Source organism: Pseudorhodoplanes sinuspersici, assembly GCF_002119765.1.
In the GTDB taxonomy this organism is placed as follows: domain Bacteria; phylum Pseudomonadota; class Alphaproteobacteria; order Rhizobiales; family Xanthobacteraceae; genus Pseudorhodoplanes; species Pseudorhodoplanes sinuspersici.
Map to the genome: position 1 here is coordinate 607,657 of NZ_CP021112.1, position 55,087 is coordinate 662,743.

Genomic DNA, 55,087 nt, shown 5'->3' on the forward strand with positions numbered 1-55,087 from the left:
CACCGCAGTGTTCTTCGAGGAAGTGCGCGCGCATGCCGGCACGCTTGCAGCCCACGTCTACGGCGGCTTCCTCGCGCACCTTGAAGCCTGGGCCGAGTTTCGAGACGTGCCGTACCAGGGCGTGCCGGTCGGAACGATCAAGCGCTTCATCGCCGGCAAAGGCAATGCCGACAAGCAGACCGTCATCGCCGCTGTAAAGGCACGCGGCTTCGCGCCGGCCGACGACAACGAGGCCGACGCGATCTCGATCCTGCTCTGGGCCATCGAGAACTATGGAGATGCGTCGTGAGCCGGACGCGTTTGCCAAACCGCCGGCCGAGCATGACCATGCAGTTCGTCTACGAGGCGAACCACTACTCGGTCACGCTCGGCTTCGACGTCGTCAACGACCGTATCGGCGAGGTGTTTACACACGGTGCGAAGATCGGCTCCGCCATGGACCGCATCCTGGACGATGCCTGCGTGGCGCTCTCGCTGTTGCTCCAGCACGGCGTCGCGCCCGACGCGCTCGCGGCCAGCATGGGACGGCTCGGCGACGGCAAGTCGCCTGCCTCGGTCATCGGCGCGCTTTCCGACCTGATCGCCCGCGAGTCGAGGCCGCAATGACGAAAAAGCAGAAACAGAAGCTCAGCGGCTCCAAGCCTGGCACCGAGGCCGGGCAGCGCGTGACACGCGTGGTCACCGAGTTCGACCCGAACGGGATCGAAGTGATGCATCACCGCACCGTCGACACGCTCGCGCTGATGCTCCGCTCGGGCGCGATCACGCCCGCGATGCACGCCGCAGGCCGCGATTTCCAGGCGGCGTTCACGTTCGCCTGCTTCGACTCGATGCCAAGGGTGAACCTCAACCTGATGGGGCGGTCACCGTCGCCGGCGCATGACGTCTACAGTCTCAGCGACCGCCAGCTCGCCGCGCGCGAGCGCGTGGCGCGCGCGATCGACGCCCTGGGCGGCCACGGCTCGCCGGCGGGTTCGTGCGTCTGGCACGTTGTGGGCATGCAGACATCCGTCCGCGAGTGGGCGCTACGCCAGGGCTGGGGTGGACGGCCGGTGCGGCAGGAGAGCGCGCAAGGGATTCTCGTTGCTGCGCTTGGAGTACTTGCGAAGCACTTCGGCATCCGCGAGTCAGGCGTGCGGCGCTGTGCTTGAAGCGAATGCTGCTGATGCAGTAGCGCTCACGACATTCACGAGTCGCATCAATGGCTTGCAGACAAAATGCACGCTGCGATCGTTTTCGGATTGACCGGTGACCGATGCAAGTCCTAGCGTTCAATCACGGTGCCGAATTGCGCGAGAGACCGAGACGGCAAAGACGTTGCGGCAATCGCGGGTCCTCCCTGACCGAGAATGGTATGCGGGGGGCAACGGCCCGAAATTTCGCCACTGCCAGCCCGAAAACCTGAGTTACCAGTTACCAGCCGACGTTGGCGCCTGTGGGCGCTAAAGGCGCAACGGCGCGCGTTATTTGAAAGGCTGGCCTGGTAACCGCCGTGTGGTAACCACTCGCGCGGTTACCGGCTATTTGTCTTTCAGGTAGGCCTCGACCTTCTTTGCACTCTTGCCCACCGCGCGCACTGCACCGGCAAGCGCTTGGCCTGAGACATTGAACTTCTTTTTCCAGTATTCCTTTTCATAATCCTCGTTGAGATTGATGGTGCTTCGGTCGGGTTGACCACGGTTCTTGCGATTGTCGGCCATCTGCTTCTCCTGATTTAGCAGCGCATCCTAACGCAGCTACCGCTCCAACACAGCATCCATGACGCCGCGACTGCCCGATGCGGTCGAGCATTGGCCGCTCGATCGGCTGATCCCGTATGCGCGGAATGCCCGGACGCACGATGACGACCAGGTCGCGCAGATCGCGGCCTCCATTGTCGAGTTCGGTTGGACCAACCCGATCCTGGTGGACTCGGAAGGAGGCATTGTCGCCGGCCATGGACGTCTGCTTGCCGCGAGCAAGCTCGGCCTCGATACCGTCCCGGTCGTCGTCCTTGATCATCTCACGCCGGCGCAGCGACGCGCCTACGTCATCGCCGACAACAAGCTCGCGCTGAACGCGGGCTGGGACGAGGAACTGCTAGCGGGCGAGCTGCACGCGCTCAACGGCGAGGGCTTCGACCTCGGGCTCACTGGCTTTGCCGACGGTGAGCTCGACGCGCTGATGGCGCCGCTCGGCGATGAAGCGGGAGACGCTGACGCCGCTGGCGAGGATGCTGCCGACGAAATGCCTTCAGCCTCGCGCGAGCCGGTCACTCGCGCAGGCGACCTCTGGCTGATCGGCAAGCACCGGCTCCTCTGCGGCGACAGCACGGAGTCCGGGGCCATAGCGCGCGCGATGAATGGCGAGCGAGCGGCGCTCGTCTTCACATCGCCGCCCTACGGCAACCAGCGGGACTACACCACCGGGGGCGTCGGCGACTGGGACACGTTGATGCGCGGCGTGTTCGCCGCGTTACCGGTCACCGACGCAGCACAGGTCCTCGTCAACCTCGGCCTGATCCACCGCGAGAACGAGTGGCAGCCCTATTGGCACGTCTGGCTCGGCTGGATGCGCGAGCAGGGCTGGCGCAGGTTCGGCCTCTACGTCTGGGACCAGGGCCCGGGACTTCCGGGCGACTGGAACGGTCGCCTGGCGCCCGCCTTCGAGCTCGTCTTCCACTTCAATCGCAAGGCTCGAAAGCCGAACAAGATCGTGCCGTGCAAGTGGGCGGGCCACGTCAATGACACGCATGGCGGCATCCGCCACAAGGACGGGCACGTCGGCGAATGGACGCATGCGGGCCAGGGCGTCCAGGAGACACGGATTCCGGACAACGTCGTCCGCATCACGCGCCACAAGGCACGCGGCATCGAGACCGAGCATCCTGCAGTGTTCCCGGTGGCGTTGCCGGAGTTCGTGATGCGTGCCTACAGCAACGAGCGCGACATCATCTACGAGCCATTTGCGGGCTCGGGCACAAGCATCATCGCGGCGGAACGCACCGGCCGGCGCATGAGGGCGATGGAGATCGCGCCCGAATACGTGGACGTCGCACTCCGCCGGTGGCGCAAGCTCTTTCCTGACCAGCCAGTGAAACTCGATGGCGAAGGCCAAAGCTTCGAAGCGGTCGCGCACCAGCGCGGGGTCGCGATCCCCGGCGACGACTGACCCGCTCCAGGTCGAGTTCTGGTCGATCGAGCGGCTGCTGCCCTACGCGGCCAACGCGCGAACTCATCCCGATGAGCAGGTTGCGCAGATCGCCGGCTCGATTGCGGAGTTCGGCTTCAACGTGCCTTGCCTGGTCGACGAACGTGGCGTCCTGATCGCCGGCCACGGCCGCGTTCTCGGTGCCAAGCGGCTTGGTCTGCAGCAGGTGCCAGTCATCCGGCTCGGCCACCTGACCGACGCGCAAGCGCGCGCGTTCCGGCTTGCCGACAACCGGATCGCGCTCAATGCCGGCTGGGACGATGAGCTGCTGTCAGCAGAGCTCGAGCGGTTGAAGGAGGACGGCCTCGACTTGAGCCTCCTGGGCTTTGCCGAGGACGAACTCGATCGCCTGCTCGATGGCCTCGACAAGCCTGGGGCAACCGAGGAAGAGGACCGGGTCCCGGAGCCGTCGAGCGAGGCAGTGACGCGTCCGGGGGACCTCTGGTTGCTTGGATCGCATCGCGTGCTGTGCGGAGATGCCACCGTCGCGACAGACGTCGAACGGCTGCTCGAAGGCGCTCGACCGCACCTGATGGTGACAGACCCGCCATACGGGGTCGAATACGACCCGAACTGGCGAAACGAGTCGGGCGTGTCGGTGACAGCACGTACCGGCAAGGTCAACAACGACGACCGCGCCGATTGGCGCGAGGCCTGGAGCCTGTTCCCGGGCGAGGTCGCCTACGTCTGGCACTCGGGCATCCACGCGCGCACGGTGGCCGAGAGCCTCGACGCGTGCGGCTTCCATATTCGGACGCAGATCATCTGGGCGAAGCCTCGCCTCGTCCTGGGCCGCGGCGATTATCACTGGCAACACGAACCGTGTTTCTACACGGTGCGCAAGGGGGCAACCGGCCACTGGCAGGGTGCGCGCGATCAGTCGACACTTTGGACCATCGGCACCGGCGAGCACGACGACGCCACTGCGCACGGAACGCAGAAGCCCGTCGAGTGCATGCGCCGGCCGATCATGAACAACAGCGAAAAAGGCGAATTCGTCTATGAGCCTTTCGCAGGATCCGGTTCGACATTGATCGCCGCGGAGTCCGTCGGCCGCGTCTGCCTCGGCATCGAAATCGACCCACGCTACTGCGATGTGACTGTCGAACGATGGCAACGTCACACTGGTGGCATGGCGACACTCGCGAAGGATGGGCGCAGCTTCGATGCGCTGAAGGACGAGCGAACGAGCAACTGAACGGCAAAGCGCCGCCGGTCGGCCCGGCGGCGCTTGATCCCTCGACGAGGTCAAGCCGCGATGCGGTAGACGCGCCCGCGGCCGTCGACCTTCTCGGACTGCACGTTCAGCCCGAGCTTCTTCTTGAGCGCGCCGGCAAGCGCGCCGCGCACGGTGTGTGCTTGCCAATCGAATTTCTTGACGATCTCCTCGATCGTGGCGCCGTCGGGACTCTTGAGCATCTCGATGAGCTGGGCCTGCTTGCTGTTGGCGCGCGCTGCGGCTGGCTTGTCCTTTGACTTGCCGGTCTTGCGCTTCCGCTGCGTACCGGTATCCGCCTCAGCCGATACGTCCTTGGTACCGCTCTCGGCGCTGGATTCATCCTGAGCGATGCCGAGCGCTTCGAATGCCGCCGGCGTGGCTCGCAGCGTCAGTCGCCCCTTCTTCTTGTGCTCGCGCCACACGGTGTCCTTGGGCTTGGCCTGCACCTCTTCAATGAAGCCTTTGTTCAGGAGACTGCCGAGGACCTTCGCGGCCGCGGCCCCCGGAAGCTTGGTGGTGAGCGGATAGACGGATCGATCCGCCCGCTGGCAGGCAGCACCGAGAACGACAGCTTGGGAATCGGAAAGTCGAACCATGGTTTGGCTCCTTCGTAGTCGGGCCGCGACCATCGCGACCCTTGTACGACCCCAAGCCCCGCGTCGGAGCGGGGCAAAGCGTCGGGGCGTGGAAGCCAGTCAGTTTCGGCGCGACAACACGCGATCCATGGACTGCTGAAAGCTTTCGTTGGGAAGCGCGGTCTCGGCCGCGTGTCGGATCACGCCGAAAACGACGACCTGCACGCGTCTGACGGCCTGTTCGAGTGTCTCTCCCGGCAAGACTTCGGCGCCGCAATTCGCCAGGAATTTTCGGAGCGCCAGTTCGCGCCCGGCGGCGACGCGGTTGCGAATCTCAGTGGGTGACAGTCCGCTCCAGTCTTCCATGGCGATGGTCCTTCAGGGCTACGCGCTCGCCTCGGCCATGATCTCGCAATCGGTGACAAAGCCGACGAGGTAGGGCAGCCCGCGTGGGATGCCGGTCTCGCGGGACGTGCGCCGATCGATCGTCCAGGTCATCCACCGCTCGATCGCTTTATCGATTGCGTCGGCAAGGCTGCGCCCTTCGAACAGTCCGTTGGCGACATCGTCCGCGAAGTGCCGGCCGTGGCGACTGTCGAGGAAATTCCGGACGCCTTCATCGGCGCAGCCGGTGGCGGTCGCGATGGCGTTAAAGGCGATCGGCCAGGCGTGCTCGGGATCGGCGTGGTGGCGCATGGTGCCCCAGAAGCCCCAGGCTTCGTTCTGTGTGGCCAAAATCTTGTTCATGGCGCTCTCCGTTTTGATGACGCCATACACGCGCTGCTCTTGGCGGGAGCCAAGTCAATAATCGCGCCGACTGCATCTTTTTTTCTGCGGCATGTCGCGGTGCAAACTGGCCCTGACCTGAATGGGAATCTCGATCCGTGCTTACGCCAAGACCCGCGGTGTAAGCCACGTCGCCGTGCTCAAGGCCACGAAGGCGGGCCGCATTCCGCTGGAGGCGGACGGCACGATCGATCCCGCCAAAGCCGATGCGGCCTGGCAGCGTTCGACTGACCCAGGGCGCACGAAATCCAAACCGAAGGCTCCCGCCGAGAAACTCCGGCCCATCGGCGAAGCCGCGCTTGGCTCCGTCCGCGAGACGCTGAAGGAGCAAGGGCTACCTGCCGGCGGCAACGTCACGTTCGTCCAGGCGCGCACTGCGCACGAGATCGCCAAGGCGCATCTCGCGCGGCTGCGACTGCAGCGCATGAAGGGCGAGCTGGTGGACCGCGCCCGCGCCACTGCTCTGGTGTTCCGTCTGGCGCGCGAGGAGCGCGACGCCTGGCTCAACTGGCCCGCGCGTGTTGCGGCGCTGATTGCGGCTGACCTCGGCGTGGAGGCGCACGCGGTCCAGAAACTCATCGAGACGCATGTCCGCGGTCACCTCGCCGAACTTGCCGAGATTCGAGCCGAGTTCCGGTGACCTGTTCGCCTTCGACGGCGCGGAGGAGCTGAGCCAGGCTTGGCGCGACGGGCTCACGCCAGACCCGGCGCTCACGGTTTCCGAGTGGGCGGATCGCCATCGGGTGCTCAGCCCTCGCGCATCAGCCGAGCCAGGACGCTACCGCACCGATCGCACGCCCTACATGCGGGCGATCATCGATGCGCTGTCGCCCACGCATCCGGCACGCCGCATCGTCGTAATGAAGTCGGCGCAGGTCGGCTTCACGGAAGGCGGCAATAACTGGATCGGCTACGTCATCCACCATGCGCCGGGGCCGATGCTCGCGGTGCAGCCCACCGTCGAGCTCGCCAAGCGCTTCTCGCGCCAGCGCATCGATCCGCTGGTCAACGAGAGTCCCGCGCTGCGCGAACGGGTGAAACCCGCGCGCTCGCGCGACGCCGGCAACACGGTGCTGTCGAAAGAGTTTCCCGCAGGGCTTCTGGTCATCACCGGCGCGAACAGCGCGGTCGGGCTGCGCTCCATGCCCGCGCGTTACCTGTTCCTCGACGAGGTCGATGCCTATCCGCCATCGGCCGACGAGGAAGGCGACCCGGTCGCTCTTGCCGAAGCGCGCACCCGCACCTTCTCGTGGCGCTCGAAAGTCCTGCTGGGATCGACGCCGACAATCCATGGCTTGTCGCGCGTGGAGCGTGAGTACGAGGCATCCGATCAGCGCCGCTACTTCGTGCCCTGTCCGCACTGCCGGGACATGCAGTGGCTGAGCTTCGAGCGGCTGCGCTGGGACAAGGGCAAGCCCGACACCGCACATTATATATGCGTCGCCTGTGACGGGCGGCTCGAAGAGCACCACAAGACCGCCATGCTCGAGGCCGGCGAGTGGCGCCCAACCGCGCAAGCGCAGGACCCCGGCACGATCGGCTTTCATGTGTCGGCGCTCTATTCGCCGGTGGGCTGGCTGTCGTGGGAGAACATCGCGCGCCTCTGGGAAGCGGCGACCACCGATGAGGCCAGGCGCAGCTTCAAGAACAGCGTGCTCGGCGAGACCTGGGTCGAGACCGGCGAGGCGCCGGATTGGCAGCGTCTCTATGAACGCCGGGAATCCTGGCAGATCGGCACCGTGCCGAGCGGCGGCTTGTTCCTGACGGCGGGCGCCGACGTCCAGAAGGACCGCATCGAGGTCGATGTCTGGGCTTGGGGCCGAGGTCTCGAAAGCTGGCTCGTCGATCACGTCGTCGTCGAAGGCGGACCCGAGCAAGCCGAGACCTGGGAGGAGCTTGGTCTCCTTCTCGATCACACGTGGTTGCATGCGCATGGGACGCGGCTCGGTCTTGCAAAGCTCGCGATCGACACCGGCTACGAGGCGCCGGCTGTCTATGCCTGGGCTCGCAGGGCCGGTCATGCGCAGGTCGCGCCCATCAAGGGTGTTGAGGGCTTCAACCGTGCGGCGCCGGTCGCCGGCCCAACCCACGTCGACGTCACAGAGGGCGGCAAGAAGCTTCGACGCGGGGCACGGCTCTGGACGATCGCGGTCGCCACGTTCAAGAGCGAGACCTATCGCTTCCTGCGACTCGGGGCACCGACCGACGAAGAGATCGAAGCCGGCGCGCGCTATCCCGCAGGCTTCGTCCACCTGCCGCGCGGCGCGGAAGCAGAATGGGTGAAGCAGCTCGTCGCCGAGCAGCTCGTCACCGTCAAGACGAAGCGCGGGTTTACGAGGCTTGAGTGGCAGAAGCTGCGCGAACGCAACGAAGCGCTCGACTGTCGCGTCTATGCGCGCGCCGCCGCTTGGATTGCCGGCGCCGATCGCTGGACCGAAGCCATGTGGCGGGACCTGGAACAGCAGGTTGGAGCCGCAGAGGAAGTGGAAAGCGATCCGCCGTCTGAAGCTTCCTCCGAGACCGTCGCCGGCATCGTTCGGCGCCGTCCGGAGCACCGCGGCCGGCGCGTCTTTCGATCGAGCTATTTCAGCTGACCTGGCCAGCGCTTGCGAATAGCGAACAAACGGAGGGGAACGTGAGCGGCGCGGAATGGGCAATCACCGCCGCCTTTGCGGCGCACGCGCTCGCGGTGATCGCCGCTCTCGTCAAGCTCGTAGCGTGGGCAGCGGCGAGCCAGGCGAAGTTCGAGGCTCGCCTCGATGGGATCGAATCGAAGGTCGACAACGACGTCGCCGGCCGACGGATTGTCGCCGAGCTGCGCGCTGACGTCGCGGCGATCAAGGCGACGCTTGCCGAACTCAAGGAGCAGATCCGCAGGTTCACTCCCGAGCGGCAATGACCCACTTGAGCGGTGCTGCCGACGATCAGACTCGTGATGTGACCTGGCGAGCCGGATGTCGCGCTGCTTGGGCTGAGGCATGACCCTGGAAGAGCTGACCGCGCAGCGCGACGCGCTGCTCGCCGCGCGCTTTCGCGGCGTGCGCACGGTGGAGGTCGACGGACGCCGCGTGACTTACGCGAGCGACGCCGAGATGGCGGCCGCGATCACGGACCTCGAACGACGGGTCGCGGCATCCCAGGAGGGCGGCCGCAAACGCCGCATTCTCACGTCCGCCTCGAAGGGGCTTTGAGTGCTTGCTTCGCTGACAGCGTTCCGGCGGCGGGTCGGGGCCTTCATCGGCGGCTTCGAGGCGGGGCTGGCGAACCGCAGGCTGAAGGGATTCCAGCCCAGTCGCGCGCACCTCAACACGCTGATTGCCGCGGCCGGTCTCGACATCACGGCGCGTGCCCGCTGGCTAATTCGCAACAACGGCTATGCAACGAATGCGATCGAGAGCTGGGCCGGTAACGTTGTCGGCGCCGGCATCAAGCCCTCGTCTCTGATCAAGGATGCCGGCGTCAAAGCGCAGGTCCAGAAGCTTTGGCTCGACTGGACCGACGAGGCCGACGCCGAAGGCTTCACGGACTTCTATGGCCTGCAACGCCGCGCGGCGCGCGAGGTGTTCATCGCGGGCGAAGTGTTCTTTCGCTTCCGCCCGCGCCGGCCAGGGGACGGGCTTACGGTCCCGCTGCAGCTGCAAATGCTGCCGTCGGAGATGCTGCCGCTCAACCGCAACGAGGTGGTGCCCGGCGGCAACGTGGTCCGCCAGGGGATCGAGTTCGATCGGATCGGGCGGCGTGTCGCCTACCATTTCCTGCGCCGGCACCCAGGCGACGTGACCGATCCCGGTTTGGCCGGCGAGGTGGTGCGCCTGCCCGCTTCCGAGATCGTGCACGTCATCGACCCGGTGGATGCCGGCCAGCTACGCGGCGTCTCGCGCTTCGCGGCCGGCATCGTGAAGCTCTTCCTGCTCGACCAGTACGACGACGCCGAGCTCGACCGGAAGAAGGTCGCGGCGATGCACGCGCTCTTCATCACCACGCCCGCCCCGGCGGAGCCGCTCGATGCCGCGGAAGGCCGCGACGAGAACGACGAGCGCACCATCGACCTGCAGCCCGGCCAGATCACCATGCTGGAGCCGGGCGAACAGGTGCAGACATCGGCGCCGGCGGACTCAGGGCAGACCTACGAACCCTTCCAGTACCGCACGCTGCTGCAGGTGTCGGCCGCGCTCGGGGTGCCCTACGCGTATCTCTCCAACGACATGCTCAAGGCGAACTACTCGAACTCGCGCCTTGCGCTCCTCGAATTCCGCCGCCGGATCGAAGCCTACCAGCACGCCGTGGTGGTCTGGCAGCTCTGCCGCCAGGTGTGGGCGCGCTGGATGGACACCGCGGTGCTCGCGGGCGCGCTCGACCTGCCGGACTACGACAACCGGCGGCGCGAGTACCTCGCCTGTGGATGGCTGCCGCCGAAGTGGGACTGGGTCGATCCGCTCAAGGACGCGCGCGCCGAGATCGAGCAGATCGAGGCCGGCTTGAAGAGCCGCACGCAGGCGCTCGCGGAGCGCGGCTACGACGCCGAGCAGGTCGACGCCGAAATCGCGGCCGATCAGGCGCGCGAGAAGTCGCTCGGGCTGAGTTTCCGGTCGAATGCCGCTTCAGCACCGGCAACGGATGAGCCGAGCGACACGTCAGCCGGCCAACAGGACAACGCGAATGTCTGACTTCCCGCACCTGGCGTCCCGCGTATTCGGGACGCCGCTGCTGATCGCGCGCGCCAAGCTCGAGGTCATCCTCGGCGTGCTGGCACCGCGCTTCGCCGGCGGCACGCTGGAGCCGCTCGAACCGGAAACCGACCCACCGCCGCTCACCTCGGTCACAGTTGAGAAGATTGCGATCGTGTCGGTCGTCGGCACGCTGGTGAGCCGCTCGGGCTACCTCGATGCCGCGAGCGGGCTGCAGGCTTACGGCGATATCGCAGACGCCGTCGCCGCGGCGATGGACGATGCGAGCGTGCGCGGCGTCATCCTCGACGTCGACTCTCCTGGCGGGGAGGTCGGCGGCCTGTTCGACCTGGTCGAGCAGATCAATGCCATCCGCGGCGCGAGCGAAAAACCGCTCTGGGCTGTGGCCAACGAGAGCGCGTTGTCGGCCGCCTATGCGATCGCAAGCGCGGCCGACCGGCTCTACGTCACGCGCACCGGAGAGGTCGGCTCGATCGGCGTGGTCGCCGTGCACGTCGACGAGAGCGGCGCGGACGCCAAGGCGGGGCTTTCCTGGACCTTCGTGTTCGCGGGAGACCGCAAAGTCGACGGCAATGCGCATGAGCCGCTCTCGGAACGCGCCCGCGCCACGATCCAGGCCGACGTCGATCGCCTCTATGCTGAGTTCTGCGCGGTGGTGGCCGCCAACAGAGGCCTGAGCCTCGACGCTGTGCGCGGGACGGACGCTGCGATCTACCGCGGCACGCTCGCAGTCCGCGCCGGTCTCGCCGACCGGCTCGGCACGCTCGACCTCGCCATCGCCGAGATGGCCGCCGAACTGGATCGCGCCGCGCCGGTGCGCGCGCCCGTCAACCCGACACTGAAGAGGAGCCTGTCCATGGCGACCAACGAGACTGAACACACGCAGGATCAACCGGATGAGCGGCAGCATGCTGTCACTCCTGAGCAAGCGCCAACGAACGCTGCGCCACTGAGTCCGCCTGCGCCGGACGCTGCGACGACAACGGAAGCAGGGATCGCCGAAAAGCTGCGGGCGGAGTTTGCCGAAGTTGCCGCGGTCGTAAGCCAGGCCGCACGGCTCGGCGTCACGGTTGATGCCTCCGACGCACTGAAGAAGGGCATCGCGCCCGACGCGCTGCGCCGCTCCGTGCTCGACACGCTGGCTGCGCGGGCCGAGGCCACAACTGTGATCGCGGCCGCCCCGTCCACGCCGGTCGCCGGCGACAGCCCGATTGTCCGGCGTGCCAGAGAGCGCGCGGCAGCGGCGCGCGCCTGATCATGAAAACTTAAGGAGCACCGACATGCCTACACTGACCATGGCGCCGACGCTCGGCGACCTGCTCAAGTACGAGCTCAACGGCAATTACAGCCGCGAGACCGTGACGCTCAAAGCCGGCACCAACTACGCGCTCGGCTCGGTGCTCGGGAAGATCACCGCCTCCGGCAAGTACCGCCTCTCGCCGGCGGCCCAGGTCGCCGGCGACGAGGGCGCCGAGACGGCAAACGCCGTCCTCATTGAGGCCGTCGATGCCACGGCTGCCGATAAGACTGGGCTCATCGTTGCCCGCGGTCCCGCCATCGTCTCGAAGGCCGCGCTCGTGTTTGATGCCTCCGTCGACCTGGCGGCCGAGAAGATCGCCAAGCATGCGCAACTCGCCGAGGCCGGCATCGTCTCCCGCGACACCGCCTGACCTTCCCTAACCTCCCTGCCTGACCGGGCCTCGATGGGACCTCCATCGGGGCCCGGTCTCTTTTAGGAGAACCGACTCTATGGCCCCGATGATCAATCCCTTCGACGCGGGCGGCTACACGCTCGCCGAGATGACCCAAGCCATCAACATCCTGCCCAATATCTACACGCGTCTCGGCGAGCTCGGCCTGTTTCGCTTCGAGGGCGTCACCCAGCGTAGCGTCATCATCGAGCAGGCCGAGGGCGTGCTGAACCTCTTGCCCACCGTGCCGCTCGGCGGGCCCGCCACGGTCGCCAACCGTGACACCCGCTCCATGCGCTCGTTCACGGTGCCGTGGATCCCGCATGACGATGTGATCACGCCGCAGGACATCCAGGGCGTGCGCGGCTTCGGCGTTGCGGACGCGGCCGACCCGCTCGCCACCGTCATGGAGCGCAAGCTCACCCGCATGCGGGCAAAGCACGCGCAGACCCGCGAATACATGGAGGTCAACGCGCTGCGCGGCATCGTCAAGGACGGTGCCGGCGTCGCGCTCTACGACTACTTCGATGAGTTCGGCCTCGTGCAGCAGTCGGTTGACTTCCTGCTCGGCACCGCCGGCACGAATGTGCAGGCCAAGTGCCGTGAGGTGCTGCGCAATGTCGAGACCGAGCTCAAGGGCGAGACCATGAACGGCGTGCTCGCGTTGGTCAGCCCGGGCTTCTTCGACAAGCTGATCGGTCATGCCAAGGTGGAGGAGGCCTACAAGTACTTCTCCTCGACCGGCGCGCAGCCACTGCGCGAGGACACCCGACGGCGCTTCCCGTTCGCCGGCATCGTGTTCGAGGAATACAACGCCACGGTCACGCTCTCGACCGGCGCGACCGAGACGCTGATTCCGGCGAACGAGGGCATCGCGTTCCCGCTCGGCACCATGGACACGTTCGTGACCTATGGCGCTCCTGCGAACTTGATCGAGACCGTCAACACCGTGGGCCTGCCGATCTATGCCCGACAGATCGCGCGGCAGGATGGCAGCGCAATCGATGTGAAGACAGAGGCCTCGCCGCTCCCGGTCAACAAGCGGCCGCGGCTGGCGGTGAAGATTCTCACCAGCAATTAACCCTCCGAAGCCTTGGCGTAGGAGGGCTGATCGATGGACGCGTTCGCTGCGGCGACCGACGCGCTGTTCGCCGACCCGAACATCGCGCGCGATGCCGTTTGGCGCGCGGGCGGTGCCGGCGCTGGTGTTGCCGTCCGCATCATCACCCGCCGACCCGACCAGGTCATCGGCTTCGGCGATAGCCGGGGAGTCCTGCCGACGATGCTGATCGACGTGCGCCGGGCGGAAGTTTCGGACGCCGCCAGCGGCGACACGGTGGAGATCGACGGCGAGATCTTCGAGATCATCGCCACGCCGACTGCGGATAGTCTGAGACTCGTCTGGAGCTGCGAAGCTGCAGCGAGGTTTTGAGTCAAAGCAAGATCAAACCGCGCCGGACACCGATGGCGACTGCGTCGGACCTGTTGCGAGCACCCAGCTTCGCCAATACCGAAGCAACGTGGAATTTTGCAGTGTGAATCGAAATCTTCAGCTCACGCGCAATGATCTTGTTGGATGCCCCGTGCGCAAGCAGGTCCAGGACCTCGCCTTCGCGAGCGGTCAGTGTTATCTCGCCTTCATCGATGTCAAGCGAGCGAGTGACCCGCGAGGGCTCGTCGAAAAGGCCGCGCAGTCCGTCCACTTCGGAGATCGCGAAGCCAGCCGCAACGATCATGACCGCGGCCCGCAGCAGGTCTGCGTCAACGGTCCGCGGCAAGATTGCGCGAACGTCGGCATCCCCAGCGTCCGGGCCTCGTTCACTATCATCGATGATGATTACCGGTTGCGGCAGCGATGGCAGAGCATGATCCGCTAGTATTACGTCTGCGTCAGGGGCGTCATTGAGATCGAAACAGACCTTAAGGCGACTATCGCTCGCCAGGAGCGAAGCCACCCGTCTGACCAGAGCCGGGTCGGAAATGGCGATGCAGACCGCAATTTTTCCGCGAGACGCTGAGTGATCGCGGTCCGGGGTCATGACTTGAACTATCTATGAGGCCGCTCACCGACCACAACCTCGACTCTCGTCTGCTGATTGGCGCGCGTCACGTCGAGGGTAACGGTCGAGCCAACGGTATCGGGCCCGAGCTTCCGGAAAACGTCGTGTACGCCGTGGATCGGCGCGCCGTTCCAGGCAGTCAGAGTGTCACCGACGAAGATTCCAGCGCGCTTTGCGGGACCGTCCTCGTCGAGACTGACGACGACCGCGCCTTCCCCTCGCTTGCGCCGCAGGGGGTGAAGGCCAACGCCCAGGTAGCCGCGCGCAATGGAGCCTTTAGCCGCGAGCTGTTCCGCAATGCGGTCAACAGTTGCCGCCGGAATGACCAGCGCTCGATGGCGCGGGGCGAACGCGGCAAGCCCGATCAAGTCTCCGGCAGCGTCGACCACAGCACCGCCGTGGGAGCGGCGACCGAGGGCAAGGTCGAGCAGGATTCGTCTATCGATCAGGCCGCCAGCCCAGCTCCGCCAGCTCTCGCCGCACTCCTGGACGATTCCGGATGCGGCTATCTCGCCATTGGTCCCTCGCCCGACGGCGATGGCCAGATGGCCCGCCTTCACGGCGCTGGCAGACTTCAATAGCTCCAACGGGGCCCCGGCGTCCCCCTCGACGCGCAGTAGCGCGATGTCGGTTGAAGGGTCGCGCCCAGCAAGCGTTGCGGCGACGGCCATGCCATCGGGCATCGTCAGCTCGAAGCGCTCGTCATCGCCGAGCGCTTCCTCGGCGGTGACGATCAAGCCGGCACGCCAGAGGATGCCGCTCGCGGCATTGCGAGTGCCTGGATTGATCGCCACGACGCGTTGCGCGGTCTTGTCGACGAGCGCGCGCATGGCATCGGAAAACTGGGACAAGGTCGTCATACTTGTTACTCCGCGTGTTTGACCACACGGATATGGTGCGCCGCGGACAGAACCAACTGGCCAGATGGCTAGGGCCAGCCGCGCGTGCATCGCGCGTCCTGCTGATGAGCGTCACACGGCAATGCGTGGAAAATCAGCCCTCGCATGCATTGTTGCGGCCTGTGCTCGCGCGCTTGCAAACATGGTGAGGTGCCAGGCGGATCGGATCTCGTCGAAGCGTAGGATGTAAAGCGCGCCGTCGTTGCCTTTGACCTTGCAGTAGCGATAATCAGAGCCGAACCACTGGTCGAGGAGTTCGACAACATTGACCAGTTTCCCGGTCAGACAAGACCTCCGGGGTACCTCCATCCCGCGAACTTCTTGGGTCTCGACCTCGATTTGCAAACAAGCCTCCGCTGTCTCTACAGGCACGCGGCTTATCTATGCACTCGATCACCTTCGATCCATGCGCTTCACTTTAAAAACGGACGACGTCGCGCGGGGGTTGAGGGACACCGAGGGCGATGCGGCGCGCTCGGTTACCAGCGCCATGCTCAAGGTGACGGATGGCCTCAAGTCCGAACTGCGCGCCGACGTGGTCGACGCGGGGCTCGGCCAGCGTCTCGCCAACACCTGGCGCGGCAAGACCTATCCGGAGGGCGGCATCAGCCTGGAAGCCGCGTCGTTCGTCTGGTCGAAGGCGCCCAACATCGTGGATGCCATCGACCGCGGCGTGACCATCAAATCGAGTCGCGGCTTCTGGCTGGCGATACCGACCGCCGCAGCCGGCGTGAAGGGCATCAGCGCGACTGGCGCCATTAAGCGGATCACGCCGGGCGGCTGGGAGCGGCGCACCGGCATGCGGCTGCGCTTCATCTTCCGGCGCGGACAGCCATCGCTGCTCGTCGCCGACAACGCGCGGCTGAGCAAGAAAGGTTTGGCAAGGCCGAACGTCGGCCGCACGCGAGCGGGGGCGCAGTTCACGCGCTTGAAGGGCCGCTCGACCGTGGTGGTGTTCATCCTGGTGCCGCAAGTCACGTTGCGGAAGCGGCTCGATATTGCGGCTATCGCCCAGCGCTGGGCCGACCGCGTGCCGAACGTGATCGCAAGCCATTGGAAATGAACGTGAAGCACAGAGTAACCGCGGTCCTGATGACGCTCCTGTCGTTCATCTTCATTATCTCTGTACTGTTGACGAGCCTCCGGTGACGAGCAAACGCGAACAGGTCCTTGATGCGGTCAAGGCTCTCGTTGCAGCAGCGCTCCCCGGCGCCGACGTGAAGCGCAACCTTGCCAAGGCCGAGCGCATCCCGCCTGATGGCCTGGTCATCGTCCGCGATGGCGACCCGGGAGAGCCCGAGGTGCTGCTCTCGCCGCTCCTCTACGTCTATACGCACCGTATCCCGGTCGAGGTCGCAGCCTACGAGACCTCCTCGCAGCCGCGCGCGCAGGTCCTCGACGAGATGCTGGGCGCGATCGGCACAGCCGTCGCCGGCGACCGCACGCTCGGCGGCCTCTGCGACTTCATCGAGGCGGAGGCCCCGGCCACCGACGATGTCGAGACCGCGGGCGCTCGCGCCGGTCGTTGGGCCGACGCTGCGATCGTCGCGGTCTACGGCACGACCGACCCGCTGAACTGAACTTCACAACAGGGCCTGACAATGAAACGCGAAGCGATTCCGCTCGCGCTGGTGCGTGAGCTCTTGGATTACGATCCAGAAACAGGGCTCTTTCGATGGCGGAAAAGTCCCGCTCACGGCGTGAAACCCGGAGATGTTGCCGGATATGACAACGGCCAAGGCTATCGCAAGATCACCATCAAGGGGCGCCATTTTCGCGCGCATCACCTCGCCTGGGCGATGATGCATGGCGGATATCCTGACGGCGTTGTCGACCACATCAACGGAATCCGCGACGACAATCGCATTGTGAATCTACGGCTGGCGACCCGTTCGCAAAACAGTCAGAACAGGCGTTGTCACCGAAATAACCGAGCAGGCTTGAAGGGAGTGAGCTGGAGAGCGCGCGAGCGTCGTTGGCACGCGCACATCCGGGTCGACGGAAAACTTCTTCACCTTGGTTACTTCGCCACGCGAGAGGAAGCGCACGCGGCCTATGCCGCTGCCGCCAGAGAATACTTCGGCGAATTTGCGCGCGCCGCCTAAGCCGCTTCAGTTCTTCAAATTGAGAGAGAGGAGATATCCCAATGGCTCGCGCCCGCGGAGCGAACTCGATCATGGCCGCTGCATTCGAGACCTCCTATGGGATTCCGCCGGCGAGTGGGTATCGCAAGTTGCCCTTTGTCTCGTCGGCGCTCGGCGATGAACAAAACCTGATTCCCAACGATCTCTTGGGCTACGGCCGAGAGCCCCAGCCTCCAAGTCGAGACATTGTCAGTAACGAAGGCGATGTCGTCGTCCCGGTTGACCTGCGCAACTTCGGCTATTGGCTGAAGCTCCTCCTCGGTACGCCGACCTCGGTCGACAACTCCGGCGTCTTCACCCACACCTTCGTGTCGGGCGCGCTCGCGCTGCCCTCCATGTCGATCGAGGTCGGGATGCCGGAAGTCCCGAGCTACGGCATGAACTTCGGCGTGCGCGCCAACTCGATGCGCATCCAGCTGCAGCGATCGGGCCTCCTCAACGCCACCATGAGCCTGATCGCGCAGGGCGAGACGAAGGCGGCTTCGTCCAGCGCCGGCAGCCCGACCGAGGCGGTGATCGAGCGGTTTTCTCAAGGTCTGGGCGAAATCAAGCGCAACGGCACCGCGCTCGGGCAGATCGTCTCGGCGGAGCTGACCTATTCGAACAACCTGGACAAGGTCGAGGTGATCCGGCCGGACGGCCGCATCGAGGACGCCGACCCCGCCATGGTTGGCGTGTCGGGCACCGTCAATGTCCGCTTCGCCGACACCGTGCTGCTCGATCAGGCGGTCGCCGGCACTGCCTGCGAGCTCTCGTTCGGCTGGGCGATCAGCGCCGACAAGTCGCTGCTGTTCACCTTGCACGAAGTCTATCTGCCGAAACCGAAGCAGCCGATCAGCGGCCCGGGCGGCATCCAGGCGGCGTTCGCGTTCCAGGCCGCGGAAGACCCAACACTGCAGAAGACCATGACCGTCGCACTCGAAAACGACGTGTCGACCTACTGATCTCACGTTTCCCGCAAAAGAGGCTCCAATGCTCAAGCTGGCGTTCGACCGCGAGCCGTTCTGGCTCAACTTGCTTCCTGGCGTGCGCGTTCAGTTCCGACCGATCACGGTCGCGGCCATCCTGCTCGCGCGCACTGCGGCCGCCGACGTGCTGCGCGCCGGCGGCGACGACGCCATGGTGAAGGCAGGCTGCGCCTTCACGCGCTCGCTTGCGCATTCCGGTATCGTCGCGTGGGAGGGCATCGGCGACGCCGACGGCAATCCGGTCGAGCCGACGAAGGAGACGATCGACGCCGCGGTCGAGGTCTGGGCGCTGTTCGATGCCGTCGACCGTCTCTATGTCGGGCCGGCGCTTCTCCAGGACGCCGAAAAAAACGTCTGATCGCCCTCGCCGAGTGGCACTTCGGCGGGGGCGATGGCTATTGCGCCGCCTGCTCGTCAACGTGCTCCGCCTGTCCGTACACCGAGCACGCGCCGAAGACGCCGGAGGGCATCGCGGCCTGGGGCGTGCTCAAGCGCGCGGCCGGACAGGTTCGAGCCGTGATGGGCGGCGTGTACGCGCTCGACTTCGGGGCGGTGCTGCTGCTCGCCGACACCATGGGCGCCCTCAACACTCTGCTGGTCGAACTCCTTCCCGAGGTCGAGCCCATCATCGTCCGCGCCTACGCCCGAGACTCTTGAAATGAGCACCACGCAGGTCTCGATCCGCCTCGGCGTCGAGGGCAAGGCGGAGGTCAAGCGCGCCTTCGACGAGGTCGGCAAAGCGGGGCAGGACGCGTTCCGCGGCGTCGCTGGCTCGATGGATGCCGCGGGCGCCGCGACCGACCGCGAGACGCAGCGCCTGCAGCGGCTGGCGCAAGCCGCCAAGCAGGCCGCCGCCGCCGACCAGGCGCAGCGCGGCTTCAATGCCGTCCTCGGCGTCGGCACCGGCGTTCCCAAGTCCGCGCGCGATTCCGCCGCCGTATTCGAGGAAGCAGCCAGGGCGGCGGAAGACCTTGCGGCCCGCACCGCGGCCTTGCGGGCACAGATCGACCCGCTCGGCGCCGCGCAGGCGAGGCTCAACGCCGAGATCGCCGAAGCCAACGCGCTGTTCAAGGCAGGCGCGATCTCCGCCACCGAGCAGGCTGCCGCGCACGCGCTGGCGCAAGCTCGGTACGACAACACGGCGAAGGCGCTCGGGGCGATCGGCAACACGGGCAAGCTGACGTCGAACCAGCTCGCCAACCTCAGCTTCCAGCTGAACGACGTCGTCGTCTCGCTCGCGAGCGGCCAGCAGCCCCTGATGGTGCTGATGCAGCAGGGGTCGCAGATCGCCCAGATCTTCGGCCCGGGCGCCGGCGTCACCGGCATCCTGCGCGGCGTCTGGCAGGGCATCACCAGCCTGATCTCGCCGACGGTCGCCGTCGTCGGTGGCATTGCGGCGCTCGGCGCGGCGCTGGGTTACTCTTACTACCGCTACATCGAGTCGCAGAAGGAGCTCGAGGTCGCGCTCGCCGGTACTGGCCGGGCAGTCGGCGCCACCGTCGGGCAGATCGAGCGCATCGCCGAGCAGTCGGCCTCTGCCGGCAATGTGTCGGTCGCGGCGGCGCGCGAGATGGAGGCCGCGTTCCTGCGCACCGGCAGGATTGCGGTCTCGCAGTTCGAAGGCCTGATCAAGGTCGTCAAGAACTACGCGCTGACGACCGGTACCGACGTCGGCACCGCCACCAAGGAGCTCGCGGGAGCCTTTGCCGATCCGGTCCGGGGCGCCGACACCCTCAACGACAAGCTCAATTTCCTCGACGACCGCACGCGCCAATATGTCCGCACGCTCGCCGAGCACAACGACCGCACCGGCGCGCAGCGGGTCCTCCTCGATGCCCTCAAGGGAAGCCTTGTCAACGCCTCTGAAGCGACCACCGCGCTGGGGCGCGCGTGGGACTTTGTCGGGCGGATGGCGTCGAACGCCTATGACGCGATGGGGCGCGCGATCTCGCGCGTGCTTGATGGCGCGCCGCTTGACGAGCGGCTGCGACACCTGCAGCAGGAGCGCGCGCGTCTCCAGGCGCTGATCGAGAACCCACCGACCCGCTTTGCGGCCCAGGCCCGCAACTTCAACACGCGGATGCTGGCCGAGGTCGAAGCCGAGATCGCCAAGATCGAGGCGAAGCTTGCCAACATCGAGGTCCGGGCGAAGGAAGCGCGAGCCAACGAGCTTTCTGTCCGCGCCGGCACCGTGGCGCGCGAGCTGACTCCCGGCTTCGACGAGCTGCAGACGCTGAAGGCACGGCAGGCGCAGCTTCGCTCCGCGCTCGACGATCCGCTGGTCCGCCAGAAGGTTGCCGACCTCAAGCAGGTCGAAACCGCGTATGATGCGGTTACGCGCGCGATCCGCACCTGGCTCGATCCGGCCGAGAAGGCGCGCCGCCTCGACGAACTCGAGATCAAGGCGCTCCAGGCCAAGACTCCGGCGCAGAAGGCTGCCATCGCCGAGGAGCGGCGGCGGCTCGAACTCGCCGGGCAGGCGATCCCTCTCGCCATCGCCGAAGCCGACATCACGCGCGCCGGCACCAAGGCGCGCGCCGAGGCAACGCAGGCGCACATCGACCAGTCGCGCGTCGTCGAGGTTAACACCAGGGCGACGCTGGGCTTGGCGGATGCCTGGCTCAAGGGTGCGGCGGCGGCGCAGCAAGCAGAGGCGCGCCGCAGGGCCCTGACCGAGGCGGTCCAAAACGGTGTCGATGTCGAGACCCGCGCGCGCGAACTCCTGCGCGAGCAGATCGCCGAGCAGGCCGCGCAATCGGCCAAATCCGCGACTGATCTGACCGCGGAGGCCGCTGCCCAGCGCCGGCTCAACGATGCCGTCGCGGCCGGCACGATCTCAAGCGAGCAGGCCCAGCGCCTGATGCAGGTCGAGCAGGCGCTCCGCCCGCTGATCATCGCCCAGGCGCTCGCCGAAGGCGATGCGAAGACGACGCTCGCCCGCGTCATCGATGCTTTGCGCGGCGCCTATTCCAGATTGCACGGCGAGCAGGCGCGCGCCGCGGCGCTGCAGACGCTCGAAGGCCAGAAGAACCAGATCGAGCTCCTGCAGAAGCAGATCGAGCTCGTCGGCACGAGCGAGTCGCAGCGCGCGGTCATCATTGCCCAGCTGCAGGCCGAGCAGCAGCTGCGCCAGAAGGGCATCGAGCTCGCGAGCGCCGAAGGCCAGGCGATCCTCGCCAATGCCGGCTTCATCGAACGCCTCAACCAGGAACTCGCTCGCTCGCAGGGCGCGATGCAGTCGCTGCAGAGCATGACCGACACCACCTTCAACCACTTCGCCAACCTGATCGCGCAGGGCAAGACCGATTGGAAGTCCTGGGCTGATGCGGGACGTGCGGCGCTCGCCGACATCGAGAAGGAACTCCTGAAGCTCGCGGTGCTGAACCCGCTCAAGAACTTCCTGTTCGGGACCAACCTCACCACGCTCAACAACGTCGGCGGCCTGTTCGGTGGCTTGTTCGGCTTCAAGTTCCACGAGGGCGGGGTCGTCGGCGTCGGCGGCACCCCGCATTGGGCGCCAGCACAGGTCTTTCGCAATGCGCCGCGGCTGCATGATGGCGCGTTTCTGTCGCCCGACGAAGTGCCTGCGATCCTCCAGCGCGGCGAGCGCGTGCTCAATCGCGCCGAGGCGGCCGCCTACGAGCGCGGCACGAAGGCCGCGCCGATCGTGCTGAACTTCGCGGTCACGACGCCGGACGCGGCCTCGTTCCGGCGGGCGCAAAGCCAGATCACCGCCGACATGGCCGCGGCGCTCCGGCGCGCGGAGCGCAACCTGTGAGCGGATTCCACGACGTGCGTTTCCCCGACGCGGTCGCGCGCGGCGCGACCGGCGGGCCGGAATTCTCGACCGACATCATCGCGGTCGCCTCCGGCTTCGAGCAGCGCAACGTGAACTGGTCGGCGGCGCGCGCCAAGTACGACATCTCGACCGGCATCCGCACCCGCGAGCAGATGGCCGAGGTGATCGCCTTCTTCCGAGCCCGCAAGGGGCGTGCCTACGGCTTCCGCTTCCGCGACTGGAATGATTTCGAGGGGGAGGCCGAACCGCTTGCACCGACGGCTGACCCGCTGATCTGGCAAATCACCAAGCAATACGCCTCCGGGCCCTCCGCGGAGCAGCGCGCCATCACCAAGCCCGAGGCCGGCACCGTCATTGTCCGCGTGAACGGCAACCCGGTGTCGGTCGATGTCGACCACCTGACCGGCCTCGTCACGTTCAGCTCGGCGCCGGCCGCGCAGCCCTATGCCGACTTCCTGTTCGATGTGCCGGTGCGCTTCGACACCGATCACCTGCCCGTGGTCGCGGTCGCCTATCACATCCAGCAGGTTTCTTCGATCGCGCTGGTCGAAATCCGGTCCTGACCATGAAGAACGTATCTGCCGCGCTCGCCGTCCACCTTGGCGGCGAGGTGACGACGCTTGCGACATGCTGGCGCCTGGAACGCAACGACGGCTGGGTGCGCGGCTTCACGGACCACGACCGCAGCCTCGTCATCGATGGCGTGACCTATGTGGCCGCGACCGGCTTCCTTCCAAGCGCCATCAAGTCGGGCTCGGACCTCTCGGTCGACAATCTTGATGTCGATGGATTCCTCGACGACGAGGCGCTCAAGGCCGAAGATTTGACTGCCGGCCTGTTCGACGGCGCGAGGATCGACATCTTCCTCGTCAACTGGGCCGACCTGTCACAAGGGCGAGTCCTCCTTCGCCGTGGCTGGCTCGGCGAGGTCAAGCGCGCCGACAACCGCTTCTCCGCGGAAATCCGCGGCATCGCGAACCGGCTGCAACAGGTCGCCGGCAAGCTCTATTCGCGGCTCTGCCGCACCGACCTCGGCAGCGCCGAGTGCAAGGTCGTGCTCGGACCGTTGACCGACGAGCTTGCGATCTCGGCGGTATCGAGCGGAGACACCTTCACGGTGCCGACAGCTCGGCCGACCGGCTTCTACACCTTCGGCGTCTGCACGTTCCTGACCGGTGCGAACGCTGGCGCAGCCACCGAGGTGCTGCAGCACAACGGACAATCGATCCAGCTGTTCACGCCGATGCCGCGGCCGATCGCAATTGGCGACCAGGTCCGACTCGTCGTCGGCTGCGACAAGACCCCGGAAACCTGTCACGCCCGGTTCGGGAACATCCTGAACTTCCGTGGCGAGCCGCACATCCCCGGCAACGACAAAGTCTTTTCCTATCCGATCAAGAGCTGATGTTTACGCGCGACGCAGTGATCGCCGAGGCGCGGAGCTGGCTTGGCACGCCGTGGCATCATCAGGCGTCCCTCAAAGGAGTCGGCTGCGACTGCATTGGTTTCATCCGCGGGGTTGCCCAGCCGTTTGTCGGGGAAATCGCGATCCCGCTCGATTATCCGGAGACGTGGCACCTCTACCGCGCCGAGCCGCGCATGTATCTCGGCTTCAAGGCGCGGGCCGAGGAGATCGACCCAGCTAATGCTCTCCCCGGCGACATCCTCTTGTTCGGCGCCGGCAAGGGTCCGGCGCATCACTGCGCCTACGTCGCGCCGAGCGACGGCCTGATCCACTGCTACCGCGAGGCCGGCAAGGTGGTGGAGCACGGTTTCTCGCCGTGGTGGCTCGCAAAGCTCCGCCATGCTTTCCGAATGCCCGGCATCGAGGACTGACCGTGGCGAAGATCGTTCTCACGGTCGGCGGTTATGTGCTCGGCAACCTGCTGCTGCCCGGCCTCGGCGGCGCGATCGGGGGCCTCGTCGGCGGCTACGTCGGCGGCATCGTCGACCAGCAGCTGTTCGGCGGCACGGCGAGCCAGACCGTCTATGGCGCCCGCATGCAGGACCTGCGCGTGCAATCATCGAGCTACGGCGCCGTGATCCCGTTGCTCTACGGCAAGGGCCGGATGGCCTCGAATGTGATCTGGATGCGCGGCTTCGACGAGGAGGTCCGCACCGAGACGCAGACGGTCGGAGGGGGCGGCAAGGGCGGCGGTGGTGGCGGCACGACCGTCACCAACGTCAGCTATCACTACTATGCCGATGTCGCGGTCGGCCTTTGCGCCGGACCGATCGCCGGCGTGGACCGCGTCTTCGCCGACGGCAATGCCTTCGAGGACGACAAGGTCGGCGACATGCGCGTCTATCTCGGCAACGAGTCGCAGACGCCGGACCCGCTCATCCAGGCCGTCGAGGGCGTCGACCGGACGCCTGCCTATCGCGGGCTCGCCTATGTGGTGATGGAGCGGCTCTACATCACGCCATTCGGCAACCGGCTGCCGAACCTCACCTTCGAAGTCGAGACGTGATCCGTGGCCCAACTCGTATTGACGCTCGCCGGCGGCGTGCTCGGCGGCGGGCTCGCGGGCGGTCTCGGTCAATCGCTGGGCGCGCTGTTCGGCGCCTATGTCGGCGGCATCCTCGACCGCGAGCTGTTCGGGCCGCAGCAGGACCGGCGGCCGGTCGAAGGCACCCGGCTCACCGAGCTCAACCTGTCGGGGTCGGCCTATGGCCAGACCATGCCGGTGGTCTGGGGCCGGATGCGAGTTCCGGCGAACATCATCTGGGTCCGCGGCATTCGTGAAGTGGTCCACACCGAGACCGAGACGGTCGGTGGTGGCGGCAAGGGTGGTGGTGGAGGCACCCAGACCATCACGCGAACGAGCTACCACTACTACGCGGACGTGGCGCTCGGGATCTGCGAGGCGCCGGTCACCTCGATCTATCGCATCTGGCTCGACAAGACGCCGCTCGACCCCGAGCACGTCGACGAAATCCGCACCTACTATGGAGACGAGACCCAATCACCCGACCCGCTGATCCAGGCGGTCGAGGGCGCCGACCGCACGCCGGCGTTCCGAGGCCTCGCTTATGTCGTCCTCGAAAATCTCTATCTCACGCCCTACGGCAACCGCTTCCCGAACTTCGAGATCGAGGTCTACCGCGGCTCGCGCGCCGACGTGGCCGATGCCCGCCACCTGGTCCGCAACGTCTGCCTGATCCCGGCGAGCGGCGAGTGGGCCTACGAGCCCAACGTCGTGCGCAGCCGCGTGCGCAATTCCAATATCAACAGCAACGCCGGCCGCAAGGCTGCCGACTTCGCGGTCTCGATCGAGAACCTCAAGCGCGAGGTGCCGAACGTCGAGTGGGTCAGCGTCGTCTATGCCTGGTTCGGCACATCGATGGACGTCGCGACCTGCTCGATCCGGCCGGAAGCCGAATACGCGATCTACCCCGACCGTCTGCCGGACACGACGCCTTACCTCTGGTCGGTGATGGGCGTCGGCCGTCCTGTCATCGGAGGCGGTGGTGGGTGGCCGCTCGTTTCCTCGTACACCAACCCAGACGGCTCGCTCGGTCTCTATTACGGCGGCACCATCAACGACGGCTCGGTGGTCCGGGCCATCCAGCATCTGCGTAGCCTTGGCTACAAGGTGATGCTGTACCCGTTCCTGATGATGGATATCCCGCCGCCGGACCCTTCGCCGTTCCCGTGGCGCGGCCGAATCGGCGGTGCGGCAACCAACGTGCCCGGCTTCTTCGAGCGTCCCGACGGATACTTGCGTTTCATCCGCCACTGCATGTCGCTTGCGGAGGACGCAGCTGGCGTCGACGGCTTCGTGGTCGGCTCCGAGATGGTGGCGCTCAACCGCATCCGCGATGGTAGCGGCAATTATCCTTCGGTGCCGTTCTGGCAGCAGATTGCCTCCGAAGCGAAGGCGGCGCTGGGGCCGGAGTGCGTGATCACCTACGCGGCCGACTGGTCGGAGTACCGCTACCACGACCGTGGTGGCGCGAACGTCGACTTCCCGCTCGATGCGGTCTGGGCCGACCCCAACATCGACGTGGTCGGGATCGACGCGTATTTCCCGCTCACGGATGTCCCGCGCGCGGTCTACGACAAAGCCGCGGTTGCCGCCGGCTGGGCCTCGGGCGAGCTGATCGACTACTTCTACGCCACCCAGTCCGACCGCGACCTCGAGCGCCGTGGCCTCGACCCGCAGCGCTCGCCGATCGATGATCCGTTCTGGGCCATCAAGGACATCCGCTACTGGTGGGAGAACGAACACGTCCCACGCGTCGCCGGCGTGCCGACCGGGCCCGCCACCGCCTGGGTGCCGCGCGGCAAGCCGATCTGGTTTACCGAGTACGGCTTTCCCACGGTGAACTGCGCGACCAACCAGCCTAACGTCTTCATCGACCCCAAATCGATCGAGAGCTTCGCGCCCTATTACTCCAATCGAGCGGTCGACCGCGTGGTGCAACGCGCCGCGATCGAGGCCACCGAAGAGTTCTGGAACGAGCCGGCCAATAACCCGACCTCGCCGGTGTACGGCGGCCCCATGGTCGGGCGCCGGTTCGTCTGGTGCTGGGACGCCCGGCCATATCCGTTCTTCCCGGCGCTCACCAACGTCTGGTCGGACGGCGAGAACTTCCGGCTTGGCCACTGGATCGAAGGGAAGATCGGCAACATGCAGCTCGCCGAGATCGTCCGTGACCTCTGCCTGCGGGCCGGACTGGCCGAGAGCGAGTTCAATGTGACGGCGCTGGACGACGAGGTTGTCGGCTACGTCGTGACCGAGCGCAAGCCGGTGCGCGACATGATCGCGGTCTTGCAGACCGCCTACTTCTTCGACGCCGTCGAACGCGACGGCGTGCTGGTGTTCGTTAAACGCGGCGCTGGCGAGCCTATCATGCTCGATCCGAACGACCTCGGCGCGAGTGAGAACGACAGCGACCGCTCGCGCGTCAAGGTCGAGCGAACCCAGGACACCGAGCTGCCGATCGCGGTCGATGTCGTCCACATCGACGAGGGCCGCGATTACCAGTCCTCCACCGTCACGGTGCGCAAGCAGGTCGGCCAATCGGAAAGCCTCAACACGCTGAGCTTCCCGATCGTGCTTACGGTCGAGCAGGCCCAAGCGATCGGACAGCGCGCGCTACGCGAGATGTGGCAGGGCCGCGAGGCCGTCGACTTGCGGCTGCCGACCCGCGCGGTGCGCTTTGACCCGACCGATATCGTGGAAATTCCGATCGACGGCGTCTGGCGCCGTGTCCGACTCACCGCCGTGACCTACGGCAAGCCTGGGCTCGTGCTCCTGCGCGGGATCGCGACCGACGGCGGGATTCCGGAGTTCTACACGGCGCCGACCGACAGCGGCGTGCTGCCGCCTTCTGTGCCTGAGCCGGTGGCGCCGGTCCGCGTCGAACTCCTCGACATGCCGATCATGGTCGACAGCCACGACGCCTCGGCGCCGAGTTTCTATGTGGCGGCCTGCCCGGTCGGCACCGGCCGCTTCCGCGGCGCAACGCTGTTCCAACCGACTGCCGATGCACTGGATTACGTGGTCGCAGCCGTCGCCGGACTGCCATCCACTATGGGCGAGACGGTCACCGAGCTTGCAGCCGGCCCGGCTTGGCGGTGGGATCGCGTCAACATGGTTGAGGTGCAGCTCGATTATGGCTCGCTGCAAAGCCTCGCCGACGAACGCGTGCTCGCGGGCGGTAATGCTGCGCTCGTTGGCGACGAGCTCGTCCAGTTCGCTAACGCCGAACTCATCGCGGAGGGGCGTTATCGGCTGAGCCGGCTGTTGCGCGGCCAGCGCGGCACCGAGCACGAGATCGCGGCGCATCCGGCCGGCAGCCGCTTCATCCTGCTAGACCCGGCACGCCAGCCGCGTCCGAACTTCTCGGTCTCACGCATCGGCATCGAGATCGCCTGGCGCTACGCGCCGGTGCCGCAGGGACCGAGCGGTGATCTGTCCGGCGAGATCGTCTTCATCAACACCGGCAATGGCTTGCGACCGTTCGCGCCGGCACACCTCAAGGCGGTCCGCGATCCGCCGTCCGGCGATGTCCAACTGTCGTGGATCAGACGCACCCGCGTCGGCGGCGACTCCTGGCTCAACGAGGTGCCGCTCGGCGAGGAAACCGAAGAGTACGACGTTCTGATCGTCAACGGCGCGAATGTCGTTCGAACCATTCGCGTAACAAGCCAAGGCACGCTCTACACCGCCGCCCAGCAGACCGCCGACTTCGGCACGCTGCCGGCATCACTCGCATGGCGTGTCGCCCAGATCTCGCGCGCCTACGGGCGCGGCACCACCGCCGAAGCTCTTTCCACCCTCTGAGGACCATCCATGCCGACGCCCAATCTGGGCCTGCCGCAGCTTGCGGCGGACCAGGCGCAGAAGCACGTCACCCTGAACGAGGCGCTCTATGACCTCGATGCCCTCGTGCAGCTCGCGATACTCGATCGCAGCCTCAGCGCCCCGCCCGGCTCGCCGGCCGAAGGCGCGCGCTACATCGTGGCGGCAAGCCCGACCGGCGCGTGGGCCGGTCATGCCAACCACATCGCGGCCTGGCTAGACGGCGCCTGGCGCTTCTTTATTCCCGGCATCGGCTGGCTCGCTTGGGTGGTCGATGAGGCGGCGCTGCTCGCCTGGAACGGCTCGGCCTGGGTCGACGCACTGTCGGCCGTCTCGGCGATCCAGAACCTGGCGTTGCTCGGCATCCGCACGACGGCGGACGCGACCAACCGCCTGGCCGTGAAGTCCGACGGCGTGCTGCTCAGCCACGACGACGTGACGCCCGGAACCGGGCACATGCGCGTCACGCTCAACAAGAGCGCGGCAGCCAAGGATGCGGGCTTCACGTTCCAGGACGCCTTCGGCACGCGCGCCCTGTTCGGGCTGCTCGCCGATGACGACTTCACCATCAAAGTCTCGCCCGATGGCTCGACCTTCTATCTCGCCCTATCCATCGACAAGGATACCGGCCACGTCGGCCTCGCCGGCGCGACCGCGGACGCCAACAACGCCCTGATCGTCAAGGGCACCGCCTTCCTGTTCGACCGTGAAACGGACGATGTTCGCTTCACGTTCAACAAGGCGGCGGCTGGCGACGATGTCGCGCTTACGTTCCAAACCAACTATTCCGCACGCGCACTGTTCGGGCTTCTTGGAGACGACGACTTCACCGTCAAGGTCTCGCCCGACGGCTCGAACTACTTCACGGGCTTCGTAGTCGATCGGAGCACCGGGCGGCTCAAGCTCCCGCTGGCGCCGAAGTTCTCGGCCTACACCAACTTCGACAACTACATCGCGGCCAACACCTGGACCAAGGTCCAGTTCAACAATGCGGACTCGAACGACCAGAACGCCTTCAACGGCAGCAACAACAATTTCACGGCGCCGTTCGCCGGCACCTACGCGTTTGGCTTCTCGTTGCGCTTCAAGGCGAACGCAACGGTGCCGACCAAGGTGATCGCGACGTTCTACAAAAACGGCGCCGAGCTCGGCCGCGGTCGGGCCGTCTCCGGCGCGCCGGTCGACGATGTCACGACCTACAACCTCGCGATCCTCACGCCGCTCGCGGCGAACGACGTGATCGACGTGCGCGTGAATTTCGCGACCAGCGACGGCTACATCGAGGCCGACCAATCGCACTTCTGGGGCCACTACGTGCCCTGAGGCGAAACGCAAACAACGATCGCAACGACGGCCGCCCCTCGAGGCGGCCGTTTCGATTCCGGAGCACCCCCCCATGAAAGACACCTACGACGAGGCGCTCAAGCGCCTGCTCGCGCACGAGGGCGGCTACACCAACCATCCGTCGGATCCGGGCGGGCCCACCAACTTCGGCATCACGATCCACGACTACCGCAAGTATGTGAAGCCGAACGCCACGGCGGCCGACGTGCGAGCCATGAAGCTCGACGAGGCCAAGGCGATCTACCGCATCAAATACTGGGACACGCAGCGCTGCGATGAGCTTCCCGCCGGCATCGACTACTCCGTCTTCGACTACGGCGTGAATTCCGGGATCGGACGCTCGGGCCGCGTCCTGCGCCGCGTCGTCGGACTTCCTGACACGACGCATGTGGTGACCGACGAGGTGCTGCGCGCCGTCTCAAGGCGCGATCCGAAGGCGCTGGTGACTGCAATCAACGACGAGCGGCTGCGCTTCCTGAAAAGCCTCAAGACCTGGCCGGTGTTCGGCAAGGGCTGGGGCCGCCGGGTCGCCGAGGTCAGGGCGTTCTCCCTCAAGCTCGCCGAGCACACGGTCGTCGCCACTGGGCCGGCGTTGCATCCCATGCCCAAAGAGGCCGCGCCCGCGAAGGGTGTCGTGCCGCTCCCGAAAGGCCTGCAGAAGGTCACGACCGCCACTCCCGTCGCCGCCGGCGGCGCCACGGCGAAGACCTTGCACGATTCCGGGCACGACCCCTGGACCATCCTCGCGGTGGCCGGCGGCTTTGTTCTGATCGCCGGAATCGGCTGGGTCGCCTTCCACTGGTGGCAACAGCACAAGCAGCACGCGCCCACGCCCGGCCTCGTGCCGGTGCCGGCGATTTGAGCGCGCGCCATGCCAAAGGTGCGCGCCTTCAATATCCGCGGCCTCGGGCGGTTTCCGTCGAACGGCATGGTCAAGCTGACCAGCCTGTTGAATGAAATTCCCGGCGTCAGTGCGACCACCGACGACCATGGCATCTTCGGGTTCGAGTACGTCACAAACCTGGCCGATGCCTGCATCGCCGCCCACAAGTCCGGCCGGCTGATTGCGCTCCATGGTCATTCGTTCGGGGCCAATGCGGCGATCATGATCGCGACGCGACTGGCGAAGCGCGACATCGCGGTCGATTACCTCGCCGCCATCGACCCGGCCGCGCAGTTCGCCCTCAGCGTCCCGCTCAACGTCAGGCGCGTCTACAACCCCTATCAGACGATCGATCCCGTCGGCCGCGGCATCGTCATGCCGGCCAAGGGCGAAAGCGCGGCGCATTGGAAATCGCGCGCCGTAATCGAGCGCCGCAACCAGCTGCATGTCCGCATCGACGACGACGCCACCGTCCACCGCACCATCGTCAATGCCGTCAAGGCGCTCACTGCATAGGAGGGAAGATCATGTTCTGGATCATCGCTGCACTGATCGGAGGCTACGTCGCCGCGATCTTCACCTGGCCGAAAATCCGCACATGGATCGTCGGCGCCGAGGCCGAGATCGCCTTGCTGCGCGAGAAGGCCCGCGCGCTCGAGGCCAAGATCAAGACGTTCACCGGGAGCTGAGCCATGTGGGAGCGCATCAAGGCTTGGTTCAAGCACTCGGCCACGATTCTCTGGGCGCGGATCGTCGGGCTCGGCGGCTTCGTGTTCGCCGTGCTCGAAGCGACGGCTAACCTCTTCGAGTTGCCGGGGATCAGGGAGAACATCCAGCTCCTGCTCGATCCCAAATACGTACCCTACTACATCATCGCGATCGCGCTCGTGACCGAGCTCGCGCGCCGGCGCACGCTCAAGAGGGACGTAGACTGATGTGGGCGTGGCTGGCAAGTTTCCTGGGCGGGCCTGTCGTCAACGGCCTGATTAGCGCCTACAAGGCCAGGCTCGACGCCGCCAACACACAGGACCGCATTGCAGCCGATCTCGCCGCCAAGGAGATCGAAGCGGAGATCGCGGCGCGCAAGCAAGCGTCCGCCATCATCATCGCCGAACAGGGTCGGTGGTACACAGCCATCATCCGGCCGCTGCTCGCTGCGCCCGTGATCATCTACTTCTGGAAGGTGATCGTCTGGGACAAGGTGCTCGGGCTTGGCAGCACCGATCCGCTCACCGGCATGATCGCCGATTGGAGCGGCCTCATCCTGACCGCCTATGTCGGCGGGCGCTCGATCGAAAAGATTGCGCGGATTTTCAGGCGATAGCGGCGCTGCCTTTGGTTCGACGGACCCTAATCAATGCCGAATAGACTGGACGAGATCAGCCGAGTCATCGGCAACATCGAGGCCGAGGTGCGCGGTCTCTCGGCGTCAGTTGCCGAGGTGCGACAGTCCTCGGCCGAGCACCACAGAGAGACCCGCGAACGACTCGAAAGCATCGGCGGACGCGTCGCCAAGATAGAGGCCGACATGAAACCGCTGGCCAAGACGGTCGCGACTATGGAGCCGATCGTTGCCGGCTATGCCGTCACTCGCTGGAAGATCGCCGGTGCATTCGCTCTCGGCACCAGCATCATCGCGGCGCTTGGCTGGGTCGTGTCGCTGTTTGCCGGCAAGATCGTCGCTTGGTTCCTGTCATTGTTTCGATAAGAGCCGATCGCACCGGCGAATTTCGAAGGCACTGTTGAAAACCGGCCAGCAACGCACCGAAGCATGCTGCTGGCAACGGCGGCATGCAAGCCGATCCATGGACCGGCACCGGCTGACAAAGCCGACGCTGGGCATTTCTCGATCCCACCCTGGTCCTTGATTCGATTGCTTGTGCAAGCCCGCGTTGCAGTCTTCTCACTCCGGACAAAAGTGCCCTCCCGCGACAACGCCGCGGGAGGGCGAGCGGAGAAACCACGGGGGGCGCCATGGTTTCACCGAAACTCATTCCAGCACCGCCGCCTGTTCGGCCTTGGGCTGGGCGCGGCGCAGCAGGAAAATGAACGGCACCGATGCAAGAGCAATGATCATCATCAATCTGAAGTCATTGCTGTAGGCGACGATCGTTGCCTGCCGCGTCACCTCTGCATTCAGCGCGGCACGACCGGCCACAGTCGCCATGTCCCAGATATGGGAGATGGCGGGATCGCGCAACGCCGGATTGAAAGGCGTCACGTGTTCCACGAGCGCGGAGTGCACGATTTGCGTGTTGCGCGTGAGCAGAAAGATGACAAGCGAGATGCCGATGCTTGAGCCGATATTGCGGCAACTCGTCTTTGGCCTCGGTGAGGCTAGCCACGTCCGCGAAGGTGACGCCAGTGCCGGCCTCGACAGGCACGGCCTTATTCAGCCTGCTTCGCGGGAGCCGTCGATTTCCTCAAGAATCCGGCCGACGATCGGCGACTCGGCTCACTAAGCGCGTGACGTTTTCCAGCGCGTCGAGGAATCCGTGATCGGCGGGTCGTAGGTCATTCCGATAAGGGGTTGTCGTCCTCTGTTCAGTGGAGCAGGTTCGTCTGGGGTGCGATTCTACACGCTGAGATACTTACTCAAGATCGTCGTGTCGGCCTGGAGTTCTTTGCCTGGGCCTTCGAGCGCGATTTTCCCCTTGACTAGGACGATACATCGATCCGCCAACCGGCAAACGGAGCGATAGTCCCGATCGACCACGATGCTGGCGATCCCGTGTTGCCGGATCTCATGCAGGATCGACCAGACCCCTTTGGCAATCAGCGGCGCAAGTCCTTCCGTAGCTTCATCCAGGATGAGGAGGTCGGGATTGGTCATGAGCGCCCGTCCGATCGTCAGCATCTGCTGCTCGCCGCCGGAGAGCTGCGTGCCGCTGTGATCGAGCCGCTCTCGCAGCCGCGGGAACGTCTCGAGCACGCGCTCGAAAGTCCAGTCGCGGTTGCCGTTGAAGCCAGGGCGCGCGGCCATGACCAGATTTTCTCGCACCGTAAGATTGCCAAAAATGCCCCGCCCTTCTGGAACGTAGGCGATCCCGGCGCGGGCAATGGCATCGGGCGTTGCGTTCGTCATGTCTATGCCGCGCACACGTACGGCACCCCATCTTTGTCTTACGATTGCCAGCAGCGACCGCAGGAGGGTGCTTTTGCCCATGCCATTTCGTCCCATCAGACCGATGCACTCCCCTGGACGGACGGCGAAAGTGACACCATGAAGGATGTGACTTTCGCCGTAAAAGGCATGGAGATCCCGAGTTTCTATCAAAGCGGCGTCACGCATGGTCGTCGTTACCTAGGTAAGCGCTATGCACCGCAGCGCTGTTGCGTATAGCGCTCGGCGTACCGCTTTCGAGCTTTTGGCCATTCACCAGAACGGTGATGCGGTCCGCGACCTGGAAAACCGCGTCCATATCGTGCTCGACGAGCAGAATGCCATGATTGTGCGCGAGGCTCTTGAGGAGTTCGACCATCAGCGCCGATTCATCGGCGCCCATGCCTGCTAGCGGCTCGTCCAGCAACAGCACCGACGGCGCGGTCGCCAGGCACATCGCGATCTCGAGCTGGCGCTGCTCGCCATGGCTGAGCGTCGATGCAATCCGCTCGGCGCAATGATTCAGGCCCGCCGCGGCCAACGCGGCCCGGGCGCGCTCGTTCAGAAACTCGTTGCGCGACGCATCGCGGATGAAACGCATCGATGTCGGCAGACGGGACTGCGCCGCCAGACGTGCATTCTCGAAAACGGTGAACGGCAGGAATATGTTGGTCTTCTGGTAGGTTCGGCCGATACCGGACTGCGAGACTTGATAGGCGGTGCAATTGGTCGTCTCGCGACCGTCGATGTAGATGCTGCCGCTCGTCGGACGAAGCTCGCCCGAGAGAAGATTGATCAGGGTCGACTTGCCGGCTCCGTTGGGGCCGATCAGGGCGTGGATTTCGCGCGGCCGCACCTCGATCGAAATATCCGACACGGCGGCGAGGCCGCCAAAGCGCTTGCAAAGTTTCACCGTCCTGAGTCGAACCGGGCTCATTTCGCGGAGGTCCGTTTTCGCATCGATGCCGCGGTCTTCCTCAGAGTCTGACTCAAAATTCGGCCAATGAATTTGAGCCTAGCTGCATGATGGCGAAAATCCAGCACTGAAAAGACGCTTTGAATTCTGGGCCAGGCTCTCAGGGTGCATTTGCGGGCGCTGAAAAGCGTCGTCAAGCCGCCAGCAAGACCATGCGGCAGCTTGATGACTGCCAGAATAATGACGCCGCCCATCAGGAGCAGCCAACGCTGCGTCAGCTCGGAGAGGAACTCCTGGAGCAGGACGAGTGCGAACGTCCCCAGGATGGGGCCAGACAGCGTGCCCATACCGCCGAGGATCACCATGATCAGCGCCTGTGCCGACTGGTGCCATCCGAGGAAGGAGGGGTTCACGAAACCGAACTGCGCCGCCGAGAGATAGCCCGACAGCCCGGCGAAGGCGCCGGCGATGACGAAGCTGACCAGCTTGTAGCGAAAGGTCGCGTAGCCCAGGGAAAGCATCCGCCGCTCGTTCGTCCGTATCCCGAGCAGCGTGCGGCCGAACAGCGAGTGCAGCATGACGCGCAACGCGCCGTAGCAGAAGGCCATGGCGAAGAGCGCCAGGAGATAAAAGTTGAATGTCTTCTCGAGGTCGAGGAGATCGAGCCCGAAAAGCCGCATCTCGGGCTTGGCGTAGATATAGACGCCGTCGGAGCCGCCTGAGAACTTCCCGTCGTGGAAAATATAATAGACCATCTGCGCGAACGCGAGCGTGACCATGATGAAGTAAACGCCGTTGGTGCGCAGAACGAACGTGCCGATGATCAGCGCGGCGGCGCTGGCGGCGAGCATCGAGAACGGCAAGGTGAGCCACAAGTTGGCGGGATCGTATTGTGGCGAGCTGAAAACCAGGGCGTAAGCGCCGAGGCCATAAAAGGTCGCGTGTCCCAAGCTGACGAGACCGGTGAAGCCGACCAGCAAGTTCAGACTCATCGCGAAGATCGATAGAATCATAATCTTCGTAATCAATTGGATGTAGAAGTCGCCGCCGAAGAACGGGAATGCCAAGAGACAACCGAAAACACCCAACGCCAGCGCGTCAGACGAACGCATATATTTCCGCGCCATCATCAGACCGTTTTTCCGAAGAGTCCCTCGCGGCGCCACAGTAAGACCAGGGCCATGAGTAGATAGACGATCATCCCGGCGGCCTGTGGAAGCAGCACCTGACCGAATGTGTCGGCTAGACCGACCAGCAGCGCGGCGGCCATTGTGCCTTTCACAGAGCCGATGCCGCCGATCACGACGACGACGAAGGAAGTGATCAGAACGGAATCACCCATGCCGGGCGATATGGAGGACACCGGAGCTGCGATCATACCGGCGAAAGCTGCGAGGCCGACGCCAAGGGCGAAGACGCCGCTGTAGAGCAGTCTTATATCGATGCCGAGGCTTCGAACCATCTCGGGATTATAGGCGCCGGCGCGAATGATCATGCCGAGGCGTGTGCGCTGTATCAGCAGATACATGCCGGCTGCGATGGCGAGGCACACGGCCGAAAGGAAGAGACGGTAGACCGGATAGCTCAATGTGTCCGTGAGCGGAATCGAAGCGCTGAGCTGCGAAGGGACGGTCACACTGTGAACGTCATTGCCGGCAAGTATGCTGCGCAGCTCCTCGAATATCAGGATCAGGCCGTAGGTGAGCAGAACTTGGTAAAGGTGGTCGCGGTTGTAAAGATAAGAAAAGAACAGCCGCTCCAGCAGAAAACCCAGTATGAGCGTTAAGGGCACAGCCGCGAGAACCGCGAGAAGCAGGCTGCCGCTCAGCGAGGTCAGCGCGTATGCGAGATAGGCGCCGATCATGTAGAAACTGCCATGGGCAAGATTGATGATGCCCATGATGCCGAAGATTAGCGTCAGGCCGCTGGCGACAAGAAACAGCAGCAGACCATACTGAACCCCGTTCAGCACTTGGATGAGAAATATTGCGGGATCCATCGGTGTGTCGGGCCACGCGGTCTGTCAGCTGTCGTGATAAAATGGGATAGCCCTATTCCTCCCACGGGAAGGAACAGGGCTGCGATAGTCAGGCCAATTTGCAGCCGCGGCCCGGGTCCATCAGGGCCTTGGCGGCCACGCCGACGACGATGTTCTTGCCGTTTTTGACTTCACGCAGGTAGATGTCCTGTATGGGATTGTGGTTCTTGCCGACGGTGAATGGGCCGCGCGGGCTATCGATTGTCGCACGCTCAATGCCCTTTACCAGATCGGCCCGCGCGCCAACGTCGCCCTTCACGGCGTCGAGGCCAGCGGCCAACATCTGCGCCGCGTCGTAGCCCTGGACGGCGTAGACATCTGCCTCACCTTTGCCGCGCGCCTCGAAAGCGGTCCGGAAGGCGTTGTCCTTCGGTGTGTCAAGGCCGTCGCCGTAATGTAGGGTGGTGAGCAGCCCTTCGGCGGCTTCGCCCTGCGCTTTGAGCGTTCCATCGGTCAGGAAGCCAGTGCTGTACAGCGGTATCGACTTGCGTAGCCCCGCGGCGTGGTAATCTTTGACGAACTTCACCGCGCCGCCGCCGGCGAAGAATACGAACACCGCGTCAGGCTTGATCTCGGCGATCTTGGTGAGCAGGGCCTGGAATTCGGTGTTGGGGAATGGCAGGTACAGTTCTTCGACGACTTTGCCGCCGGCTTTTTCGTAGCCTTCCTTGAAGCCGCCCAGGATTTCCTCGCCACCGGCATACTTCCAGGTCAACGTGACGGCCCGCTTATGGCCGCGCTCTACCATCACGCGGCCCATCGGGTAGCCGGGCTGCCAGTTCGAGAACGAGCTGCGGAAAATGCCCGATGCGCAGAGGCTGCCGGTCGCGGCGTTCACGCCCGCGTTGGGAATGATTAGCAAGGAATTGGTGTCGCGCGCGACTTTCGAAACGCCTAGTTGAACGCCGGAGTGGACGGTGCCGACGATAACATCGACCTTGTCGCGGGTCACGAGCTTGTTGGTGTTGTCCGCCGCCTTGCCCGGATCGGATTCATCGTCGACCGCAACGTACTCGACGGGCCTGCCGCCGAGTTTGCCACCGCGCTCCTCCACATAAAGTTTAAAGGCCTCGGTGATGTTGTTGCCTAAGGCGGCATAGGTTCCGGAGTAAGGCAGCAAGAAGCCCACCTTGACCGGCGCGATTTGGCCTGTGGCGGAGCGGACGGGCGCGAAGCCCGCGGCTACCGCAACGCCGGCGACGCCCTTAAGTGCGGTGCGGCGGCTTATGCCGGTGCACATATTACGATTTGTCAATGTCATTGTCGTTTCATCCTCCCCGTTTTTTAGCCGATGCTAACTGAGTATATTACCAAATTCAACGGCAGTGTAAAAAAATATAGCACTGGGCGAATGCCGCCAATGCCTCCGAGGGTGCGAATGCAAGATGTCGTTCGCGTTCTCGGTCCGGCTACCCACTGTCGGTCCCGGCTTGACGAGGCCGATCCTTCGCATACAATTTACGGTCACGTAAAAAAACCTCCAAGAAGCGGAGGCAGGGGGGGATACGTTGCAGGGGAGGATATGTTTATGAGTCTGGCGCAACTGTGCGAGCCGCAACCGGGTCTGCGCACGAATATCGTCGATTATCTGTTGGAACATTCGGCGGCGCCGGAGCATGCTTCGCGGCCGTATATCATCGCGCCGGACCGATCGTGGAGCTTCGGTGATCTTTCCGAACGCGTAGGCCGCATCGGTAATCTGCTCAAGTCGTTGGACGTGAAGCCGGGCGACCGTGTGCTGTTCAGCGCGATGGACGGCGTCGACTTTCCCGCAGTGATGCTCGGTATCATGAAGATCGGCGCGGTCGCGCTGCCGATCAATACCTATCTGAAGCCGCACGATTATCAGTATTTCATTGCGGACAGCGATGCGCAGGTTGTGATCCTCGATCATGGCCTGATACCGACAATCGAGCAGATTCGTCCCGCGCTTCCGCGGTTGCGGCACATCATCACGCTACGCGGGCCCGCCGACGGCTATCCGTTGCTTGACGATTTGATCGTGACACAGAGTGCGCAATGCGCGAGCTATCCGACTGATCCCAATGCGATGGCCTTCTGGCTCTACAGCTCCGGCAGTACCGGCCAGCCAAAGGGCGTCGTGCACACCGGTAACCACATGTTCTGGGCTACCGAACTGTTCGGGCTCGGGGCGCTCGAGATCACCAAGGACGACATCATCCTGTCGCCGCCGAAGATGTATTTCGCATTCGGCCTTGGCAATCAAGTCTATTTCCCGATCCGCAGCGGCGCTCAGGTCGTTGTCAACCCGGACGCGATCACGCCGCAACGCGTGTGGGAATTATGGCTAAAACACGAGCCGACCGCGGTGTTCGGCGTGCCAACCTTGTTCGCCGGCATGCTGCGCTACGCCGAGGAACACATCGGTCAGGAGCGCGTGCGCGCGGCGTCGACGCGGCTGCGGTTGTGCATCAGCGGCGGCGAGATTCTTCCACCGACGTTGATGCGGCGTTGGCGCGATTATGTCGGCGTCGACATTCTTGATGGCTTCGGCACGACCGAAATGACGCACATGTTCCTCATCAACCGGCCCGGCCAGCCGGTGCCCGGCAGCTGCGGCCGGCTGGTTGCCGGCTACAGCGCCGAGGTGGTGGACGATGAAGGCCGGCCGGTGCCGAAAGGCGAAATCGGCAACTTACGCATGTTCGGCCCATCGGCGGCGCGCGAATACTGGAACAAGCCGGAACACACTGCACTGACCATGGCCAAAGGCGGCGTGCTCACAGGCGACAAGGTCTTCGAGGATGAGGACGGCAACTTCTTCATGGTCGGACGTGCCGACGACATGCTGCGCGTCGGCGGCATCTGGGTGTCGCCCGCGGAAGTGGAAGGTGTGATCGCGCAGCACGCCAATGTCCTGGAATGTGCGGTGATCGGCACGCCCGACGAGGACAACATGATCAAGCCGAAAGCCTTCGTGGTGCCGCGCGCGCCGGTCGCCGACAACGCGGCATTCGTCGCCGATCTGCGCGCCTTCGTGCGCGAGCGCCTGGCGCATGTGAAGTGCCCGCGCTGGTTCGCCGTCGTGCAGGAACTGCCCAAGACCAGCACCGGCAAGATCCAGCGGTTCCGCCTGCGCGCGGGCGAAGGCGGTGCCGCGCCGGCCTGAGCATTTTTTACGATAGTGTAAAAAATGATTGACCGAAGTCGCGGTTGGGCTTTAAAAAGAGATCGTCAGAAAGAGGCGCCATTCCGATGCGCATGGAGCGTTCAGGTCACAGCTATCCGCCTTACCGGCTCAAGCCGGATCGTGCGCTCGCCCGCAAATTCATGGCCGGGCTCGGCATCGATGGCGATCCCGAGCGGGTGCCGCCGACCTACATGATCTTCTTGCGTGGCGAGACGCTCGGCGTCGATCTGTTCGCCGATCTCGACATTCCGCGCCAGAAGGCGCTGCACGGCGGCCAGCGTTACGAATGGTTCGAGCCGATCGGCTGGGACGACGAACTCGCCGTGCATGCCAAGGTCGACAACATCGTCGAGAAGCAGGGCAAGCGCGGGCCGGTCTGGTTCGCCGACGTCACTTTCGATTATCGCCGCGTAAGCGACGACAAGCTCGTGCTGCGGGAACTCACGCGGTTGGTGAGGCAGTCATGAGCACGATGAAGGCCGGCGACGTCCTGTTCGAAGTCATGCTACCGCCCGCGGGCCGCGCGCGGCTGGCCGCTTTCTCCGAGGGCACGCAGGACCCGAACCCGATTCATGTTGACGAGGCCTTCGCCAAGGCCGCGGGCTTTCCCACCGTGTTGCAGCAAGGGCCGATGACCACGGCGCAGTTCGCGCGTCTGCTCGAGGAGCATGCCGGCGCAGGGCGCATCCGGGTTCTCGACGTCTTCTTCACTGCACCGGTGTTTCCCAAGGACGCACTCGTGCTCAAGGCGGAAGTGACGGAGGTCGGCGAGGTCATCCGCTGCGTGCTCACAGCCAACAAACTCGATGGCGGGCAGACCGCCAAAGGCACAGCCGAGCTGAAGCGGTGACCATGGCCAAGGCACCCCCTCATATCCCGTTGGTCGCCGGCGGCATGGTCGGTCCCTTCGGCCGCTTCACCGACCGCTCGCTGGTCGACATAGCGTTGCCGGTGGTACAGGGGGCACTGAAGGACGCCGGCCTTGCTGCCGCCGACGTGCAGGCGGCCTTCGTCGGCAATGCCTTCGGCGGCGCCATCGTCGATCAGGAGTCGATCATGGCGCAGGTGCTGCTAGCACCGGCGGGTATTCGCGGCGTGCCGATGCAGACGGTCAAGAATGCCTGCTCGAGCGGATCGAGCGCCGTGCATCTGGCGTGGAGCGCGATCGCCTACGGCCAATACGACTGCGTGTTGGTGCTCGGCGCCGAGCGTCTCACGCATGCGGACAAGCGCCGCTCCTTCGCGGCGCTGGCGACGGCAACCGACCACAAGAGCGTCGATGAGAACCGCTCGGTGTTCATGGACGTGAATGCCGCACGCGCCAACCGTTACATGGAGCGCTACGGCGCGACGCAACGCCATTTCGCCCAGGTCGCGGTCAAAAACCGCGCCCATGCCGTAATGAACGAGCGCGCTAGCTTGCGAACGCCAATCACCGTGGACGAGGTCCTGAGCGACCGCGTCATCATTGCGCCGCTGACGCGCGCGATGTGCGGCGGTGTGGTCGACGGCGCGGCCTGCGTGGTGCTCGTCTCGCCAGATTTCGCCCGCAAGCGGGGGCTGTCGCACACGAGCCGTGTCGTTGCCTCCGGTCTTGTTTCCGGCCTGCCGGACGGCGATGAGAGCGGCAACGCCACGGCGCGGGCGGGGCAAGCCGCCTACGCGCAAGCCGGCATCGATCCGAGGGAGATCGCGGTCGCCGAGGTGCACGACGCCAGCGCGCCGCAGGAACTGTTCGACATTGAGGACCTCGCACTGTGCGGCCGTGGCGAGGCGATCCGCCTGCTCGAAGACGGCGACACGGCACTCGGCGGCCGCATGCCGGTCAATGTGAGCGGCGGTCTGACCAGCCGCGGTCATCCGGTCGGCGCCACGGGTGTCGCGCAGATCGTCGAGATTCACGAACAACTCATGGGTCGCGCGGGCGCGCGGCAGGCCGGCGCGCCCAAAGTCGGGCTCGCGCAGATGGCCGGTGGCCTGCTCGGCCAGGATTCGGCCGTGGCGACGGTTCATATCTTGACGGTGTAGGACATGGCTTACGAGATTCCGCGCAGCTACGACCTGTTCATCAACAACGCATGGCATCGTTCGTCGTCGAATGAGGTGATCGAAGCCCGCAGTCCGCTCACCGGCGAGGTGCTTTGCACGGTGCCGGATGCGAGCGCGCGCGACGTGGTGGAAGCGGTGTTCGCCGCCAAGGTGGCGTGGCCGGCGTGGTATCGGCTGGGCGCCCGCAAACGCGCTGAGGCGATCTTCGCGCTGGCCGACCGCCTGATGGCGGAGATCGACCGTTTCGCTTGGCTGGAAACCGCCAACACCGGCAAGCCCTGGCGTGAAAGTTACGCCAACGTCGCCACCGCCGCCGACCGCCTGCGTTATTATGCCAGCGTCGCACGCGCGCTCGAAGGCAATGCGTTGCCGGATGGCGGCAATATCCTGAGCTATGACATCCGCGAGCCGTTGGGCATCGTCGGGATCATCGGCGCCTGGAATTTTCCGCTCAACATGTTCCTCGGCAAGATCGCGCCTGCGATCGCCACCGGCAATGCCGTCATCTACAAGCCCGCCGATACGACGCCGATCACGACTCTCGAGATCGCTAAGCTGATCGCCGAAACGCTGCCGTCGGGTGTCGTCAACGTGCTCACCGGCCGCGGATCGACCACGGGCGAGGCGATCGTCTCGCATCCCGACATCGTGAAGATCTCGCTGACCGGTTCGGTCGCGACCGGCCGCGCCGCCATGGCCGCCGCGGCACCTTCGGGCAAGCAACTGACGCTCGAACTCGGCGGCAAGAATGCGCAGCTCGTGTTTCCGGACGCCGATCTCGACCGGGCGGCGCAGGGCATTCTGCTCGGCGCCTTCATGAACCAGGGGCAGGTCTGCACCTCCGGCTCGCGCGTATATGCGCATCATCAGATCGCCGACGAACTCATGCGGCGCATTCTCGAACTGATCCCGCGCCTGCGCATCGGCGATCCGTTCGACAAGGATACGCGCGTCGGTACGCTGGCCCATCGCGCGCATATGGAGCGCGTGCTGCACTACATCGACATCGGTAAGGCCGAAGGCGCACGACTCGTCACCGGCGGCGGCCGCGCCAAGGTCGGCAAGTATCCCGACGGCCTGTTTCTGCAGCCGACGATCTTCGACAACGTCGTCTCCGACATGGTGGTTGCGACGCAGGAGATCTTCGGGCCGGTCATGACCTTCCAGCGCTGGGGCGAGGAGTTCGAGCTCCTGAGCATGGCCAACGGCCTGGACTACGGGCTTGCCGCCGGCATCTGGACCGAGAATCTCGGACGCGCTCACCGCATGGCGCGCGCAGTGGAGGCCGGCCGCGTCTGGATCAATTGTTACAACCTGTTCCCCTCAGGCGCTGCCTTCGGCGGCACCAAGGCCAGCGGCCACGGCCGTGAAGACGCCTTCGAGACGATGCTCGAGTTCACCCAAGTAAAGAACGTCATCGCCGATATTTCCGAACGCCAGCGCGCGTTCTTCTGAAAATCAGGAGAGTCCCATGCTGCAACTCAATCCGAACCAGACCGGCATCGGCAATGTCACGCCGGACGACTTCTTCACTCAGGATGACGAGTTCACCAAGCTTCAGCTCAATATCATTGCCATCCACGTGGTGAGCGAGGAGTTCGGGGCCGATACGTTCGAGCAGAGCATCCTGCGCGCGCCGACGGCCGACATGAAAATGCGCATGGCCAAGACCGTGATGGAGGAATACGGGCATCATCTGCGCTTCCGTAAGCTGCTCGAGGATCTCAAGCTCGATTGGAAGGAGGTGACCAAGAACAAAGGCCATCTGACGACCTTCGACGTGCCGATCGACACCTGGGCCGATCAGATGGTGTTCCTGGCGTTGGTCGATCGTGCCGCCGCGCATCAGTTCCGCCACTTCATCAAGTCGCCTTACGAGCCGTTCCGCCGCGCATGCCAGGAGACGTTGAACGAAGAATACGGCCATGTTGGCCTCGGCATGGACGGTGTCAAGGATCTGTTGCGCACGCCGGAAGGCAAGGCCGAGGTCGCGAAGTCGGTTATGAAGTGGCTGCCGGTTGGCCTCGCTTCATTCGGCAATCCGAATTCGAAGACCAACGAACGCTATCGCCACTGGGGCCTGAAGTCCGACACTAATGAAGGCATGCGTGAGACCTATTATCAGCAGGTGAAGGCCTTCATCACCAAGGAATGGGGCGTGCCGCTGCCGGAGACTGCGGATGAGTTCATCCAGCAGAAGCTCGGCGGCAATCTCTCGGCGCACGCCATTTACGTCGCCGGTTGAGGCGGGCAGGGACTATGAACGCGCGCGTGGCTTCGGAAACATTCGCGGTCGCTATCGAGCCGTCGAGTCACGAAATCACGTGCCGCGGCGACCAGACCCTGCTCGATAGCTGCATCCAGAACGGCATCCCCGCGCGGTATAACTGCCGCTCCGGCGAATGCGGCGAATGCATCGCCTCGCTGCTCAGCGGCAAGGTCTACGAGATGCCGGGCGCCGATCCGGCCATCTTCACCGATACGCATCGGGCAGCGGGCAAGCTCCTGCTCTGCATGTGCTTCCCGCGCACGGATGTGAAGCTGAACGTCTCGCTCGTGCAGGACGCGCCGGCAATACGCCCGACGGCGATCAACACCATGGTCGAGAGCGTCGAGCAGGTCACGCCGACGATCTACAAGGTGCGCGTCGAAACGCCGGGGCTCGTCGAATACCGCGCAGGCCAATGCTTCGAATGGGTCGTGCCAGAGATCAAGCCGAACCGCATGTATTCGGCGGCCAACCGCCCCGGCGACGCGGCAATCGAGTTTCACGTGCGGGTTTATCCGGGGGGCCGAATTGGTACGTTCGTGAGCGAGCACCTGTCGCCGGGCCAGAGTCTCAAGCTTCTCGGCCCCTTCGGCAATTTTGGGCTTTCCACCAGCGATTGGCGGCCCTCGATCTGCATCGCCGGGGGCACCGGATTGGCACCGATCCACGCCATGCTCGATGACGCCTTCGCACGCGGTGATAACCGGCCGATCCATTTCTTTTATGGCGCGCGCAGCCAAGAGGAGCTCTACTGCCTCAAGACGCTGAACCTCTGGGCGGCTAAGCACGACAGCTTTACCTTCACGCCGGTTCTATCGGATGAGCCGGAGGGCTCAGGCTGGACCGGCGCGCGCGGGCTTGTCACCGACGTTGCCGCCGCACAATTGCAGGATGCATTCGGGCTTGAGGCCTATCTCTGCGGACCGCCCGCCATGATCGATGCGGCCGTCGAGGTCTTGGAAGCGGCGGGGTTTTCCGATAGCGACATCCACGCTGATCGCTTCGTGCAAGCCCGATGAGCGTGATGGACGCAGAAATACGGCCGTTGACCGTTCCGCCGCCACGGCGGGTAGTCGACCTCACCATGAGCGACGGCGCCGTGATCCGGCTACGCCAATACGGCCGAACCGGTGGCAAGCGCCTGGCGCTCAGCCACGGCAATGGTCTTGCCATCAACGCCTATCTGCCATTCTGGCTACCGCTCGCCGACGAATTCGACCTTATTTTGTTTGACGTACGTAATCATGGCGAAAATCCGCTGCATGAGCCGGCGGCGCATAATTGGGATCGCTTCGCCCGCGACATGAGCGAGATCTTCACCGGCATCAACGATACGTTCGGACAAAAGCCGATCGTCGGCGTCTTTCATTCGCTCTCCGCGGTGGCCGCGCTGCTGCATGCGGTGAATGCCCGAGCGCCATGGTCGGCGCTCGCGCTGTTCGATCCGCCGCTTTATCCGCCACACGGCCACCCGCTGCAGCCGCTCGAGCAGGCCGACATGGATGACCGCACGCGGCGCGCACGCCGGCGCCCAGAGCAATATGAATCGCCCGAGCAGTTCGCTGCGCAGCTGCGGCGTGGGCCGGCCTTCACCGGATGGGTGCCCGGCGCGCATCTTTTGTTCGCCGAGAGCACATTGAAGCAGGAGGCTGCCGGCGGCTGGGTGTTGCGCAATCCGCGCGAGTTGGAAGCGCATGTCTACGAAACCAATGTAGACCTAAGTATCTGGCCGCGCATCTCGTCGTTGAATTGTCCGGTTATCCTCATTGGCGCCGATCCGGCGCATTCGTTCGCGATGCCGCCGGCGCTGATCTGCAAGGCGATCCACGACGAACACGGCGTGGACTACGTGATGGTTCCGGACACCACCCATTTCTTGCAGATCGAGAAGCCGGAGGCCTGTCGGCGCGCGCTCAAGGACTTCGTCACGCGCCTGGGCTGAGGGGGACAGAAGGTCTATATGATATAATTTCGAAGACGTGCGCATTTCTTACAGCCAACTGGATCGAGTCCGTTTTCGCGCTGGCAGGCGAACTTCGCGCATCTGCACAGCGTGCGCTTTGCTACCTCCACGGCAGCCAACGTGTTCAAGGCCAAGAATGTTCCGCTCGACCAAGTCGGCCATGCCGTACTCGGTATCACCGTGCCGCAGGAGAAATCTTTCTGGGGAGCGCCATGGGTGATGTCCCTAATAGGCCGCGGCAGGTGAGTAGCCCCACCATTCGCAAGCCTGCGCCACCAGCGCGCGTTGCGTGGCGGAAGCCACACATGCGCTCTCATTCGGAGGAGTGCAGGCGACCCTTGTCGTCACATGCGGTCGTACATCCAATGGGCCAGTAATCATTCATCCCAACCCGAAGGCGTAGCGCACCGTTACGCGCAATAGCAGGACGCTTTGGTAAATGACCGCATTTTCCAGCGCTGCTATGTGCGGTTGCCTTTCGAGGTGCCGGATGCGCGGTTCCGCAAGGCGACGGGTCAGATCGACGGCGGCGAAGGCATCCACCCATCGACCAAGGAAGGGCTGGCCAAGCTTAAGCCGGTGGCGAACGTGGCACCGTTACCTTCGGCGGCCAGACGCATCCGGCCGATGGCAATGCCGGCATGATCGTCACCCGCGCCGATCGCGTCGCCGTCTTCACCTCCGTACACCGCTCGCCTCCGGCGGTGGAACACTCGCCTTTCCGCCACCAGGCTGGTATTGATGCTTGCCCTGTACGGACGAGCATTATGAAGTCGCCGAAAGCCAAGCCCGCCGATAAGCCGGTCAAGCCGAAAAAATCCAAACTGCGGCGCGAGGCCATCCTCAGGCACGCTCTGGCGCTGTTCGATCTGCACGGTTTTGCCAATACCTCGCTTGACGACATCGCGCGCGAGACGGGCATCAAGCGTGAGGCGATTTATTACTACTTCAAGAATCGCGCCGAGATCCTGCTCTGCATCATCCGGCCGCAGACGCGATCGCTAGTCGACGGCCTGGATGCGGTCGTGAAGTCGGACGCCGACAGTACGACCAAGCTCTACGAGGCGATCCGCAACCATCTGCAGCGGTTCGACCGTCACTGTTTGGAAATGACCATCAGCCTGCGTGACGTCTATCTCGATGACGCCAAGGAAGTGCGGCGCGAGATGGACAAGATCTGGCGCCAGTACGAAAGCATGTGGACGCAGATCGTTGCCGAAGGGCAGGCGTCGGGGCAATTCGCCCAGGTTGGCGATCCCAAGATGGTCGCATTCGCCATTCTCGGCATGTGCAACTGGCTTGCGCGTTGGTATGACCCGCGCAAGTCAGTTTCGGTCGAAGAGCTGATCGAAACGTACTTCTCCATGTTGGCCTACGGCTTGGTCAAGCAGCGCGACGCCAAAGAGGTTGGGTCACCTGTACTCACGGCCAAGCGCGCCAGCTCGTCCGAGCGGCTGCGGTTTGTGGTCACAAGCGGCCGCGATGGCGGCGCGGCGCGCTGACCGCCTGCTTTACAGAACCTTCCCGTCGTTATCGAAATTGTACGAGCACGTAAAATAAGATGGCCCACCGGGCACGGCTCTCGGCAAGCAGTTTTCGTTGCGTCTTTCGCGCCAACTCGCTGATCTGCTTAGGACTTCCTGCCCTCTTGCTTCCACAGTGCTTCCAGACCGCAGGCTCCAAACATAATCAAAAATGCGAACGCCGCTAAGTCTTTGACCTAGCGGCGTATTTGGTTGCGGGGGTAGGATTTGAACCGTAAGCGCGCATTTTACTGCACAGGCTGGGCGCGCGGGTGGCCGCGGCGTCGCGTGACGCCGGGCCTCAGCGGGATCATCGGAACGGCTTGATTGATCCTGAGTATTCGACCGTCAGCCGCTGTCGTTGTCAGCTGGCAGGTTTTTTTGAGCGGTGCAGTTGAACGGCAACAGATCTTCGATATCGGCGGCTGGCGGGCGCTGGGGCAATTCGGTGAGCGCGTGACGTAGCCATGCATAGGGATCGACGCCGCATGCCCGGCATGTCAGCACCAAACTGTAGATCACGGCGCTTGCCTTGGCGCCGGCAACGGTGTCGCTGAACAGCCAACTTTTTCGTCCGGTGCAAAACGGCCTGATGTCGCGCTCCAGAACATTGTTATCGATCGGGGCGAGACCGTCACTGGTATAACGGGTCAGATAATCCCATTGGTTGCGCGCATAGGCGATCGCCTTGCCGGTCAAGCTTTCGGGTAGGACCTTCGACGCCTGGTCGTCGAGCCAGGTCCGGAAGGCGGCCAATACCGGCAGGCTATGCTGCTGGCGCAGCCGCAAGGTGTATGCGGCGCGCGTTTCGCCGTCGGGCGGCGTCTGGCGCGCCACCCTTTCGACCTCATACAACGCCTCGAAGAACTTGAGCGCCTGCAATGGCGGACCGCCAGGCTTTGTCCTGGCCTTGAGCGCATCGGTAAATTTCCTGCGCGCATGCGCCATACAGCCGAGATGGGTCGCGCCTGTCAGCGTGCGCCAGGCGTCATAGCCGTCGCTCATCAACAAGCCACGATAGCCGGCCAGGAAGGCCTGAGGATGTTCCTGGCCGCGACCGGGCTGGTAATCGAACAGCACGACCGGCTGCGCGCAGTCCTGGCCGCTGCGATAGGCCCACATGAAGGATTTGGCCTGCGCATCACTGCCGTCCTCTTTAAGAACCTGGACCCAGGTTTCGTCGCCGTGGACCAGGGGCTGCGATCTGAGCTTTTGCTGTAGCGCGTCATAGACCCGATGCAGATGCAACTCGCTCGCCCGGATCACCCAGTTGCCCAGCGTCCCGCGGCTGATGCTGACGTCGGCGCGCCCCAGCGCGCCCGCCACACGGTACAGCGGCGTGCCGTCGACGTATTTGTTGGCGAGCACCAGCGCCAGCGTCGATGGCGTGGCCACGCTACCCGGCAGCGGCTGCGCCGGCATTGGCGCGGTCACAATCGGGGTGTTCAGCGCGGTGCGCTCGCAGTGACGGCAGGCATATTTTGCATTAGCTAAAATTTAATCTGACAGACGGTGTCCTGTTTCCCCACGGCGAATCGCGAGCCGAGGCGGGGCGCGGAGCTGGTCGGGGTGGCGAAGCGCCCCGCCTCGGCGGATTGGAGGACACCATGACGACTGAACAGAAGATCATCCGCGCCAAAGTTGGACTGCTGGAGCTTGCCAAACAGCTCGGCAACGTCAGTCAAGCCTGCAAGATGATGGGCTACAGCCGGGACAGCTTTTACCGGTTCAAAGAAATGTACGACAAAGGCGGCGAACTGGCGTTGCAAGAGATCAGCCGCCGGAAGCCGGTACTGAAGAACCGGGTTCCGGCCGAGATCGAGGATGCGATTGTTGCGCTCGCCATCGAGCAGCCGGCCTATGGCCAAGTGCGGGTGGCCAACGAGCTGCGCAAGCGCGGTCTCACCGTCTCGCCCGCCGGCGTACGCTGCGTGTGGCTGCGGCACGATCTCGAGACGATGAAGAAGCGGCTCAAGGCGCTGGAGGCCAAGAGCGCCCAGGAGGGCCTGGTGCTGACCGAAGCGCAGGTGGTGGCGCTGGAGAAGGCCAAGGCCGAGAAGGAGGCGCACGGCGAGTTCGAGAGCGAACATCCCGGCTATTGCGGCGCCCAGGACACGTTCTACGTCGGCAACATGAAGGGCGTGGGGCGCATCTATCAGCAGACCTTCATCGACACCTATGCCAAGGTCGCCTTCGCCAAGCTCTACGACCGCAAGACGCCGATCACGGCGGCCGACCTGTTGAACGACCGCGTGTTGCCGTTCTTCGAGCAGCACGAGGTCAAGCTGCTGCGCGTGCTGACCGACCGCGGGACGGAATATTGCGGCAACCCGGAGCGCCACGAGTACGAACTGTATCTCGCGGTCGAGGACATCGATCACACCCGCACCAAGACCAAGAGCCCGCAGACCAACGGCATCTGCGAGCGCTTCCACAAGACCGCGCTCAACGAGTTCTATCGAGTGGCGTTCCGAAAGAAGGTATACCGTTCGCTCGACGAACTGCAGGTCGACCTTGACGCATGGCTCGCCGAGTACAATGAATCGCGTCCGCATCAGGGCCGCTGGTGCTTCGGCAAGACCCCGATGCAGACCTTCCTGGATGCAATGCCGATGACGAAGGAGAAAATGATCGCAGCCTGATTGCGTCCGACAGCAAGACCCGACCGCTCACCAGGCGCCGACTGTCAGATCGAGTTGCGGCTAATACACCCGCGTTGCAGTCTTCTCACTCCGGACAAAAAGTGCCCTCCCGCGACAACGTTGCAAGACCTTCTGACTCAGTAACCGACCGGACGAAGCGATCGGGCCCTTGCAGACTGGAATCGAGCAATAGCGCGGTCAATACTAAGTGTTCAACGGACACATTGCTCGGCCACCAGCGCCGCAGACACACACCGGTCTGATGCCAACGTTGGATCGGCCACGCAATAATCACTATTTCCGACCGGTCCAAACCATCGACAGGATAGGTTAAACGCGTGCCTCCGCCCGTGCATTACCGCAGTCAACGAACCATGACTTGGGATACATATTTCTGTGGCACCTCAACCCCAACTTGCTGCGCTCTCGCCTTTTGCAGCACGAGGCCCCCTACGGAAGCGAATTGGCTGCCTAGCCCAACGTTATTTTTGAAGAATGAAATGGAATGGTCGGAGATCGCGGGCACAACCTTTCCGGTCACAAGATCGGGAAGATCTACAACTTTATTTTTGTCAAGTGTTCCCTCATCGAGGCAGTCGACGATCTCCTCAAGCCCAAATTTCACTTCGAGAGAATGCACGCCGACGATGGAGCAACGAGCCACCGCTTTTGGGTCAATCAGGCGGCGCTCGAAATGTTCATCGCCGGCTCCAACGGACATGATGTGTTGACCTTCTTCGATCAGGTCCCCGTCGAAGACTGGAGTGCGCGCGCTCGATGCCTCGTAAATAACCTCCATGCCGCGCACCGCTTCCTCGGGCGAGGAGGCCGGCTGCACATCAATAGCGAGTTCCTTGCACATCCGCGCGGCAAACCGCTTCCGATTATCCGGATTCGGACTGAAAACCTTTACATGATCGATACTCGGCCTGACACACAGCAAGGCCCGCAGATTTGCAGTTGCTTGCCAGCCAGACCCAAACAGTCCGGCACGGCGGACGTCAGGCCGGCATAAGTAGTCTGTGCCGAGCGCTGACGTTGCGGCAACTCTTATGCCTTGCAGCGTAGCCGCCTGAATAATGGCTTCAAACTGCGCATCATGGATGTTGTAGAGAAAAATGAGATCGCTATAGCCCTTGCCTCCGGGAAGATCGCCATAGCGCATATAGGTGTGCGTTGGTCCATAAGCACCTGAACGCAAGCGCACCAAGTCCGAGCTGCTTCGCAGTGCCCAAACACCAAAATGCGGGCTCCCTCCTTCCATGGACTTAAAGTTGTAATAAATAGACGAATCACTTTCGTCTACCACATGGTCGGCCGCTCCAGCGTCGGCCGATCCAAGATTCTGCCAGGGCAAATAGTAGTTCGTTCGCGAACGATTCAAGCGGTAACGCGTATTATATTTGAACTCTGCCACTTCCCGATTTGAGATGCGTAGCGCCTCGATAGCTTCACCGATAGATATAAGCCGTTCGACATCACTATTCGACAGGATTAGCATGTGTATCCTCGGAACGATCCGCCAAGGCACGTTAAGCACCATTTTGCGGACCTATATGCGGTGTCTTGTTCCCGGCAAGACACCGCACAGAACTGCCGTTCGAGATTTACTTCAAGCCTTCGGCCTCCAGCCGCTTCATGGCATTCTGCAACGGACGGGGATCCATCCAGTCGGAGATTTCGAAATCCTTGCGCATGAACCCGTGGTCGAGCAGGAATGCCTTGCGAACCTCCAAGGTTTTCACCAACTCCGGAGCCAGCGAAAAATCGAGGCGGTCAGCAAAATCGGCGCCACATCCCTTATCGAGCCAATATTCGGCGCTGCCAGTCTCTATTGCGATAGCACGGCGAGCAGCATCCCTATTCTTTTTGGCCCAGTCGGCGGCCATGATCAGCTTCATGACATAGCGTTCGACCAATTCGGGATGATCTCGCAGAAGGCCGCCGCTCACCGTCAGCGTTTCCGGCGCACCGTTATTGACCTGTTGTTCCATCGGCACACCGTCAAAGGTGAATACCTCTATGGCGCTGATCTGTCCACGCACGGCCGCGCCCCAGACGCTGTATCCGAACATGGCGTCGACTTCGCCGCGGATTAGTGCGGTCATCTCGCGCGTTTGAAACTTGATGCTGCGTGGCGCCGGCGTCAGCGAATCGGTGATTTCCACGTCTTCATCGACATAGGTCATCTCGATCGGAAGATCGACCAGCTCGACATCGGACAGATCGAGGCCGGCCAGCCGCAGAGCATTCTGATAACCTTGCATTGCGGTGGCGCGCCAAAAATCGATCGGATCGTTCACGCGTCGCGGCAAGGCAAGTTTGCGATCTTTCAGTTGGCTTACCGTGGTGATGCCGGATTCGGCGAGAGTCAGGATCGCCTGATATTGCGGAATCCAGTGCAGGCCCAGAAGCACCGTGTCCTTGCCTTCCGAGCGTGCGAACAGGGCGGGTGCATTGCCGCCCTGCCGGAATGAATTGTCTAGTGTGTGGGTGTAATGGGATTCGCGAATTTTCGGATCCTGCGAGTGGCGCATGGAACGGACTTGGATTCCATCGGGAGCGAAGGCCTCGCTCAGCCAGCCCTTTTGGATCGCAATTCCAGCCGCGGTCGGAACCGGGCATCGCGTATACCATATCGTACCAGGTGCGCTCGAGCCGCCTTGGCTGATCAGAGGTTCGTGCTTCATGTGGGCATTCCTAGTGATGATGGTTGATTACAAAATTGAGCACAGCAATATCTGCGCTCTGCGGATTTGGCAGAGTCCGCCAAGGCCGACTCTTATGCTAGTCGACTTGCTGGATTTTCGCACGACCGACGACGTCGTCCCAGAATGCGGTGTCTGACTTGATCTGGTCGGCAAAGACTTTCGGTCCGACCGCCATGGGGCTCAATCCTAGCTTAATGATGCGCTGCTGGACCTCTTTCGATTCGAGAATTTTCTCCACCGCGGCTGTCAACTTCTGCAGCGTGGGCTGCGGCGTGCCCGCCGGCGCTAGAAGTCCGACCCAGGATGTCATCCGGATGCTAGGAAAGCCAAGCTCGGTGAATGTCGGGACATCGGGGATCTGGCCGCTCCGCTCGCCGCCAGTTACAGCGACCGCAACCAGTTTGTCGCCCTTAATGAGCGGCGCGGCGGCGGGGACCGACCCAAACATTAGCTCGACATGATTGGCCATGACGTCGGTCACGCCTGGTCCGAACCCTTTATAAGGGACGTGGGTCAGTGGCGCGCCGGTGGCCAGCTTGAACAGCTCGCCAAGCAAGTGATGCTCGCTCCCGAAGCCGGACGACGCGATGCTTATCTTGCCAGGATTTTTTTTTGCGCTGTCGACGATTTCCTGAATGGAATTCCCTTTCAACGACGGGGCAGACATCATGACGAAATCGAATGAACCGACCAGACTGATCGGCGCCAGATCGCTAATCTTGAATTTCAGGTTCTTGTAAAGGGCTGGACTGATGGCCATGCTGCCCGACGCGGCGAGCAGGAGCGTGTAGCCATCGGGCTCCGATTTTATGACAAGCTCCGTTCCGAGATTGCCGCCGACGCCGCTCCGATTTTCGACGAAAAAGGGCTGTCCGAAATGCTCTGAAAGTTTTTCCGCCATCAAACGGCCTGAGGCATCCGGCGCGCCGCCAGGTGGGTATTGCACGATGATCTTTACTGGTCGTGTGGGATAGTCCTGCGCTTGCAACGGCGCGGCGACGAACGCAAGGATCGCAGATGAGACAATTGTGAGCGGTTTGCGAAACACTGTTTTCCTCCTGATGTTATCATGTGGCTTCTGCGGCCACTTCTCGCCCGGTAGCATTTTCGCACCAGCGCGGATCAGGATCAACCCCACACCTGACAACATGGCCGGCGGGTTGACATCATCGAAGAAAAATCCGTTGGCGCAATGGCGAAAACCGGCACGCGAGCTATTAGGGGCGTCATCGGTTACGGCGAGGCGCCGAAAGGACCGGGCGTCTGGATGATGGATGCACCGGCGGCGGCGGTCGAGAACATTACTGCGCCGGCCGCCGGAGGAGCGCAATTCATATGCTTTGTGACCGGCTCGGGCAATCCTTCGAGACATCCGGTTGCGCCGACGATCAAGATATCCGCCAATCCGGATACCGTCAGGCAGCGCTAGCCATCGCAGACGTCAGCAAGAAAGTGTGCAATGGCGTCCCGACGGCGGCTGAAAACCTCGGTTATCTTGAGACAAACATCAGTTGGTTTGGTCCATCCTTATGATGAATGCCGGCATGCCCTTTGTAGTGCAAGACGCCTACGGTAAGACGTATACTATTTAGCGGAATAATATGGCACAAAATGCGTCGAGAGATAATGGTCGAGCCGCCCGCTGGGTCAATCGAAGGTGGGCGCCATGGTTGGTTCTTTTGTTATTTTCGATCGCGATAGTTACAGCTCGATATTTGCGTGCTCGATGAACTGTTACTGCTTTTTGCCCGACTGAAGCGTCTCCGGCGTTACAGCACAAATCCGGCAGTCGTGCGTCACGGCACAATCGGAAGGCTGAAAGCCGATGACGGATTCACGCCACCCAGTTTGCCAGCATTACCAGACCAAGGCTGAGCCCAACAATCAGGACCGTACCAAGCGCACCGAGCGCCAGCGGTCGCACTCCTTTCGCCTTCAGCCGGCTCACATGCGCCTGCAGTCCGAGTGCGGCCAGCGCCAGCGCCAGGAGGAATGTGGTGATGCTCATGAGGCTGGCGCGAATGTCGGCCGGAATGGAAACAACGCTGTTTAACGCCGCGGCGGCGATGAAACCGAGCACGAATAGCGGAACGACCGGAGGCGCCGCGTCTTCATTCCCAGCCGATCTACGCCGGTGCAGCCGCAAACCCACGACCAACACCAACG

63 protein-coding genes and 1 pseudogene (2 of these 64 running past the window's edge) are annotated in these 55,087 nt (G+C 63.9%); 46 read left to right on the forward strand and 18 right to left on the reverse strand.

All coding sequences use genetic code 11. From position 1 onward, the window contains the following. The 3 genes in view from CAK95_RS03055 to CAK95_RS03065 are tightly spaced (at most 38 nt apart) and all read left to right on the forward strand, a layout consistent with a single transcriptional unit that may run on beyond the window. Nucleotides 1-289: the 3' portion of a crossover junction endodeoxyribonuclease RuvC gene (locus CAK95_RS03055; RefSeq protein WP_183044332.1), read on the forward strand. 215 nt of this gene lie to the left of the window's left edge; only the last 289 of its 504 coding nucleotides appear in the window; its start codon lies beyond the left edge, outside the window; it ends in the stop codon at nt 287-289. Nucleotides 290-327: 38 nt separating this feature from the next. Beyond that, the gene (locus CAK95_RS03060; protein WP_245303604.1) at nt 328-606 is read left to right on the forward strand and encodes a TSCPD domain-containing protein; all 279 of its coding nucleotides are present in this window, start codon (nt 328-330) and stop codon (nt 604-606) included. Then, nucleotides 603-1,151 (forward strand): DUF6456 domain-containing protein, encoded by a 549-nt coding sequence (locus CAK95_RS03065; protein WP_245303605.1) that lies wholly within the window; start codon nt 603-605, stop codon nt 1,149-1,151. Before CAK95_RS03060 ends, CAK95_RS03065 begins: the two co-directional genes overlap by 4 nt. A 369-nt stretch (nt 1,152-1,520) precedes the next feature. On the opposite strand, the gene CAK95_RS03070 is transcribed toward CAK95_RS03065, so the two are convergent. Continuing rightward, nucleotides 1,521-1,700, reverse strand: a complete 180-nt coding sequence (locus CAK95_RS03070) for a DUF3606 domain-containing protein (protein ID WP_086086489.1) — start codon at nt 1,698-1,700, stop codon at nt 1,521-1,523. 58 nt (nt 1,701-1,758) lie between these two features. Between CAK95_RS03070 and CAK95_RS03075 the strand changes: the two genes are divergently transcribed. Both CAK95_RS03075 and CAK95_RS03080 read left to right on the forward strand, forming a co-directional pair. Next, the gene (locus CAK95_RS03075) at nt 1,759-3,150 is read left to right on the forward strand and encodes a site-specific DNA-methyltransferase (protein WP_086086490.1); all 1,392 of its coding nucleotides are present in this window, start codon (nt 1,759-1,761) and stop codon (nt 3,148-3,150) included. Beyond that, a complete protein-coding gene (locus CAK95_RS03080) occupies nt 3,083-4,387 on the forward strand; it encodes a site-specific DNA-methyltransferase (protein ID WP_086086491.1) in 1,305 nt (434 codons plus the stop codon). The genes CAK95_RS03075 and CAK95_RS03080 overlap by 68 nt, the downstream gene beginning before the upstream one ends. 50 nt (nt 4,388-4,437) lie before the next feature. On the opposite strand, the gene CAK95_RS03085 is transcribed toward CAK95_RS03080, so the two are convergent. The 3 genes from CAK95_RS03085 to CAK95_RS03095 form a co-directional block, all read right to left on the reverse strand. Next, a complete protein-coding gene (locus CAK95_RS03085) occupies nt 4,438-5,004 on the reverse strand; it encodes a DUF3489 domain-containing protein (RefSeq protein WP_086086492.1) in 567 nt (188 codons plus the stop codon). 99 nt (nt 5,005-5,103) lie between these two features. After that, on the reverse strand, nt 5,104-5,349 hold the full coding sequence (locus CAK95_RS03090; RefSeq protein ID WP_086086493.1) for a hypothetical protein: 246 nt from the start codon (nt 5,347-5,349) through the stop codon (nt 5,104-5,106). Nucleotides 5,350-5,367: 18 nt separating this feature from the next. Beyond that, nucleotides 5,368-5,730 (reverse strand): hypothetical protein, encoded by a 363-nt coding sequence (locus CAK95_RS03095; RefSeq protein ID WP_086086494.1) that lies wholly within the window; start codon nt 5,728-5,730, stop codon nt 5,368-5,370. A 121-nt stretch (nt 5,731-5,851) separates the two neighbouring features. On the opposite strand from CAK95_RS03095, the gene CAK95_RS03100 reads away from it, so the two are divergent. The 9 genes from CAK95_RS03100 to CAK95_RS03140 all read left to right on the forward strand — a co-directional run bounded on the left by CAK95_RS03100 (nt 5,852) and on the right by CAK95_RS03140 (nt 13,580). Next, on the forward strand, nt 5,852-6,409 hold the full coding sequence (locus CAK95_RS03100; RefSeq protein ID WP_086086495.1) for an elements of external origin: 558 nt from the start codon (nt 5,852-5,854) through the stop codon (nt 6,407-6,409). Continuing rightward, nucleotides 6,357-8,363: a phage terminase large subunit family protein gene (locus tag CAK95_RS03105; protein ID WP_086086496.1), complete on the forward strand. Its 2,007-nt coding sequence runs from the start codon at nt 6,357-6,359 to the stop codon at nt 8,361-8,363. The genes CAK95_RS03100 and CAK95_RS03105 overlap by 53 nt, the downstream gene beginning before the upstream one ends. A gap of 41 nt (nt 8,364-8,404) precedes the next feature. Beyond that, the gene (locus CAK95_RS03110; protein WP_086086497.1) at nt 8,405-8,668 is read left to right on the forward strand and encodes a hypothetical protein; all 264 of its coding nucleotides are present in this window, start codon (nt 8,405-8,407) and stop codon (nt 8,666-8,668) included. Nucleotides 8,669-8,747: 79 nt separating this feature from the next. After that, nucleotides 8,748-8,960 carry a phage head-tail joining protein gene (locus tag CAK95_RS03115; RefSeq protein ID WP_086086499.1) on the forward strand — a complete coding sequence of 71 codons (213 nt, stop codon included), beginning with the start codon at nt 8,748-8,750 and terminating at the stop codon, nt 8,958-8,960. Then, nucleotides 8,961-10,436, forward strand: a complete 1,476-nt coding sequence (locus CAK95_RS03120) for a phage portal protein (RefSeq protein WP_086086501.1) — start codon at nt 8,961-8,963, stop codon at nt 10,434-10,436. After that, nucleotides 10,429-11,712 carry a S49 family peptidase gene (locus CAK95_RS03125; protein WP_086086503.1) on the forward strand — a complete coding sequence of 428 codons (1,284 nt, stop codon included), beginning with the start codon at nt 10,429-10,431 and terminating at the stop codon, nt 11,710-11,712. Before CAK95_RS03120 ends, CAK95_RS03125 begins: the two co-directional genes overlap by 8 nt. A 25-nt stretch (nt 11,713-11,737) precedes the next feature. Continuing rightward, a complete protein-coding gene (locus CAK95_RS03130) occupies nt 11,738-12,127 on the forward strand; it encodes a head decoration protein (protein WP_086086504.1) in 390 nt (129 codons plus the stop codon). Nucleotides 12,128-12,206: 79 nt separating this feature from the next. Next, nucleotides 12,207-13,229 carry a major capsid protein gene (locus CAK95_RS03135; RefSeq protein ID WP_086086506.1) on the forward strand — a complete coding sequence of 341 codons (1,023 nt, stop codon included), beginning with the start codon at nt 12,207-12,209 and terminating at the stop codon, nt 13,227-13,229. 33 nt (nt 13,230-13,262) lie between these two features. After that, the gene (locus CAK95_RS03140) at nt 13,263-13,580 is read left to right on the forward strand and encodes a head-tail joining protein (protein WP_086086508.1); all 318 of its coding nucleotides are present in this window, start codon (nt 13,263-13,265) and stop codon (nt 13,578-13,580) included. A 1-nt stretch (nt 13,581) separates the two neighbouring features. Here CAK95_RS03140 and CAK95_RS28990 read toward each other — a convergent pair whose 3' ends face one another. Further along, complete coding sequence (locus tag CAK95_RS28990; RefSeq protein ID WP_245303773.1) at nt 13,582-13,851, reverse strand: helix-turn-helix domain-containing protein; 270 nt, start codon at nt 13,849-13,851, stop codon at nt 13,582-13,584. Here CAK95_RS28990 and CAK95_RS29805 point away from each other — a divergent pair. Further along, nucleotides 13,732-14,025: a hypothetical protein gene (locus tag CAK95_RS29805; RefSeq protein WP_245303940.1), complete on the forward strand. Its 294-nt coding sequence runs from the start codon at nt 13,732-13,734 to the stop codon at nt 14,023-14,025. The two genes, CAK95_RS28990 and CAK95_RS29805, sit on opposite strands and share 120 nt — an antisense overlap. Before the next feature lie 170 nt (nt 14,026-14,195). Here the strand turns inward: CAK95_RS29805 and CAK95_RS03150 are convergent, their stop codons facing one another. Both CAK95_RS03150 and CAK95_RS29545 read right to left on the reverse strand, forming a co-directional pair. Further along, nucleotides 14,196-15,068, reverse strand: coding sequence for a S1C family serine protease (locus CAK95_RS03150; RefSeq protein ID WP_086086512.1), 873 nt, complete (start codon nt 15,066-15,068; stop codon nt 14,196-14,198). A gap of 111 nt (nt 15,069-15,179) precedes the next feature. Further along, on the reverse strand, nt 15,180-15,452 hold the full coding sequence (locus tag CAK95_RS29545; protein ID WP_183044315.1) for a hypothetical protein: 273 nt from the start codon (nt 15,450-15,452) through the stop codon (nt 15,180-15,182). 61 nt (nt 15,453-15,513) lie between these two features. Here CAK95_RS29545 and CAK95_RS03160 point away from each other — a divergent pair, with 61 nt between their 5' ends. The 19 genes from CAK95_RS03160 (at nt 15,514) to CAK95_RS03240 (ending at nt 32,264) form a co-directional block, all read left to right on the forward strand. Then, a complete protein-coding gene (locus CAK95_RS03160; protein WP_086086514.1) occupies nt 15,514-16,170 on the forward strand; it encodes a DUF6441 family protein in 657 nt (218 codons plus the stop codon). An 82-nt stretch (nt 16,171-16,252) separates the two neighbouring features. Then, nucleotides 16,253-16,687: a hypothetical protein gene (locus CAK95_RS03165; RefSeq protein ID WP_086086516.1), complete on the forward strand. Its 435-nt coding sequence runs from the start codon at nt 16,253-16,255 to the stop codon at nt 16,685-16,687. A gap of 21 nt (nt 16,688-16,708) precedes the next feature. Further along, on the forward strand, nt 16,709-17,212 hold the full coding sequence (locus tag CAK95_RS03170; RefSeq protein WP_086086518.1) for an HNH endonuclease: 504 nt from the start codon (nt 16,709-16,711) through the stop codon (nt 17,210-17,212). 41 nt (nt 17,213-17,253) lie between these two features. Then, a complete protein-coding gene (locus CAK95_RS03175) occupies nt 17,254-18,195 on the forward strand; it encodes a phage tail tube protein (RefSeq protein ID WP_086086520.1) in 942 nt (313 codons plus the stop codon). 28 nt (nt 18,196-18,223) lie between these two features. Continuing rightward, on the forward strand, nt 18,224-18,577 hold the full coding sequence (locus CAK95_RS03180) for a hypothetical protein (protein ID WP_086086522.1): 354 nt from the start codon (nt 18,224-18,226) through the stop codon (nt 18,575-18,577). Between the two features lie 125 nt (nt 18,578-18,702). Continuing rightward, complete coding sequence (locus CAK95_RS29550; protein WP_183044314.1) at nt 18,703-18,876, forward strand: DUF7697 family protein; 174 nt, start codon at nt 18,703-18,705, stop codon at nt 18,874-18,876. Nucleotide 18,877: 1 nt separating this feature from the next. Beyond that, nucleotides 18,878-21,997 carry a phage tail tape measure protein gene (locus CAK95_RS03185; protein ID WP_086086524.1) on the forward strand — a complete coding sequence of 1,040 codons (3,120 nt, stop codon included), beginning with the start codon at nt 18,878-18,880 and terminating at the stop codon, nt 21,995-21,997. Then, nucleotides 21,994-22,581: a DUF2460 domain-containing protein gene (locus tag CAK95_RS03190; protein WP_086086526.1), complete on the forward strand. Its 588-nt coding sequence runs from the start codon at nt 21,994-21,996 to the stop codon at nt 22,579-22,581. The genes CAK95_RS03185 and CAK95_RS03190 overlap by 4 nt, the downstream gene beginning before the upstream one ends. A gap of 2 nt (nt 22,582-22,583) precedes the next feature. Next, nucleotides 22,584-23,423, forward strand: a complete 840-nt coding sequence (locus CAK95_RS03195) for a DUF2163 domain-containing protein (protein ID WP_086086528.1) — start codon at nt 22,584-22,586, stop codon at nt 23,421-23,423. After that, on the forward strand, nt 23,423-23,854 hold the full coding sequence (locus tag CAK95_RS03200; RefSeq protein ID WP_086086530.1) for a C40 family peptidase: 432 nt from the start codon (nt 23,423-23,425) through the stop codon (nt 23,852-23,854). Before CAK95_RS03195 ends, CAK95_RS03200 begins: the two co-directional genes overlap by 1 nt. A gap of 2 nt (nt 23,855-23,856) precedes the next feature. Beyond that, nucleotides 23,857-24,489, forward strand: coding sequence for a hypothetical protein (locus CAK95_RS03205; RefSeq protein WP_086086532.1), 633 nt, complete (start codon nt 23,857-23,859; stop codon nt 24,487-24,489). 3 nt (nt 24,490-24,492) lie between these two features. After that, on the forward strand, nt 24,493-28,311 hold the full coding sequence (locus CAK95_RS03210; protein WP_086086534.1) for a baseplate multidomain protein megatron: 3,819 nt from the start codon (nt 24,493-24,495) through the stop codon (nt 28,309-28,311). A 9-nt stretch (nt 28,312-28,320) separates the two neighbouring features. Next, nucleotides 28,321-29,652, forward strand: a complete 1,332-nt coding sequence (locus CAK95_RS03215) for a DUF2793 domain-containing protein (RefSeq protein ID WP_086086536.1) — start codon at nt 28,321-28,323, stop codon at nt 29,650-29,652. Between the two features lie 73 nt (nt 29,653-29,725). Further along, nucleotides 29,726-30,535, forward strand: coding sequence for a glycoside hydrolase family 108 protein (locus CAK95_RS03220; RefSeq protein ID WP_086086538.1), 810 nt, complete (start codon nt 29,726-29,728; stop codon nt 30,533-30,535). Nucleotides 30,536-30,553: 18 nt separating this feature from the next. Further along, nucleotides 30,554-31,072: a hypothetical protein gene (locus tag CAK95_RS03225; RefSeq protein ID WP_147413693.1), complete on the forward strand. Its 519-nt coding sequence runs from the start codon at nt 30,554-30,556 to the stop codon at nt 31,070-31,072. Between the two features lie 11 nt (nt 31,073-31,083). Beyond that, nucleotides 31,084-31,245 (forward strand): hypothetical protein, encoded by a 162-nt coding sequence (locus CAK95_RS28995; protein WP_157699515.1) that lies wholly within the window; start codon nt 31,084-31,086, stop codon nt 31,243-31,245. 3 nt (nt 31,246-31,248) lie between these two features. After that, on the forward strand, nt 31,249-31,491 hold the full coding sequence (locus tag CAK95_RS03230) for a hypothetical protein (RefSeq protein WP_086086541.1): 243 nt from the start codon (nt 31,249-31,251) through the stop codon (nt 31,489-31,491). Next, nucleotides 31,491-31,880: a hypothetical protein gene (locus tag CAK95_RS03235; protein WP_086086543.1), complete on the forward strand. Its 390-nt coding sequence runs from the start codon at nt 31,491-31,493 to the stop codon at nt 31,878-31,880. The genes CAK95_RS03230 and CAK95_RS03235 overlap by 1 nt, the downstream gene beginning before the upstream one ends. Before the next feature lie 33 nt (nt 31,881-31,913). Then, complete coding sequence (locus tag CAK95_RS03240; protein ID WP_086086545.1) at nt 31,914-32,264, forward strand: DUF1515 family protein; 351 nt, start codon at nt 31,914-31,916, stop codon at nt 32,262-32,264. Between the two features lie 282 nt (nt 32,265-32,546). Here the strand turns inward: CAK95_RS03240 and CAK95_RS03245 are convergent, their stop codons facing one another. From CAK95_RS03245 to CAK95_RS03275, 6 genes are all read right to left on the reverse strand, one after another. Next, the gene (locus tag CAK95_RS03245; RefSeq protein WP_157699516.1) at nt 32,547-32,801 is read right to left on the reverse strand and encodes a hypothetical protein; all 255 of its coding nucleotides are present in this window, start codon (nt 32,799-32,801) and stop codon (nt 32,547-32,549) included. A gap of 330 nt (nt 32,802-33,131) precedes the next feature. Beyond that, on the reverse strand, nt 33,132-33,848 hold the full coding sequence (locus CAK95_RS03255; RefSeq protein WP_086086551.1) for an ABC transporter ATP-binding protein: 717 nt from the start codon (nt 33,846-33,848) through the stop codon (nt 33,132-33,134). Next, the gene (locus tag CAK95_RS03260; RefSeq protein WP_086086552.1) at nt 33,841-34,596 is read right to left on the reverse strand and encodes an ABC transporter ATP-binding protein; all 756 of its coding nucleotides are present in this window, start codon (nt 34,594-34,596) and stop codon (nt 33,841-33,843) included. Before CAK95_RS03260 ends, CAK95_RS03255 begins: the two co-directional genes overlap by 8 nt. After that, nucleotides 34,593-35,705 carry a branched-chain amino acid ABC transporter permease gene (locus CAK95_RS03265; protein ID WP_198343797.1) on the reverse strand — a complete coding sequence of 371 codons (1,113 nt, stop codon included), beginning with the start codon at nt 35,703-35,705 and terminating at the stop codon, nt 34,593-34,595. The genes CAK95_RS03260 and CAK95_RS03265 overlap by 4 nt, the downstream gene beginning before the upstream one ends. After that, nucleotides 35,705-36,574 (reverse strand): branched-chain amino acid ABC transporter permease, encoded by an 870-nt coding sequence (locus CAK95_RS03270; protein ID WP_086086554.1) that lies wholly within the window; start codon nt 36,572-36,574, stop codon nt 35,705-35,707. Before CAK95_RS03270 ends, CAK95_RS03265 begins: the two co-directional genes overlap by 1 nt. Before the next feature lie 88 nt (nt 36,575-36,662). Further along, nucleotides 36,663-37,874, reverse strand: coding sequence for an ABC transporter substrate-binding protein (locus CAK95_RS03275; RefSeq protein WP_245303606.1), 1,212 nt, complete (start codon nt 37,872-37,874; stop codon nt 36,663-36,665). Nucleotides 37,875-38,141: 267 nt separating this feature from the next. On the opposite strand from CAK95_RS03275, the gene CAK95_RS03280 reads away from it, so the two are divergent. The 10 genes from CAK95_RS03280 to CAK95_RS03325 all read left to right on the forward strand — a co-directional run bounded on the left by CAK95_RS03280 (nt 38,142) and on the right by CAK95_RS03325 (nt 47,547). Next, nucleotides 38,142-39,743 (forward strand): benzoate-CoA ligase family protein, encoded by a 1,602-nt coding sequence (locus CAK95_RS03280; protein ID WP_157699517.1) that lies wholly within the window; start codon nt 38,142-38,144, stop codon nt 39,741-39,743. 86 nt (nt 39,744-39,829) lie between these two features. After that, a complete protein-coding gene (locus tag CAK95_RS03285; RefSeq protein ID WP_086086560.1) occupies nt 39,830-40,231 on the forward strand; it encodes an FAS1-like dehydratase domain-containing protein in 402 nt (133 codons plus the stop codon). Beyond that, entirely contained in the window at nt 40,228-40,614 is a 387-nt protein-coding gene (locus CAK95_RS03290; RefSeq protein ID WP_157699518.1) for a MaoC/PaaZ C-terminal domain-containing protein, read from the forward strand. The genes CAK95_RS03285 and CAK95_RS03290 overlap by 4 nt, the downstream gene beginning before the upstream one ends. 2 nt (nt 40,615-40,616) lie before the next feature. After that, nucleotides 40,617-41,792, forward strand: a complete 1,176-nt coding sequence (locus CAK95_RS03295; RefSeq protein ID WP_198343798.1) for a thiolase family protein — start codon at nt 40,617-40,619, stop codon at nt 41,790-41,792. Nucleotides 41,793-41,795: 3 nt separating this feature from the next. Continuing rightward, a complete protein-coding gene (locus CAK95_RS03300) occupies nt 41,796-43,268 on the forward strand; it encodes an aldehyde dehydrogenase family protein (protein ID WP_086086563.1) in 1,473 nt (490 codons plus the stop codon). Nucleotides 43,269-43,284: 16 nt separating this feature from the next. After that, a complete protein-coding gene (locus CAK95_RS03305) occupies nt 43,285-44,058 on the forward strand; it encodes a Phenylacetic acid catabolic protein (protein ID WP_086086565.1) in 774 nt (257 codons plus the stop codon). Between the two features lie 14 nt (nt 44,059-44,072). After that, nucleotides 44,073-45,101, forward strand: coding sequence for a 2Fe-2S iron-sulfur cluster-binding protein (locus CAK95_RS03310; protein WP_086086567.1), 1,029 nt, complete (start codon nt 44,073-44,075; stop codon nt 45,099-45,101). Between the two features lie 65 nt (nt 45,102-45,166). Next, nucleotides 45,167-46,024 carry an alpha/beta fold hydrolase gene (locus tag CAK95_RS03315; RefSeq protein WP_157699519.1) on the forward strand — a complete coding sequence of 286 codons (858 nt, stop codon included), beginning with the start codon at nt 45,167-45,169 and terminating at the stop codon, nt 46,022-46,024. Between the two features lie 453 nt (nt 46,025-46,477). Continuing rightward, nucleotides 46,478-46,690: a hypothetical protein gene (locus tag CAK95_RS03320; protein WP_086086571.1), complete on the forward strand. Its 213-nt coding sequence runs from the start codon at nt 46,478-46,480 to the stop codon at nt 46,688-46,690. Beyond that, the gene (locus CAK95_RS03325) at nt 46,687-47,547 is read left to right on the forward strand and encodes a TetR/AcrR family transcriptional regulator (protein WP_086086573.1); all 861 of its coding nucleotides are present in this window, start codon (nt 46,687-46,689) and stop codon (nt 47,545-47,547) included. Before CAK95_RS03320 ends, CAK95_RS03325 begins: the two co-directional genes overlap by 4 nt. Before the next feature lie 369 nt (nt 47,548-47,916). Here CAK95_RS03325 and tnpC read toward each other — a convergent pair. After that, nucleotides 47,917-49,053, reverse strand: a pseudogene (gene tnpC / locus CAK95_RS03330) (IS66 family transposase); the annotation flags it as partial. A gap of 122 nt (nt 49,054-49,175) precedes the next feature. Here tnpC and CAK95_RS03335 point away from each other — a divergent pair. Next, nucleotides 49,176-50,210 (forward strand): IS481 family transposase, encoded by a 1,035-nt coding sequence (locus CAK95_RS03335; RefSeq protein ID WP_086086574.1) that lies wholly within the window; start codon nt 49,176-49,178, stop codon nt 50,208-50,210. A 364-nt stretch (nt 50,211-50,574) separates the two neighbouring features. Here CAK95_RS03335 and CAK95_RS03340 read toward each other — a convergent pair whose 3' ends face one another. The 3 genes from CAK95_RS03340 to CAK95_RS03350 all read right to left on the reverse strand — a co-directional run bounded on the left by CAK95_RS03340 (nt 50,575) and on the right by CAK95_RS03350 (nt 54,071). Further along, the gene (locus CAK95_RS03340; protein WP_157699520.1) at nt 50,575-51,711 is read right to left on the reverse strand and encodes an ornithine cyclodeaminase family protein; all 1,137 of its coding nucleotides are present in this window, start codon (nt 51,709-51,711) and stop codon (nt 50,575-50,577) included. A gap of 106 nt (nt 51,712-51,817) precedes the next feature. Then, nucleotides 51,818-52,900, reverse strand: coding sequence for an ABC transporter substrate-binding protein (locus CAK95_RS03345; protein WP_086086577.1), 1,083 nt, complete (start codon nt 52,898-52,900; stop codon nt 51,818-51,820). A gap of 97 nt (nt 52,901-52,997) precedes the next feature. After that, complete coding sequence (locus CAK95_RS03350) at nt 52,998-54,071, reverse strand: Bug family tripartite tricarboxylate transporter substrate binding protein (protein WP_086086579.1); 1,074 nt, start codon at nt 54,069-54,071, stop codon at nt 52,998-53,000. 42 nt (nt 54,072-54,113) lie between these two features. On the opposite strand from CAK95_RS03350, the gene CAK95_RS30385 reads away from it, so the two are divergent. Continuing rightward, nucleotides 54,114-54,350, forward strand: a complete 237-nt coding sequence (locus CAK95_RS30385; protein WP_086086581.1) for a UxaA family hydrolase — start codon at nt 54,114-54,116, stop codon at nt 54,348-54,350. Between the two features lie 405 nt (nt 54,351-54,755). Here CAK95_RS30385 and CAK95_RS03360 read toward each other — a convergent pair whose 3' ends face one another. Further along, nucleotides 54,756-55,087, reverse strand: partial view of a YeiH family protein gene (locus CAK95_RS03360; protein WP_086086583.1) — the 3' portion only. The gene runs 697 nt beyond the window's last position; the window shows 332 of its 1,029 coding nt (coding positions 698-1,029); its start codon lies off the right edge, out of view; it ends in the stop codon at nt 54,756-54,758.

Bases quoted from the DNA above. Each gene is read 5' to 3' on its own strand.
- CAK95_RS03060 (WP_245303604.1), top strand. From the start codon at position 328: ATGCAGTTCGTCTACGAGGCGAACCACTACTCGGTCACGCTCGGCTTC.
- CAK95_RS03065 (WP_245303605.1), top strand. From the start codon at position 603: ATGACGAAAAAGCAGAAACAGAAGCTCAGCGGCTCCAAGCCTGGCACC.
- CAK95_RS03070 (WP_086086489.1), bottom strand. From the start codon at position 1,700: ATGGCCGACAATCGCAAGAACCGTGGTCAACCCGACCGAAGCACCATC.
- CAK95_RS03075 (WP_086086490.1), top strand. From the start codon at position 1,759: ATGACGCCGCGACTGCCCGATGCGGTCGAGCATTGGCCGCTCGATCGG.
- CAK95_RS03080 (WP_086086491.1), top strand. From the start codon at position 3,083: ATGGCGAAGGCCAAAGCTTCGAAGCGGTCGCGCACCAGCGCGGGGTCG.
- CAK95_RS03085 (WP_086086492.1), bottom strand. From the start codon at position 5,004: ATGGTTCGACTTTCCGATTCCCAAGCTGTCGTTCTCGGTGCTGCCTGC.
- CAK95_RS03090 (WP_086086493.1), bottom strand. From the start codon at position 5,349: ATGGAAGACTGGAGCGGACTGTCACCCACTGAGATTCGCAACCGCGTC.
- CAK95_RS03095 (WP_086086494.1), bottom strand. From the start codon at position 5,730: ATGAACAAGATTTTGGCCACACAGAACGAAGCCTGGGGCTTCTGGGGC.
- CAK95_RS03100 (WP_086086495.1), top strand. From the start codon at position 5,852: ATGGGAATCTCGATCCGTGCTTACGCCAAGACCCGCGGTGTAAGCCAC.
- CAK95_RS03105 (WP_086086496.1), top strand. From the start codon at position 6,357: ATGTCCGCGGTCACCTCGCCGAACTTGCCGAGATTCGAGCCGAGTTCC.
- CAK95_RS03115 (WP_086086499.1), top strand. From the start codon at position 8,748: ATGACCCTGGAAGAGCTGACCGCGCAGCGCGACGCGCTGCTCGCCGCG.
- CAK95_RS03125 (WP_086086503.1), top strand. From the start codon at position 10,429: ATGTCTGACTTCCCGCACCTGGCGTCCCGCGTATTCGGGACGCCGCTG.
- CAK95_RS03130 (WP_086086504.1), top strand. From the start codon at position 11,738: ATGCCTACACTGACCATGGCGCCGACGCTCGGCGACCTGCTCAAGTAC.
- CAK95_RS03135 (WP_086086506.1), top strand. From the start codon at position 12,207: ATGGCCCCGATGATCAATCCCTTCGACGCGGGCGGCTACACGCTCGCC.
- CAK95_RS03140 (WP_086086508.1), top strand. From the start codon at position 13,263: ATGGACGCGTTCGCTGCGGCGACCGACGCGCTGTTCGCCGACCCGAAC.
- CAK95_RS03150 (WP_086086512.1), bottom strand. From the start codon at position 15,068: ATGACGACCTTGTCCCAGTTTTCCGATGCCATGCGCGCGCTCGTCGAC.
- CAK95_RS03160 (WP_086086514.1), top strand. From the start codon at position 15,514: ATGCGCTTCACTTTAAAAACGGACGACGTCGCGCGGGGGTTGAGGGAC.
- CAK95_RS03170 (WP_086086518.1), top strand. From the start codon at position 16,709: ATGAAACGCGAAGCGATTCCGCTCGCGCTGGTGCGTGAGCTCTTGGAT.
- CAK95_RS03175 (WP_086086520.1), top strand. From the start codon at position 17,254: ATGGCTCGCGCCCGCGGAGCGAACTCGATCATGGCCGCTGCATTCGAG.
- CAK95_RS03180 (WP_086086522.1), top strand. From the start codon at position 18,224: ATGCTCAAGCTGGCGTTCGACCGCGAGCCGTTCTGGCTCAACTTGCTT.
- CAK95_RS03185 (WP_086086524.1), top strand. From the start codon at position 18,878: ATGAGCACCACGCAGGTCTCGATCCGCCTCGGCGTCGAGGGCAAGGCG.
- CAK95_RS03195 (WP_086086528.1), top strand. From the start codon at position 22,584: ATGAAGAACGTATCTGCCGCGCTCGCCGTCCACCTTGGCGGCGAGGTG.
- CAK95_RS03200 (WP_086086530.1), top strand. From the start codon at position 23,423: ATGTTTACGCGCGACGCAGTGATCGCCGAGGCGCGGAGCTGGCTTGGC.
- CAK95_RS03215 (WP_086086536.1), top strand. From the start codon at position 28,321: ATGCCGACGCCCAATCTGGGCCTGCCGCAGCTTGCGGCGGACCAGGCG.
- CAK95_RS03220 (WP_086086538.1), top strand. From the start codon at position 29,726: ATGAAAGACACCTACGACGAGGCGCTCAAGCGCCTGCTCGCGCACGAG.
- CAK95_RS28995 (WP_157699515.1), top strand. From the start codon at position 31,084: ATGTTCTGGATCATCGCTGCACTGATCGGAGGCTACGTCGCCGCGATC.
- CAK95_RS03230 (WP_086086541.1), top strand. From the start codon at position 31,249: ATGTGGGAGCGCATCAAGGCTTGGTTCAAGCACTCGGCCACGATTCTC.
- CAK95_RS03235 (WP_086086543.1), top strand. From the start codon at position 31,491: ATGTGGGCGTGGCTGGCAAGTTTCCTGGGCGGGCCTGTCGTCAACGGC.
- CAK95_RS03240 (WP_086086545.1), top strand. From the start codon at position 31,914: ATGCCGAATAGACTGGACGAGATCAGCCGAGTCATCGGCAACATCGAG.
- CAK95_RS03255 (WP_086086551.1), bottom strand. From the start codon at position 33,848: ATGCGTGACGCCGCTTTGATAGAAACTCGGGATCTCCATGCCTTTTAC.
- CAK95_RS03260 (WP_086086552.1), bottom strand. From the start codon at position 34,596: ATGAGCCCGGTTCGACTCAGGACGGTGAAACTTTGCAAGCGCTTTGGC.
- CAK95_RS03265 (WP_198343797.1), bottom strand. From the start codon at position 35,705: ATGATGGCGCGGAAATATATGCGTTCGTCTGACGCGCTGGCGTTGGGT.
- CAK95_RS03270 (WP_086086554.1), bottom strand. From the start codon at position 36,574: ATGGATCCCGCAATATTTCTCATCCAAGTGCTGAACGGGGTTCAGTAT.
- CAK95_RS03275 (WP_245303606.1), bottom strand. From the start codon at position 37,874: ATGACATTGACAAATCGTAATATGTGCACCGGCATAAGCCGCCGCACC.
- CAK95_RS03280 (WP_157699517.1), top strand. From the start codon at position 38,142: ATGAGTCTGGCGCAACTGTGCGAGCCGCAACCGGGTCTGCGCACGAAT.
- CAK95_RS03285 (WP_086086560.1), top strand. From the start codon at position 39,830: ATGCGCATGGAGCGTTCAGGTCACAGCTATCCGCCTTACCGGCTCAAG.
- CAK95_RS03290 (WP_157699518.1), top strand. From the start codon at position 40,228: ATGAGCACGATGAAGGCCGGCGACGTCCTGTTCGAAGTCATGCTACCG.
- CAK95_RS03295 (WP_198343798.1), top strand. From the start codon at position 40,617: ATGGCCAAGGCACCCCCTCATATCCCGTTGGTCGCCGGCGGCATGGTC.
- CAK95_RS03300 (WP_086086563.1), top strand. From the start codon at position 41,796: ATGGCTTACGAGATTCCGCGCAGCTACGACCTGTTCATCAACAACGCA.
- CAK95_RS03305 (WP_086086565.1), top strand. From the start codon at position 43,285: ATGCTGCAACTCAATCCGAACCAGACCGGCATCGGCAATGTCACGCCG.
- CAK95_RS03310 (WP_086086567.1), top strand. From the start codon at position 44,073: ATGAACGCGCGCGTGGCTTCGGAAACATTCGCGGTCGCTATCGAGCCG.
- CAK95_RS03315 (WP_157699519.1), top strand. From the start codon at position 45,167: ATGAGCGACGGCGCCGTGATCCGGCTACGCCAATACGGCCGAACCGGT.
- CAK95_RS03325 (WP_086086573.1), top strand. From the start codon at position 46,687: ATGATCGTCACCCGCGCCGATCGCGTCGCCGTCTTCACCTCCGTACAC.
- CAK95_RS03335 (WP_086086574.1), top strand. From the start codon at position 49,176: ATGACGACTGAACAGAAGATCATCCGCGCCAAAGTTGGACTGCTGGAG.
- CAK95_RS03340 (WP_157699520.1), bottom strand. From the start codon at position 51,711: ATGCTAATCCTGTCGAATAGTGATGTCGAACGGCTTATATCTATCGGT.
- CAK95_RS03345 (WP_086086577.1), bottom strand. From the start codon at position 52,900: ATGAAGCACGAACCTCTGATCAGCCAAGGCGGCTCGAGCGCACCTGGT.
- CAK95_RS03350 (WP_086086579.1), bottom strand. From the start codon at position 54,071: ATGTTGTCAGGTGTGGGGTTGATCCTGATCCGCGCTGGTGCGAAAATG.
- CAK95_RS30385 (WP_086086581.1), top strand. From the start codon at position 54,114: ATGGCGAAAACCGGCACGCGAGCTATTAGGGGCGTCATCGGTTACGGC.